Origin of the sequence: Mesorhizobium caraganae (genome assembly GCF_016836705.1) — a bacterium.
GTDB classification, from domain to species: Bacteria; Pseudomonadota; Alphaproteobacteria; order Rhizobiales; family Rhizobiaceae; genus Mesorhizobium; species Mesorhizobium caraganae.
Genome location: NZ_JAFCGY010000038.1, coordinates 1 through 42,901, shown reverse-complemented (window position 1 = coordinate 42,901; position 42,901 = coordinate 1). Strand labels below are relative to the sequence as shown.

Genomic DNA, 42,901 nt, shown 5'->3' with positions numbered 1-42,901 from the left:
GCTCATCCACGGTTGTAGCCGCAGGGGTGTCGGGCGACTTCGCCAAGCCTCGAATCGGATGGCCGTCCGGTTCGAGGCTCAGCCGCTTCCATCGCACAAAGTCTCCTCCGTGCAGATACAAGGGGTGTTCCAGCGGAGTGAGACGTTGGTGCCTTCTGGAACACCCCTCATCCGACCAGGCTTCGCTCGGCCACCTTCTCCCACAAGGGGAGAAGGAAGAAGCGCAAACCCTTGCCGCTCCCTGCTGCATCGGTTAGGACACGCGCGCCGTGGAAAGCGGTAATTTGACCGATCCACGTAACGCCACGAAACGCCGAGTACCCATCCCATGGCCGACAAATCGGAAAAGACGAAAGCGCGGCTGCCGCGCGGCTTTGCCGACCGCAGCGCCGACGATATCCGTGCCGTCGAGAAGATGATGGCGACGATCCGCTCGGTTTATGAGCTGTATGGTTTCGAACCGGCCGACCAGCCGCTGATCGAATACACCGATGCGCTCGGCAAATTCCTGCCCGACCAGGACCGGCCGAACGAAGGCGTGTTCTCGTTCCAGGACGATGACGAGCAGTGGCTGTCGCTGCGCTACGACCTGACTGCGCCGACGGCGCGTTACGTCGCCGAGAATTTTGAGAGGCTGCCGAAGCCGTATCGCAGCTACCGCTCCGGTTGGGTGTTCCGCAACGAAAAGCCCGGCCCCGGCCGCTTCCGCCAGTTCATGCAGTTCGACGCCGACACCATCGGCACGCCGGGTGTCGCCGCCGACGCCGAAATGGCGATGATGATGGCCGACGTGATGGAAGCGCTCGGCATCAAACGCGGCGACTACGTCATCCGCGTCAACAATCGCAAGGTGCTCGACGGCGTGCTGGAGGCGATCGGGCTCGGCGGTGAGGAGAACGCAGGGCGCCGCCTGACCGTGCTGCGGGCTATCGACAAACTGGACAAGCTCGGGCCGGAAGGCGTGAAGCTTCTGCTTGGTCCGGGTCGCTGGGATGGCGGCAAGGAAGGCGAGGGTGACTTTGCCAAGGGCGCTGGACTGAATGAGGTGCAAGCCGAGGCCGTCCTTCTCGCGACAGCGAGGGAACAGGCGCGCCAGGATTCTAATGTGGGTGCGAACGCGATCTATCAGGAAGGCGTTGGCGAGCTCTCGACCATTGAAGCCTTGGTCAGGGCGGCCGGATACGGCGAAGATCGTATCGCCATGGACCGCTCCGTCGTTCGCGGGCTCGAATACTACACGGGCCCCGTCTTCGAGGCCGAGCTTCTGGCCGAGATCCCCAACGAGGATGGCCAGATCGTGCGCTTCGGCTCGGTCGGCGGCGGTGGCCGCTACGATGGGCTGGTCTCGCGCTTCCGTGGCGAGCCAGTGCCGGCGACGGGCTTTTCCATCGGCGTCTCCCGCCTGATGACGGCGCTGAAGAACCTCGGCAAGCTGGACACCACCGATGTCATCGCGCCGGTCGTCGTGCTGGTGATGGACAAGGATACCGAAAGCCTCGGCCGCTACCAGAAGATGGTTGCGCAACTGCGCGCTGCCGGCATCCGCTCCGAAATGTATCTCGGCGGCGCCGGCATGAAGGCGCAGCTGAAATACGCCGACCGCCGTGGCAGCCCGGTCGCAATCATCCAGGGCGGCGACGAGCGCGCCAAAGGCGAGCTGCAGATCAAGGACCTGATCGAGGGCGCCCGCATGTCGGCGGAGATTACCGACAACGCCGAATGGCGGGCAGCAAGGCCTGCACAGGTGACGGTGGCGGAGGGCGAGCTGGTCGCCGAGGTGATGAAGATACTCGCGGCGCAGGCCGAGGAACGAGCGAAATGATGAGCGCCGCGCTGTTCTTCCCTTCTCCCCTTGTGGGAGAAGGTGGATCGGCGAGGAGCGCCGAGACGGATGAGGGGTGTTCCAGGGAACGCCAACGCCTCATTCCGTCACGCACCCCTCATCCCACCGAGCTTCGCTCGGCCACTTTCTCCCACAAGGGGAGAAGGGAAGGGCGCTGCCCATGACCTCCCGCCCCACCATCGCAACCGAAATCACCAACCTCTTCGCCACCCGCAACACCCATGCGGTGGAAGTGGCCGTGTTGCAGCCGGCCGATCCGTTCCTCGACATGGCCGGCGAGGATCTGCGCCGTCGCATTTTTCTCACCGAAAGCGAGACCGGCAAGACGCTGTGCCTGCGGCCTGAATTCACCATTCCCGTCTGCCTCGACCACATAGCCAGCCAGGCCGGCACGCCGCGCCGCTATTCCTACCTCGGCGAAGTGTTTCGCCAGCGCCGCGAGGGCGGCAACGAGTTTTTCCAGGCCGGCATCGAGGATCTCGGCGACCGCAATACGGCTGAGGCCGACGCCCGTTCGCTGGCCGATGCGCATGCGCTGCTGCAGCTGGTGCTGCCGGGCCACCCCCTGGCGATCATGCTCGGCGACCAGACCATCTTCGAGGCGGTGCTGGCGGCGCTCGGCCTGCCGCGCGGCTGGCGCATGCGGTTGGCGCGCGCCTTCGGCTCCGCGCCGATGCTGCAGGCGGCGCTCGCCGACCTCGCCAACCCGCCGCGCAACGGCCAGCTTGATGGCGATGTCGCGGCCCTAGTGCTCGACGGCGATCTCGAAGCGCTGTCCGCTCACATTGCCGGCGGCATGGAAGAGGCAGGCCTTTTGGCGTCAGGCGGACGAGCGCCAGCGGACATTGCCCGGCGATTGATCGAAAAGGCCGAATTGCGCAGCGTGCGACTGTCGAACGAAGCCTTCGCGGCACTGAAGGATTTTCTCGCCATCGACGTGCCGCTGGACGGCGCGAGTGCTGCGCTCGAAAGCTTCGCGGCCTCTGCCGGGCTTTCGCTCGGCGCGGCACTGGAAAAATTCGCCGCCCGCGCCAGGGCCATCGAGGCGCATGGCCTGCCGGCAAAGACAATCCGCTACGACGCCGCCTTTGGCCGTCCGCTGGATTACTACACCGGCATCGTCTTCGAGATCGCCGCTGAAGGTGGCGAGCGACCGCTGGCCGGCGGCGGCCGTTACGACCGGCTGCTGACGCTGCTCGGCGCCAAGACGCCGATCCCAGGCGTCGGTTTCTCCGTCTGGCTCGACCGCATCGAAGCGCTGCGGGGAGAGCCGCAATGATCACGTTGGCAATCCCGTCGAAAGGCCGGCTCAAGGAGCAGGCGCTGGAGGTGTTGGCCGAGGCCGGGCTTGCCGTCAGCCTGCCCGGCGACGACCGCAAATACCGCGCCCGCATCGACGGCGCCGAAGGCATTGAGGTGGCGTTCCTGTCGGCGTCCGAAATTGCCGGCGAGATCGGCCAAGGCTCGGTCGATCTCGGCATCACAGGCGAAGATCTGCTGCGCGAAAACCTTGCCGACTGGGAAGCGCGCACCGAGATCGTCGCCCGTCTCGGCTTCGGCCATGCCGATGTGGTCGTGGCCGTGCCCGGCATCTGGCTCGACGTCGACACCATGGCCGACCTCGACGATGTCGCCGCCGATTTCCGCCAGCGCCATGGCCGGCGGCTGAGGATCGCCACCAAATACTGGCGGCTGACGCAACAATTCTTCTCGCAAAAGCACGGCATCCAGGTCTACCGCATCGTCGAAAGCCTCGGCGCCACCGAAGGCGCGCCGGCGGCGGGCCTTGCCGACGTCATCGTCGACATCACCACCACCGGCTCGACCTTGCGCGCCAACCATCTCAAGGTGCTGGCCGACGGCGTTGTGCTCAAGTCGCAGGCTTGTCTGGTGGCTTCGAAGAAGGTGCGTGCTGCGCCCGATGAGGCGCTGTTGCGCGATATCGCCGCGAAGATGAGCGCCCTCCCTCCCCCTTGAGGGGAGGGTGGACAGCCACCGAAGGCGGCTGGACGGGTGGGCTCGCTGCGGTAGTGCTCCATCTTTTCACTCAAAGCCAGATAGGGGTCGAGGCAGTTGAGGCGACCCCACCCGCCTCGCCTCGCTCGGCACCCTCCCCTCAAGGGGGAGGAGTACCATCGACGGGATTTCCACAGCCCCATCAGGCTGATAGGCTCGCCATATCCCGGGAGGAAACGGCGATGGCGATCAAACTCGACGAACTCCAGAACGCCACACATTTGCGCGGCCCGGCCAAAGGCGGCACCTTCATCGCCCCGGTCGACGGCAGGGCGCATGTCTCGGGCGATCGCTCGGCGCCGCTGCTGAAACAGACGATTCCCACGCTGTTTTCCGACACGGTCAGCAAATACGCCACGCAGGATGCCGCCGTCTTCCTCGGCCAGGACAAGCGCTTCACCTGGAGCGAACTGTCTGACACCGTCGACACGCTCGCCGCCGGCTTCTTGGCGCTTGGCCTCGAAAAGGGCGACCGCGTCGGCATCTGGTCGCCCAACCGCTGGGAATGGCTGGTGACGCAGTTCGCCACCGCCCGCATCGGCCTGATCCTGGTCAACATCAACCCGGCCTACCGGCTGACCGAACTGGAATATGCTCTCAATAAGGTCGGCTGCAAGGCGCTGGTGACGGCGGCCAGTTTCAAGACCTCCGACTATCTCGGCATGATCGAGACGCTGGCGCCGGAGCTCGCCAAGGCCACCCCCGGCAAGCTCAAGGCGCAGAAACTGCCGACGCTGAAGATCGTCATCCGCATGGGCGACGACAATTCGCCCGGCATGTTCAATTTCGCCGATGTGCTGTCGATGGCCGGCCGCGACGAGCATGACAGCCTCGACCGCATCTCCGAGGGGTTGAAGCCCGGCGAGGCCATCAACATCCAGTTCACCTCGGGCACGACAGGCGCGCCCAAGGGCGCCACGCTGACCCACACCAACATCGTCAACAACGGCAATTTCGTCACCGCGGCAATCAAGCTTACCGTCGACGACCGGCTCTGCATTCCGGTGCCGCTCTACCACTGCTTCGGCATGTCGATGGGCACGATGGGCTGTGTCACCAAGGGCGCCACGATGGTTTTCCCGGGCGAGGGGTTCGATGCCGGCGCGACGCTCAAGGCGGTGGCGCAGGAACGCTGCACCGGCCTCTACGGCGTGCCCACCATGTTCGTCGCCATGCTCGACCACGCCGACTTCGCCAGCTTCGACCTCTCCAGCCTGCGCACGGGCATCATGGCGGGTTCACCATGCCCGATCGAGGTGATGAAGAAAGTGGTCTCGCTGATGCATATGGAAGAGGTGACCATCGCCTACGGCATGACAGAGACCAGTCCGGTCTCGTTCCAGAGCAGCGTCGACGACCCGCTGGAAAAGCGCGTCTCCACCGTCGGCCGCATCCACCCGCATGTCGAGGTCAAGGCCATCGACGCCGAGGGCGCCACCGTCGCCGTCGGCGCGCCCGGCGAACTGTGCACGCGCGGCTATTCCGTGATGAAGGGCTATTGGGACGACGCGGAAAAAACCGCCGAGGCAATCGATAGCGACGGCTGGATGCACACCGGCGACCTCGCAACAATAGATGCCGAGGGCTATTGCAACATCGTCGGCCGGGTCAAGGACATGGTCATCCGGGGCGGCGAGAACGTCTATCCGCGCGAGGTCGAGGAGTTCCTCTACCGCCATCCCAAGGTCAAGGAAGTGCAGGTGTTCGGCATTCCCGATACCAAATATGGCGAGGAGTTGTGCGCCTGGATCGTGCTGAACCCCAACCAGATCGCCACCGAGCAGGAGATCAGGAACTTCTGCGCCGGCCAGATCGCCCACTACAAAATCCCCCGTTACATCCGCTTCCGCACCGAATTGCCGATGACGGTGACCGGCAAGCCGCAGAAGTTTTTGATGAGGGAGGCGATGGTGGAGGAACTGGGGTTGGTGGTTCAGAAGACGGCTTGAGGGTCGAATGCCGGGTGATGGGGATTGCCGGCTTCGCAATGACATTGGGGTGCTCCGCACAGGCTTTCCGCACGGTTTGCAGAGACGCATGGGGGCTTGAATGACTGGTTTCGCACGATCGGCGATTTCCTATGCGATGCCTTTGGCCGCCCTGGCAATGGCCGTTGCGGTCAGAGCCAGCGGGCTGTCGGTGGACGAAGGTTCGCAGAGCGTCAGGATCCTCGTCGGAGCGCTTTCGAGTGCGATCATGTTCATCACAATTTTCGTGGTGCTCGATCACGCCGAGGCGGTGGCCCTCCGTGTGGGGGAGCCCTACGGCACATTGGTGCTGACTTTTGCCGTGACGGCAATCGAAGTGTCGATCATCGTTTCCATGATGCTGCATGGAGAGAACAACCCCACGCTTGCACGTGAGTCCGTCTTCTCGACGGTGATGATTGCCTCCACCGGCGTTGTCGGGATGTGTCTCACGCTTGGTGGCTGGCGTCATCGCAAGCAGGCAATAGTCCGGCAAGGGACAAGCGCATATCTGGCGGTTCTGGTCGCACTGACCGTCATGACGCTTATCCTGCCGACCTACACACGGACCACCGATCCCGGCACATTTTCAGCAGCGCAACTTGGTTTTGTCAGCGTGCTTTCAGTGCTTCTCTATGCAAGTTTCGTGTTCGCGCAGACGGTCCGGCACCGGGACGACTTCGTCGAAGGAGAAGCACTCGACGTCTCGATGCGAACCGCGCCTCACGAAAGCATCTCTGCCAGCGCTTTGCTCCTGGTGATCGGGCTGATTGGAATTGTCATGCTCGCCGAGCAGGTCGCCGCAAGTGTTGAAGATGCGCTCGTTGCCTACCAGGTGGCCCAGGCTGACAGCATTGTGGGGGCAATGATCGCGGGTCTGGTTTTGATGCCGGAGGCCATTTCGGCGGTTCGCGCTTCACTCAACAATGAGCTGCAGCGCGGCCTGAATGTCGCAATGGGTTCGGCTTGCGCCACGATTGGTTTGACAATACCGGCGGTCGCAGCAGCCAGCCTGCTGACGGGACGAGGGTTAACCCTGGGGCTCCCGGAGGCCGACGCAGTACTTTTGGTTTTAGCGCTTTTCATATGCGGCGTAAGCTTTAGTAACGAAAGGACGACGTTCCTGACCGGAATGGTCCATGCTGTTGTATTTTTTACTTACGTATTTCTGATATTTGTACCTTGAGGGGTTGGTGGGATCAGATGCGGGGATGAGGCGGCCGCCGGCTGGCAAACCGCTAGAGCTAGCCGACAAGAGAACGCTTCCGCGAAGTAGGGACGGCTTCCATCCCTAGGGCTGTCAGAAACAGGCTCCTTGCAGTACACTGGCCTGGTTCAGGGGCGGCACAAAATGCCTCGCCGCATTGCAGGGGTGAGCGCCCTCGCATCCGCTCCCCGCACAGTATTAATTTCGAAGTGGATCTTTGTTGGGGAACACGGTGGGGGGAATACTTGATGCCGTTGTCATAGGCGCCGGTTCGGCCGGGCTCGGCGCGAGCTATTTTCTGAAACAACAGGGGCTCAAGCATTGCGTGCTTGAACGAAGCCGCGTCGGCGAGACATGGCGAACACAGCGATGGGATTCCTTCCTGCTGAATTCGCCCAACATACGCTCGATCCTGCCCGGCGATGCCTACGACGGGCCGGATCCTTGGGGTGCGATCACACACCACGAATTCGTCGGCTATCTGGAGAGCTACATAGAGCGGCACCGATTGCCGGTGAGAACCGGGAGTCCAGTGCAGAAGCTGACAAGAGACAATGGTCACTATCGGGTGGCGACGCCAGATGGCACGTTTCGGGCGCGCAACGTGGTGATCGCGACTGGCAATCTGAATTGTCCGGTCCGCCCGCCCTGGTCCGCCGACCTGCCGCCGACACTTCGCCAGATCGATTCCTCCGCATATCGCAATGCGGCCGCACTTGACGACGGTGCGGTGCTGGTGGTCGGCAGCGGCCAATCGGGCGGCCAGATTGCCGAAGACCTAGTTCTGGCTGGGCGCTCCGTCTTTCTGGCGACATGCCGCAATGGCCGCTGGGTGCGACACTATCGCGGCGGCAGCATGCTCAACTGGCTGACCTTGAGTGGTCATCTCGATCTCCCGCGCCGGGAACTGATCCTGCCATCCGGAAAATTGCCACCGCGCCCGCTGCTCGGCGCGACCCACACCATCAGCCTGCAGTCGCTCAGCGCGCTGGGCGTCGTTCTGCTTGGTCGATTCTTAGGGATGGACAACGAGAGCTTCGTCTTCGGCGATGAGCTTGACGACCATATTCGCTTTGGCGACGAGATCTCCGCACATGCCAAGCGCCTGGTCGACCAGTATATCGAGCACACGGGCCTTCACGCGCCGCCAGCCGAGGATGACCCGGCCGAAACGGTTGAGCCGCGGCTGCCGAACCCACCCATACGCTCGATCGACCTGGCGGCCAGCGGGATCTCTTCGGTAATCTGGTCTACCGGCTTTACTGGCGATTTCGGATGGATTGGGCTGCCCGGCGCGCTCGATGCGGCTAGCCAGCCCTTGCACGAGGATGGCATCGGCGTCGATCCCGGCATCTATTTCACCGGCCTCGATTTCGCATCAACGCGGAAGTCGGGCACGGTACCCGGCGTTGCCGAGGAGGCAGCCCGTCTGGTTGACCATCTCGCAAAGAGATGAGCCGATCTCGGATTGGATATTGAAGAAGACGAGCCGCGCCGCGATTTTGATGGGCGAGGCGATGGCGGAGGAGTTGGGATTGGTGATGCAGAAGACGGCGTGACTCAAGCTCTCCACAAATACGGCAGCAGCAGCGACAGGACGCTGCGCGCTTCATTGGTCAATGCGCCGGAAATCTTCAGAAGCTTGCGTATCTGCGACAGCGTCGCCCACGAGGCCGCCGGGCCATCGGAGCATTCCAACCCGTCAGGTAGCTGGACGATGCGGTAGCGCACACGGTTGTGGTCGAAACGGCCGCCTTCGTCCGATGCCAGACGTCAGCGTGTACGATGCCCTTTTCAATGAGATCGACAAGCGGCCGCTGAAAAGGGTCGCGCAAATGCTCCGTGGCGGTCAATTGCAGCGTCGGGCCGAATTGAAAGCCTTCACGAAAACCGATCTCCACGGCATGCCGCAACAGAACAGCCGGCAAAGGTTTTCTGAAGGCGTGTTGCGGCGCCACGCCAGGCAGATCGTGCATTGCGGCATTGGCTCCTGGAACGGCACGATCTTGAGAGGAGGGAAGCGCCAAGGTTTCCGCCATCATTCTTTATTTCAGACCGCGGATTTGAGGTGGTCGATGAAGGCGCGCAGCTTCGGGAGGATCTGGCGCTTGCCGGGATGATAGAGGAAGACGCCCGGCGTCGTCGCCGCGATGTCGTCCAGCACCGACTCAAGTTTTCCCTGGGCAATCGGACCTTCGACGACGGGTTGAGGGATCTGCGCCAGCCCAATCCCACGCATCGCGGCTCCGAGCAATGTCGGGTAGTCGTGGGCGATCAGCGGGCCGGAGACCATGGCCTCGATCGCCTCGTTGCCGTCGACGAATGTCCAGGGTGCGATGGCGCCGTTCGAGCGGCGCAAGCGCAGGCAGGCGTGGTGGCGCAAGTCGTCGATACGCTCGGGGCGGCCGTGGCGCGCGAGATAGTCAGGGCTGCCGACGACGACGAACGAGAAGGAAGGGGTCAGCCGCACCGCCACCATGTCGGTGGCAATGAACTGGCCGAGGCGAATGCCGGCATCGAACCCGCCGGTCGCCAGATCGACCATCTCGTCGCTCGCGGCGATCTCCAGTTCGATCTCGGGATAAGCCTGGCAGAATGACGCGATCACCGGCTCCAGGATCAACGGCACGACGGCGCGCGGCACTGACAGGCGCAGCAGGCCGGTCGGCCGCTGGCCGACATCACGCGCGGCCTCGCCGGCGGCGACAATCTCCTCGAAGGCAGGGCCGGCACGGTCGAGGAAGCGCTGACCGGCCTCGGTCAGACCGACGCTGCGTGTCGTGCGGACAAACAGCGCCGCGCCCATGCGCGCCTCTAGTGAGCGCACCGTCTGGCTCACGGCGGACGGCGTCACGCCGAGATCGGCGGCGGCGCGGCGGAAGTTGCTGTGCCTGGCGACAGCCAGGAACACCTCGACGCCCTCCAGCGCACCGTGCCGGATTGTGTAGTTCTGCTTCATGGGTTGTTGTGATTACAGCGGCTAGTCGAACTATGGAAGCGGATTTAAGTAAGAGCTGAACCTCGGAGACATTTTGCCATGACCGATGAACTTGATGGGGTGCGTGATCACTATCGTGCGACCGGCCTGACTGAGCGGCTGAAGACGGTACTGGCTGCTCTCGGCCCGGAGGATCAGCTTCTCACGCCGCAGCAATTGGGTACCCTCGACCAGTTTCATACCCGTGGGCTTGCTGCCACCGCAGAGCTTGCCCAATTGGCGGGGATTGCCACCGGTATGTCGGTTTTGGATGTCGGCTCGGGCGTCGGCGGGCCGGCGCGCTTTCTGGCTGCGACCTATGGCTGCCGGGTTACCGGCGTGGACCTCAGCGAGCCTTTCGTGGATGCCGCGCGCTATCTGACCGAGCGCACGGGACAGAGCGGGCAATTGTTGTTCAAGACCGCCAGCGCCCTGGAGCTTCCATTCGATGACGGCCGTTTCGACATCGTGCTGCTGCAACATGTGGCGATGAACATTTCCGACCGGGCACGGCTCTACCACGAGATTCGGCGCGTGCTGAAGCCAAGTGGCAGGTTTGCCACCTTCGACGTCGTGTTGGCCGGCGGCGAGCCGCACTATCCGCTTCCCTGGGCGCGAACGCCGGCGACAAGCTTCCTCCTGACAATCAACGCGACGCGCGAGGCGATCGAACCGGCCGGCTTCCGCATGCTGGCATCGCAAGACGACACCGAGATCGCCAAGGCCTGGTTCGCGCAGTTGCGTGCGTCGGGTCCTCCGCCTTCGCCCAATCTCGGCGTGGTGATGGGATCGGACTTTGCAGAGCTTGCGGCCAATTTGGGTCGAAATCTCATGGAAGGCCGGCTCGGTATCCTGACCGCGGTGTTCGAGGCCGCGTCGATCAACAGCTGACAGGAGATCAGAATGTCGACGGAGATCGTCTTTCAGACCCATCTCGTTCTCGGCTATGTCGCGTGGCTACTGTGCTTTGGTGCGTACATCTGGCCTTGGCTCGGATCTCTGGACCGGATCGCGGCGCAACGTGCTATCGCCACGCTGCACAGCTTCCGCTTCTTCGGCCTCGTCTTCATCCTTCCAGGCGTCGTCAGCCCCGATCTGCCCGCCAGCTTCGCCATCTTTGCCGCCTATGGCGACTTCGCAACCGGGCTGCTGGCCATGCTAGCGCTGCTCACCGTGAGGATACGCCAGCTCTTCTGGCTATTCGTCGTCGCCTTCAATGTCGTCGGAACGGTCGACCTCGTCGTCGACTATTACCAGGCTATCCAGGTCGACCTGCCTGCCCATGCGGGCCTGTTGGGGGCCACCTATGCGGTCCCGATCCTCTACGTGCCGCTGCTGATGATCACGCACATCGTCGCTTTCTATTTTCTATTCCGTCCGCACCAGAACGCGACTCGCGCCATCGCAGACAATGATGCGGCTTCCTAGGTCATCATCTGGGAGCATGCGATGATCGCCAACCTGTTCTGTGACGCTTGGCTGGCCTTTTACGCCGCCAGCACCGCCTGATCCAGCCCGCGAATGATCTTCGCCAGTTCCACGCACTCATCATGCCGCACCTTGTTGCGGCGCCACGCAAGGCAGATCGTGCGTTGCGGCATCGGCTCCTGGAATGGCACGATCTTGAGATCGGGCATGGCGCTGGCCGGTCTTGCCGCCATTTCCGGAATGAGCGTGACGCCGAGCCCATGCGCCACCATTTGCAGAAGTGTCGTCAGGCTGGTGGCGCCGTAGCTTGCCATCGCCACCGGGCGCACGCTGCCGCACAGCGCCAGCGCCCGTTCCCGCAGGCAGTGGCCTTCCTCCAGAAGCATCAGCCGCTCCAGCGCCGGGCTCTCCGGCGGCACCGGCGGCGAGGCAAAGGCCGGGTCGCCTGACGGCACGGCGAGGAAGAAGCGGTCGGCGAACAGCGCCTCGGTAACCAGGCCAGGCTGGTCGAGCGGCAGCGCGGCGATGAAGGCGTCGAGCCGTCCCGTCGCTGTGTCCTCGACCAGCGACGCCGTCACCGCTTCACGCAGCTCGAGCTGCAGGGACGGAAAATGCCGCTTCAGCTCCGGCAGGACATGCGGCAGCAGATAGGGCGCCACCGTCGGGATGATGCCCAGCCGGAAGCGCCCTTCCATGGCCGGGCGGCCGCGCCGCGCCGTCGTCTCGACCTCGCTGATATCGCGCAGGATGCGCTCGATGCGCGGCAGCAGAGCCTGCGCCTCTTCGGTTATCCGCACCGTCTTGCCGCCGCGTTCGAACAGCCGGCAGTTCAGCCTTTGCTCCATCTCGGCGATCTGTGCGGACAGCGCCGGCTGGCTGACGCCGGCGAGCTTTGCGGCGCGGCCGAAATGCAGCGTTTGCGCCAAAGCCTCGAAATATTGCATCTGCCGGACGGTGAGACCAATCATAAGGAAAACCTATCGCAACAAACAGGAAAGGCAATTTGTTTTTATCGAGGAGACGGCCTAGTCTGGAACCATTCCAGAGTGGCGCGGCTCCCGACCGGCCCGGAAAACCAACACAGAAAAATCAGCAATTCGGAGGCTAAGATGGACGCGAATACCGACGACAACAGCGCCGGCAAATGCCCGGTCGCGCATGGAACCTCCGGTAGGACCAACCGTGACTGGTGGCCGAACCAGATCGACATCAGCGTTCTCCACCAGCAGTCGAACCTTTCGGACCCGATGGGCGAGGCGTTCGATTACGCCGAGGAGTTCAAGAGCCTCGACCTCGATGCGGTGATCAAGGACCTGCACAAGGTGATGACGGATTCGCAGGATTGGTGGCCGGCCGATTTCGGCCATTACGGGCCGCTGTTCATTCGCATGGCCTGGCACAGCGCCGGCACCTATCGCATCGGCGATGGTCGCGGTGGCGCCGGCGGCGGCCAACAGCGTTTCGCGCCGTTGAACAGTTGGCCGGACAACGCCAATCTCGACAAGGCGCGCCGGCTGCTGTGGCCGATCAAGCAGAAATACGGCCGCAAGATTTCCTGGGCCGACCTGTTGATCCTCACCGGCAACGTCGCGCTGGAATCGATGGGCTTCAAGACCTTTGGTTTTGCTGGCGGCCGCGCCGATGTCTGGGAGCCCGAGCAGGACGTCAACTGGGGTTCGGAAACCAAGTGGCTCGACGACAAGCGCTACTCCGGCGACCGCGAACTGCACGGCCATCTCGGCGCCGTGCAGATGGGCTTGATCTACGTCAATCCGGAAGGCCCGAACGGCAAGCCCGATCCGCTGGCCTCGGCGCGCGATATCCGCGAGACCTTCGGGCGCATGGCGATGAACGACGAGGAAACCGTGGCGCTGATCGCCGGCGGCCACACCTTCGGCAAGACCCACGGCGCCGGTGATGCAGCCCTTGTTGGCGCCGAGCCGGAAGGCGCCGGCATCGAGGCGCAAGGGCTCGGCTGGTCGAGCAAGCATGCGTCAGGCATTGCCGGCGATGCGATCACGTCAGGCCTCGAAGTCACCTGGACGACGACGCCGACCAAGTGGAGCAACAACTTCTTCGACAATCTGTTCAACTTCGAATGGGAACTGACCAAGAGCCCCGCCGGCGCCCATCAGTGGACGCCGAAAGGCGGTTCCGGCGCGGTTACGGTGCCGGACGCGCACAATCCGGGAAAGCGCCATGCACCGGCGATGCTCACCACCGACCTCGCACTGCGTGCCGACCCGGCCTATGAGAAGATCTCGCGGCGTTTCCATGAGCATCCCGAGCAGTTCGCCGACGCCTTCGCCCGCGCCTGGTTCAAGCTCACCCATCGCGACATGGGTCCGATCGTGCGCTATCTCGGCCCGTTGGTTCCGAAGGAAGAGCTGATCTGGCAGGATCCGGTGCCGGCAGTCGACCATGAACTGGTCAGCGACCAGGATATCGCTTCCCTGAAGGCCAAGATCCTGGCTTCGGGCCTCACCGTTTCGCAGCTGGTTTCGACCGCTTGGGCCTCGGCCTCTACCTTCCGCAACTCCGACAAGCGCGGCGGCGCCAATGGCGCGCGCATTCGTTTGGCACCGCAGAAGGACTGGGAGGTCAACCAGCCGACTGAACTGGCCAAGGTGCTGGCGAAGCTCGAGGCCATCCAGAAGGAGTTCAACGTTGGCGGCAAGAAGGTGTCGCTGGCCGACCTCATTGTGCTCGGTGGTGTCGCCGCGGTCGAGAAGGCCGCGGCGGATGGCGGCAACGCGGTGAAGGTGCCGTTCACGCCGGGCCGCACCGACGCCTCGCAGGCGCAGACCGACGTTCATTCCTTCGCCGCGCTTGAGCCGAAAGTCGATGGCTTCCGCAATTATGTCAGCGGCAAGCTGCCGATGTCGGTCGAAGCGTTGCTGGTCGATCGCGCGCAACTGCTCAACCTGACGGCGCCGGAGATGACGGTGCTGGTCGCCGGCCTGCGCGTGCTCGGCGCCAATGCCGGCGGCTCGAAGCATGGCGTATTGACCGATAGGCCGGGCACGCTGACGAACGACTTCTTCGTCAACCTGCTCTCGATGGCGACCGTCTGGGATCCGGCCTCCGAGCCGGGCTCGCACGAGGTCTACGAAGCGCGCGACCGCAAGACCAAGGCAGTCAAGTGGACCGCCACCCGCGCCGACCTGATCTTCGGCTCGCATGCGCAGTTGCGCGCGCTGGCCGAGGTCTACGGGTCGGCGGATGCCGGGCCGAAATTCGTCGGCGATTTCGTCAAGGCGTGGACCAAGGTGATGAACGCCGACCGCTTCGACATCGCCGCCTGATTACAACCTCCCAAGCAAAAAGGCGCGGGCCGAGGCCCGCGCCTTTTTGTTTATGCAGGTTTCGAAATCAGTCCTTTTCGAAGATGCGCGCTTTGGCGACGACGCCGGCAATGGCACCACCGATCAGCGGCGCGACGATGAACAGCCAGAGCTGTTTGAGCGCGTCACCACCGGTAAACAGCGCCGGGCCGATCGAACGCGCCGGATTGACCGAGGTGCCGGTCACCGGGATCATGGCGAAGTGCAGCCCTGCCAGCGTCAGGCCGATGACTAGGCCTGCGAACGCCGTCGAGTGCTTTTCCGCGGTGACGCCGAGGATGACGGTGACGAAGGTGAAGGTGCCGATCAGCTCCCACAGGAAGGCCGAACTCATCCCCCATTTCGCCACGTCCCAGCCATTGGCGCCGAAGCCGGTTGTGTGTCCGCCGGTCTGACCGGAGACGATGATCCACAGCGCCAGCGAGGCCAGGATGGCGCCGATGACCTGTGCGATCCAGTAAGGGATGACATCCTTGGCCGGCAGCCGGCCGGCAAGGAAGACGCCGAGCGTGACGGCCGGATTGAGATGCGCGCCGGAAATCGGTCCGACCGCATAGGCCGCCGCAATCAGGCCGATGCCGAACGCCAGGCCGATGGCTTCCTGGCCGAGCGGCAGATCGGCCAGGAAGCCGCCCGTCGCCACCGACGCCGTGCCGATGAACACCAACAGAAATGTCCCTAGAACTTCCGCGAGATACGTTTTCATTGCCCTCTCCTCGTATCGATCCGCGGGTTCGCGTTTTCTGCGCCGCGAATCATGGGGCAGAGAGTATTCCCAACGCAAAAGCTTGGAAAGCACAGCAGTTGCGCCACAGGCCATGCTTGCGGCAGCCAGTTTCCAACATTAGAGGACCTGCATCTATTTGGAATTTGTTGTCGCCGGCGGGCGGACATTTGCCGGCCGGGGAAATTCGCCGCCCGCGATCGGGATCGCCTTGTCGCCGCGAATTCAAGCGGGGTTCAATCTCGACGTGAAAGGCTCTAAGAGCAGGCCGGAAGATCCTGTGCTCGATTGATGGAATAACGAATGCGACTGGGCGGACGGCTGGCGGCAGCCATCGAAGTGCTGGAAGACATTGGCCGGCGCCATCGGCCGGTGGCCGATGCGCTGAAGGATTGGGGCTTGTCGCATCGCTTCGCCGGCGGCGGCGACCGCGCGGCGATCGGCAACATCGTTTACGACGCGCTTCGCCACAAGCGTTCGGCCGGCTGGCTGCTCGGTGAAGACACGCCGCGCGCCATCGGCTTCGGCGCGCTGCTCATCGAATGGGGCCAGACGGCGCAATCGCTCAACGATGCGCTCGACGGCGACAAGTTCGCGCCGCCGCTGCTCAGCGCCGCCGAGTTGCAGGTGCTGGCCGAACGCCGCCCCGAAGACGCGCCGGAGGCCGTGCGGGCCGACGTACCCGACTGGTGCGCGCCGCTGTTCGAACGAGCCTTCGGCGAAACCTGGGTGGCGGAAGGGGCAGCTCTTGCCACCCGCCCGCCGCTCGACATCAGGGTCAACACGCTGCAGGCTGACCGAGCCAAAGTGTTGGCGGAACTCACCGACACCGGCGCCAAACCGGCCGCTATCGCGTTGCAAGGCATTCGCATCCCGCCCATCGATGGCGACGGCCGGCACCCGAATGTGCAGGCCGAGCCCGCCTTCCAGAAAGGCTGGTACGAGGTCCAGGACGAGGGCTCGCAGATCGTCGCCGCACTTGCCGGTGCGCAAGCCGGCATGCAGGTGCTCGACTTCTGCGCCGGCGCCGGCGGTAAGACGCTGGCGCTGTCGGCGGCGATGGCTAACAAAGGCCAAGTCTTTGCCCATGATGCCGAAAAGGCGCGGCTGGCGCCGATCTTCGACCGCATCCGCCGGTCGGAAAACCGCAACGTGCAGGTGGTCACCAAGCCGGCCGAACTCAGCCCGCTCGTGGGCCATATGGACATTGTGCTGGTCGATGCGCCATGCACCGGCAGCGGCACCTGGCGGCGCCGTCCCGACGCCAAATGGCGGCTGACACAGAGACAGCTCGACGCCCGCAAAGGCGAGCAGTCGGCGATCCTCGATGCCGCCAAGGCCTATGTCAAACCTGGCGGGCTGCTGGCCTACATCACCTGCTCGGTGTTCGACGAGGAGAATGGCGAGCAGATCGCCGCCTTCCGCGAGCGGCACGAAGGCTTTGTTCCGGTCGACCATCGCACACTCTGGGACGTCCATTTTCCGGGCCACGCGACGGCCGCGCGGATCGGCAAGACAAGCGACATCTCGCTGTCGCCGGCGCTGAGCGGCACCGACGGGTTCTACTTCTGCGCGCTGCGCCGGGCGGCCTGAATCTTGGCGCCTACAGCGATCTGCAGCCGGGTTTCATCCTTTGATGGCGGCGGCGGCGTTTGTTGCAGTGCAGCAAAAGCGTTTGCGCGGCGTTCAAGCCTCTGCAATAAGCTTTTGCAGATCAATCAGGGCGACAGCCATGGCAGCAAAGATCGTACCGGCTCCCGACTATGAGGATCGCGTCAGGGCGTCTTTTGCGCGCCAGCAGGCGATGGCGACGATCGGCGCCGAGCTGACACTGGTGACGCCGGGCATCATCGAGATCGAAATGCCCTATTCGGCCGCACTCACCCAGCAGCATGGCTTCCTGCATGCCGGGGTGATTTCGACGGCGCTGGATTCGGCCTGCGGCTATGCCGCGTTTTCGCTGTTGCCGGAAAGCTCCAGCGTGCTGACCATCGAATTCAAGGTCAATCTGCTGGCGCCGGGCAGGGGCGAGCGTTTTCTGTTTCGCGGCTCGGTGACCAAGCCCGGCCGCACCATCATCGTCGCCGACGGCCAGGCCTATGCCTTTGCCACCGACGGCGAGGCCAAGCTGATCGCCACTATGACCGGAACCATGATGACAGTGGTTGGTCGCGACGGGATTGCCGGCTGATGGCCAAAGTTACGCGCATTGGCGGCAAGGAGGTCCTCTTCGTCATGGCGGCGCAGGCCGAATACGGTCCGCATCTGCAGAAACTGTTCACGCCGCTGATGACGGGTGTCGGCCCGGTCGAGGCAGGCGTGCGCCTCGGCGCCGAACTGTCCTGGCTGAAGTCGCAGACGACGCTGCCCGATCTCGTCGTCTCGCTCGGCTCCGCCGGCAGCCGCACACTTGAGCAGACCGAAATCTACCAGGCGGTCTCGGTGAGCTATCGCGACATCGATGCCTCGCCCTTAGGGTTCGAGAAGGGTGCAACGCCGTTTCTCGACCTGCCGGTGACCGTGCCGCTGCCATTCCGGATTCCCGGGATCAAGGAAGCTTCGCTGTCGACCGGCGGCGCCATCATCACCGGCGGTGCCTATGACGCTATTACAGCAGACATGGTCGACATGGAAACCTTCGCCTGCCTGCGCGCCTGCCAGCTGTTCGATATCCCGTTGATCGGCCTGCGCGGCATTTCCGACGGCGCCGCTGATCTGCGGCATGTCGGCGACTGGACCGAATATCTGCATGTCATTGACGAGAAGCTGGCGGATGCGGTCGAGTGCCTCGACCAGGCCATCGGCGACGGTTTGCTGGGCGCCTGACTGTACCGATCAAGCCGCCAAGCTGGCAGTGTCGCCGAAATCGATGCGCGAGATGCGACCGCGCACCGTGCCGGTTGCATCGACATAGTCGATTGCGCCGCTCGTGTGCTCGAGTTTCCAGGAGCCGGCGGGGCCATCGGTCCATTCAACCTTGTAGCCGTCGTCCAGCAGGTCCCATTGTCCATGGAAGCGGGTGCCGTCCGGCAGCAGCATGTGTGCCTTTTCAGCGGTTTCATAGTGGATGAAGGCGCTCTCGCCACCCATGTCGATGACATGCGTGGTTCCGATCATGATAATGGCCAGCGTGTCCCTGTTCAAAATTGTCATTGTTCGAGGTCCCAAGGTTGAGTTCGAAATCGCTCGACGCGATAAAGGTCGTCAAGTATCTTGACTATATGGAGCGCTATCGAGATGGTCAAGGAGCTTGACGAAAGAACCAAAGCACTGCCCGATCACATCGGTTGGCGCCTGTGGCAGGCGAGCCGCGCCTGGCAGGCCGAATTTGCCGCCGCGATGCGCGCTGCCGGCCACGGCTGGTTCACCGAAGCGCGCGCCGGGCTGCTGGGGCATATTGCTCGCGACGGCATTCGCCAGGCTGCTCTGATCGATCGCTCGGCGATTTCCAAGCAGGCGGTCCAGCAATTGCTCGACGGGCTGGAGGCGGAAGGCGTGGTGCAGCGCCTGCCCGATCCGCGCGATGGGCGCAGCAAGCTTGTCGGCTATACAAGCAAGGGGCTGGATGCCTTGCGCGACGGTGACCGCATCAAGCTTGAGATCGAGCGGCGCTATGTCGGGCGCATCGGCCATCAGCGCTTCGCAGCGCTGATGGACGCCTTGCGAGCCCTCGATACACACCTGCCGAATGCCGGTGACAAAGACGCCGAAGTTCCGTAGCGGTGCGGCCTCGCAACCCATTGCGTCGACTCGTTTCTTTCTCTAAAGGCTCGCCATGACGACAGCCAATCATCCCGATACAGTCCTGATTGTCGATTTCGGCAGCCAGTTTACGCAGCTCATCGCCCGCCGCATCCGCGAGGCCGGCGTGTTTTCCGAGATCGTGCCGTTCCAATCGGCCGAAGCTGCCTTCAAGCGCATAAATCCCAAAGCCGTGATCCTGTCGGGCGGTCCCGCCTCGACCACAGATATCGGCAGCCCGCGCGCGCCGCAGATCGTCTTCGACGCCGGCGTGCCGGTGCTCGGCATCTGCTACGGCCAGATGGCCATGTGCGTGCAGATGGGCGGCGTCGCCGAAAGCTCCGACCATCGCGAATTCGGCCGCGCCTTCGTCGAGATCGAAAAGGACAGCCCGCTGTTCGAGGGCCTGTGGGCGCCAGGCCAGCGCCACCAGGTGTGGATGAGCCATGGCGACCGCGTCATCTCGCTGCCCAAGGGTTTTGAGGTCTTCGGCAAGTCGGAAGGCTCGCCCTTCGCCATCTTCGGCAATGTTGCGCGCAAGATGTACGGCATCATGTTCCACCCCGAAGTGGTGCACACGCCTGATGGCGCCAGGCTGCTCAGGAACTTCGTCCACAACATTGCCGGCATCGAAGGCGACTGGACGATGCGCGCCTACCGCGAGCACGCGGTCGAGGCGATCCGCAAGCAGGTCGGCAAGGGCAAGGTGATCTGCGCCCTGTCGGGCGGCGTCGACTCCTCGGTTGCAGCGCTTTTGATCCACGAGGCGGTCGGCGACCAGTTGACCTGCATCCTCGTCGACCATGGCCTGATGAGGAAGGACGAGGCGGCAGGCGTGGTGGCGATGTTCCGCCAGCACTACAATCTGCCGCTGATCCTGGTCGATGCCTCGGAAAAATTCATCTCCGCGCTGGAAGGCGAAGTCGACCCGGAGAAAAAGCGCAAGACCATCGGCCGGCTGTTCATCGAAGTGTTCGAGGAAGAGGCCAAGAAACTTGGCGGCGCCGATTTCCTGGCCCAGGGCACGCTCTATCCCGACGTCATCGAAAGCGTCTCCTTCACCGGCGGCCCGTCGGTGACCATCAAGTCGCACCACAATGTCGGCGGCCTGCCCGCGCGCATGAACATGCAACTGGTCGAGCCGCTGCGCGAACTGTTCAAGGATGAGGTGAGGGCGCTCGGCAAGGAGCTCGGCCTGCCCGAGAGCTTTATCGGCCGCCATCCGTTCCCGGGTCCTGGCCTCGCCATCCGCTGCCCCGGCGGCATCACGCGCGAAAAGCTGGAGATCCTGCGCGAGGCCGACGCCATCTATCTCGACGAGATCCGCAAGGCCGGCCTCTACGACGCCATCTGGCAGGCCTTCGCCGTGCTGCTGCCGGTGCAGACCGTTGGCGTCATGGGCGACGGCCGCACCTATGAATTCGTCTGCGCGCTCCGCGCCGTGACCTCGGTCGACGGCATGACGGCGGATTTCTACCACTACGACATGGCCTTCCTCGGCGCCGCCGCCACCCGCATCATCAACGAGGTCCGCGGCATCAACCGCGTTGTTTACGACGTGACCTCGAAACCGCCAGGGACGATCGAGTGGGAATGATTCAGGCCCACTCACACGTCGCCGAACCTACGCCAATCTGCGACGTAAAATACTGAAAACAAAGATAAATCCTTTCATAGAGGATCAGCGACAATCGGCACGCAGAGATTGGTTGTGACAGACCGACTGACGGGTCGCATACATATTGCCCACCCGAAATTTTCTGAGTACCGTCACGGTCAATGAGGCTAGTGACGGTACTTTTTTGCCCCATAAGGCATTGAAGAAAAAAAGGAATTTTCTGCCGAGAAGCCTCAAAATTGTACTGACAGTACTTTTTCAGGAGGCAGTAGGCATGCTGACGGATGCCGCCCTTAAGGCGCTGAAACCAAAACAGAAAATCTACAAGATTGCAGACCGTGACGGCATGTACATCCGCGTCATGCCCAGTGGTGTGATCTCGTTTCGGCTGGACTACAGGCTGAATGGACGCCGTGAAACGGTCTATCTAGGCAGATATGGCAGAGACGGCATCTCGCTCGCGTTGGCCCGAGAGAAGTGCCTCGACGCGAAGCGCGCTGTTCGCGAGGGACGATCGCCGGCCATCGAGAAGCAGCGCGAGAAGCGCCGCTTGAAAGAGGCCAAAAGTTTTGGCGAGTTCGGGCAGAAGTGGCTCACCGCCGCGCCGATGGCCGACAGTACGCGCGCCATGCGGCGTTCCATCTTCGAGCGAGAGCTGCTTCCGGCCTGGCGCAATCGACTCCTGACGGAGATCACGCCGGACGATCTAAGAGCCCTATGCGGCAGCATCGTCGAACGTGGGGCTCCGGCGACAGCCATTCACGTACGAGACATCGCGAAACAGATTTATGGCTTTGCGATCCTGCATGGAGAGAAGGTCGCCAACCCTGCCGATGAAGTCGCACCCGCATCAATTGCGACTTTCGTGCCGAAGGATCGCTCGCTCTCGGCCTCGGAAATTCGTGTGATGCTGAAGCAGCTCGAGCACATCCCCACACTTCCCACGATCCGTTTGGGAATGCGGCTTTATCTGCTCACTATGGTGCGTAAAAGCGAGCTGCAGGACGCGGTGTGGGACGAGGTCGATTTTGAAAATGCAGTCTGGACGATCCCGAAAGAACGCATGAAGCGATCGAAGGCGCATAACGTCTACCTGTCACGCCAAGTGCTCGACATCATGATTGCCCTGAAGACCTGTGCAGGGAATTCCAGATACCTTCTTCCATCGCGGTACGATGCGGATGCTCCGATGTCGCGCGCCACCTTTAACCGCGTTACCTACGCGGTCGTCGAGCGGGCGAAGTCCGAGGGGCTGCCTCTGGAGCCGTTTACGGTTCATGACCTGCGGCGAACGGGCTCGACGCTGTTGAATGAACTTGGTTTCAACAGCGATTGGATCGAGAAATGCCTGGCGCACGAGGACGGGCGCTCGTCGCGTGGTGTCTACAACAAGGCCGAATATGAGGTGCAACGCCGCCACATGATGCAGGAATGGTCGGATATCGTCGATGCCTGGGTCGGTGGCAAGAAACATGTGCCGACACTGATCCCGCCGTCGATGCCGATCTTGGAGCCTGATCCGGCCCTTTAATTCCATACACCGGTTGTACGGCGCATCACGCCTGTTTGGCCCGAGGTTCGCCGAGTCCGTTTTTCCTGCTACGCATTAATATGAAACTTTGTGGCGCCGGTATTATAGCTGGACGAAAATATGGTGAGGCGGTTCGGGACTCACTACTGCCAGGCATTAGCAAGCCACTTTTGTGATTCCTGTTAACGGTTCCCTGGCTCGCACCAGGACCTTCGGCTGCACTCCGGCGACCCCACATCGTACACGAAAGGCGAACCACGTTTGCCGGATCTGTCCAGGCCACCGACTGGCTTCTGCTACCTGTCTAAACGCGCAGCATCATCTTCCTCAATGATGTCTTCGAGTGTCGGGCGCTTGTTGTTGAAGGTCGTCAGCCGGAAATCGAGCCCTACAATGTTCATGAGCGTGAGCACGCGTTTGAAACCCATGTCGGATACCCTGCTATTCTCAAGCGCCTCGATCCTCGCCCGGCTGAGCCCGGAAAGTTCGGCGAGCTTTTCCCGGGTCAGCTTGCGCTGCTTCCTGGCATTCTTGATCTCATTGCCAATATCGTTCAGGTCGATCATTTTCGCCTCACAAATTAGCTGTTTCGCGCTTTTGTGAGGAAAATAGCTTATATAACGGCTGTTTTCGAGGCTCTGATAACCGTGACATCAGACGGCATCATGCCGATCATAAGCAGCAAGCTCCGCACGCTCTTTGCTCCTGATCATCATCGCCATCATGCCGCCGGCGCGATTGTGCCGACGTCAGTGGTCTTCGGCGGGGTGGATGGTTATCACAGATGTCCCGATTCTCGGGTTAGCAGCTTCGACGTTCGCGACCGCTCAATCTGGTTTCATGGACGCCCACCATCCGCCGCCGCGGCAGATATGCCGGAACGGATTGATCATCGACACCAAACCGTGGCGATCATCCCCGGTGCTTACGGTATTTGTGCCCGATCTCGCGCTCTGACCGGAGAGGTTTTCCGTAAACGCACATCAGGAGGACTCGCTCGGGGGATCGGAACTGCCCTGCGAGCCTGCAGCCAGGCTTCTACTTCGGCCAGATCCCAAACCACGCACCGAGGGGTGAGAGCGAAGCGTCGAGGAAATTGCCCGCGTTGTTCCATTTCATAGATTGTGGTGTCGGCCAGAGGTACGATTTCGCGCAGCTCCTTGCGGCGGATCGTCCGCTTTGTTGCACTTTTCCCGGGACCAGTCATGGCGCCATTCCTCCATCGCTAGGCAGACAATTGAAGGTGATGGTCTTCAGGGATGGAAATGGGGAAAGCCGGCAAGCGTATGCAGGGCGGTCATTTCGTACATATCGGCCGGTGAGGGTTAGCTGTGGCCCGGATCGACCATGCGTCATGCGCGGCGGATCGCTTCCTGTTCTGCGGTCAGGTTAGCGAGCAAAGTTTCATATGGCGCCCTTCGCTGGGGGCGGTCGGCCCCGCATCCCGCCTCACGGCGGCGCTATGCTGATGCTCCTTCGGCCGCCCTGTTGAACCGGTCTCATGGCCACGAACCTGCTCCAGCACCGAACTGACTTATTCCCGCTGACGGACATTTCGGTGCTTCCGCCTTGTACGCCCTTTTTTACGTTGGTCGGGAGAGCAGGGGCTCTCCCGACGGAGAGTCAGAGGAGGGGCGGGTTTTCGCGACGGGTTGAAAGCGGAAGGAGAGGCCTTCGGCGCCCGTGGCGGAGAACCGCGATGTCTGTCCGGACCAATCGAACGCATGCCGTCGCCGACCGGCCGAACCTCTACGACGAGATCACTGGCAAGATAATTGCCGAGCTGGAAGCGGGTCGTTTTCCTTGGGTTCAGCCATGGGGGACGTCTGCGATAAAAGCGTCGCTTTCCCTGCCGCGGAATGCCAGCACGCATCGCACGTACAGCGGGATCAACGTACTTATCCTCTGGGGTGCTGTCGTCGAACACGGGTTCCCAACCCAGAATTGGATAACCTATCGACAGGCGTTCGCGCTCGGCGGGAACGTCCGCAGAGGAGAGCACGGGATAACGGTCGTCTATGCCGATCGTTTTGTCCCGGATCACGAGAAGAAGCGCGCTCGCGAGACGGGCGAGGATGCTCAAGCCATACCGTTCCTCAAGCGCTTCACCGTTTTCAACGTCGAGCAATGTGAAGGACTACCTGACGAAGTCGCAGCTTCGGCCCCGCTGTCGGTGGCAAGCCCGATCGAACCGCGGGTCGAGGCGCTGATCAAGGCCACCGGTATCGACTTCCGTATTGGCGGCGACAGGGCGTTCTATGTGCCTGCCCACGATTATATCCAGGTGCCGCCGCCCCAAGCTTTCTTCGAGCCGATCAATTGGCATCGGACAGCCTTGCATGAGCTTGGACATGCCACTGGTCACAGTTCACGCCTGGATCGCAAATTCTCCGGCTCTACCGCCTCCAGAAAATATGCGTTCGAAGAGCTCGTGGCAGAGATCAACGCGGCCTTCTGCTGCGCGGCCTTGGGCATCGTACCCACGGTTCGGCATTCGGATTATATCGGCTCATGGCTGGAGGTTCTGCGCGAGGACAGTCGCGCCATCGTTCGTGCCGCCAGCCAGGCCAGCAAGGCAGCGGAGTGGCTTCTTGGCCATCTGCCGGAAGAGGTCGGAGCATCCATCGAGGCGGACGCGGCCAACGATAGAAGGGCAGCATAACCTTCGTTGACGCGACCAGAGCAAGCGCGGTCCCGTCGATCACGGACCGGCTGCCTTGAATTCACAGGGTTCCGCCTCCGGATTGCACGCGGCGGCCCTGCCGATCGGCATAGGTATCAAGTGCTAGCCGCGTTTCATCGATCGCCTCTCGTTATCGGTCATGCGGAAACCGCGTTGACGGCCACAAGCCTTTCCAAGCGTGCGCGCGGTGCCGGCTCGGTTGTCGAACAACGGCGTGCCGGCTCGTGCTGGTAGGAGAGGGAGAGGGTTGGAGGGATTTCGTGACGGGTTCAAGGCCGAGAGAGAGGCTCTCGGCGGCCCGTCGTGGAGAAACCTTGATGGCCAACGCTGCTCAGAAGATCACCCTGTCGCCTTCGCGCGATATTCCTTTCAACAAGCTGGTGCTCGCCCAGACCAATGTCAGACATATCAAGGCCGGCGTCTCAATAGAGGAACTCGCGGCCTCGATCGCCCGCCGCGGTCTCATCCAGAGCATTCATGTTCGTCCCGTGCTCGATGCCGGCGGCGAGGAGACCGGAATGTTCGAGGTCCCCGCCGGTGGGCGCCGCTATCGCGCGCTCGAGATGCTTGTGAACCAGAAACGTCTCGCGAAGACCGCGTCCGTTCCCTGTGTCGTGGGAAATTCGTCCGGTCCGATAGCCGCCGCGGAGATCTCTCTTGCCGAGAACATTGAACACGCTCCGCTTCATCCTCTCGACCAGTACCGCGCGTTCAAGGATATGCGCGACAAGGGCATGTCGGAGGAGGAGATCGCAGTCGCCTTCTTCATCTCGGTCAACATCGTCAAGCAACGTCTCAAGCTCACAACCGTATCGCCGGCGCTTCTCGACGTTTACGCCGATGACGGCATGACGATCGCTCAGCTCGAGGCATTCTCCGTTAGCAGCGACCACACCCGACAGGAGCAGGTCTGGGACGCGATCAAGAACAGCTGGTCGAAGGAACCCTACCAGATCCGCCGGATGCTGACGGAAGGGACGGTTCGTGCATCCGACAAGCGGGCCGTGTTCGTCGGCCTCGAAAGCTATGAGGCGGCAGGCGGCGAAGTGCTGCGCGATCTGTTCCAGTCTGATGATGGCGGGTGGCTGCAAGACGTCCCGCTGCTTGAACGGCTCGTCAGTGGCAAGCTAAAGACGATGGCCGGCGAGATCGCCAATGAGGGCTGGAAGTGGATCGAAGTCGCGGTGAGCTTCCCCTATGGCGCTACAAGCGGTTTGCGCGAGCTTGAGGGCACGCCGATCGAACTCACAGATGACGAACAGGCAACGCTCGATGCGCTGCGTGAAGAGTTCGACAAGCTTCAGGCGCAGTACGAGGAGGCCGACGAGTTGCCGGATGACGTCGACCAGCGGTTTGGCGAGATCGAAAAGGCCGTCAAGTCGATCGAGGCGCGTCCCGTTCGCTTCGATCTTGCGGAAATCGCGCGTGCGGGTGTCTTCGTCAGCATCGATACCGACGGAGCGCTTCTCGTGGAGCGCGGTTACGTAAAGCCCGAAGATGAGGCGCCGGTTACGCCCGAGGGTGGCAAACATTCCGACGTCGACGGGTCCGACGTCGAGGCGACGGGTTCGGTTCAGCGGGCCATCATCACCATCGGTGGCCAGCCGGTCGACCCGGACGATGATGAGGAGGATAGCAACAAGCCATTGCCGGATCGGCTCATGATGGAACTGACCGCGGATCGCACGCTGGCTCTGCGCGACAAGCTCGCAAACGATCCCGCAATCGCTTTTCTGGCCGTGCTTCACAAATTCGTCCGTGACGCTTTCTCTCGCTTCAGCGCGCAAGGCGTGGCGATGGAAGTCTTTGTCCGTGGCACCGTCTTTCCGGTCCAGTCCGAAGGGCTTCGGGATACGACGTATGCGCGCTCGATCCAGGCCCGCCACGAGGCCTGGGAAAAGCGTCTTCCAACGGACGTCGCCGACCTGTGGGACGCGCTCTCTGCACTGACGGGTACCGAGCAAACTGAGCTGTTCGCTCATTGCGCATCCTTCGGCGTCAACGCCCTATACGAAAGGGCTGATCGCTACGGTAACGGCGCCATCTCGGCGCACGGCGTCCAGCAGCGCCTTGCGGATGCCGATCACCTTGCTCGGGCAGTTGGGCTCGACATGATCGCCGCCGGATGGCGCCCCACTGTCGGCAACTATCTCGGCCGCGTCACCAAGGCGCGTATCCTCGAAGCCGTTCGCGAGGGTGCCGGCGAGCGCGCCTCCCAGCTCATCGATCACCTCAAGAAGGGCGACATGGCCAAGGAAGCCGAACGCCTGCTCGCCGATAGTGGCTGGCTGCCCGAGCCTCTGCGGCTTGTCGACGGTGATGCCGAAGCAGTCGACACCAACGCTGGCGACGAAGATCAAGCTCTGCCTGAATTCCTGGCAAGTGACAACGATGTCGCTTTGGTCGACCAGGGAGAAAAACAGCTAGACGCCGCCGAATAGGCCGTTTTCCTTCCGCGCCCATCGCCCGGCTCTCGCAAGAGTGCCGGGCGTTTTCTGCGTACGGTGGTGAGAGTGAGTGTCCGGCCGGAACGGGTTGAGCCCGTCGGGTCAGAGAGAGCGCCGATGGGTTTTTCCTGGTCTCGCTCTCCAGAGGATCTCCGATGAATTTCTTGTCTCCGACATTAACCGGCAACCCGGTCTCTTCCGCCGCTGCGCCTGTCGATCCAGCCGCACCAGTCTACGCGGCAGCCCTGCGTCTTCTCCCCCGCCTCGAATCCGGCCGGCGCGTCGATGCCGTCGTCTTGCGAGCCGCGATGGAAGCCTCATTCGGAGCATCCGACACAAGCGGCGCCTGGGACTGGAAGACGGCCTATGACGCCTGCGAGGCCGCCACCGTCCTGTTCCTTCGCAAATACGGCAGGTCGCTTCTGCGCAAGGCCGGCTCCGTGACTTCCGCCTTGCCGCTTTTCAGCCGGATTGCGGACCTTCTGCCCACGCATACCCGCCGCTCCGAGGAAACTCAGGCGCTGCAGCAGTTCTCGACACCTATCCCGCTCGGCCTCGCAGCCGTCTCCGCGGCCGCCATAACGGCGTCCGACCGGGTCCTTGAACCTTCCGCCGGTACCGGGCTGCTTGCCATCCTCGCCGAGATCGCGGGCGGCTCGCTTGTCCTGAACGAGCTTGCAGAGACTCGTGCGGGCCTTCTGTCCAATCTCTTCCCGGCCCTTACGGTCACGCGGTTCGACGCGGCCCAGATCGATGATCATCTCGATCCCGTCAGCTTGCCCACCGTCGTGCTGATGAATCCGCCATTCTCAGTCCTCGCCAATGTGCGTGGTCGCGTCGCAGATGCGGCCTATCGCCATGTCGCCTCAGCCCTCGCCCGGCTTGCTGACGGGGGCCGGCTGGTCACCATCACCGGTGCGAGTTTCGGGCCGGAGATGCCGGCGTGCCGCGATGCATTCGTGCGCCTCGATGAGCATGGTCGTGTCGTTTTCACCGCCACGATCAGCGGCGCCGTCTATGCCAAGCATGGCACGACGATCGAGACCCGGCTGACGGTTATCGACAAGACGCCTGCTGGTGATACGTCCCTCGTCCCGATTGGACTCGGCGTTGCGCCGGATGTCACCACCTTGCTCAGCTGGATCGAGGAACACGTTCCGGCGCGGCTGCCGGTCGCCGAAGCGGCCAAGGTCGTTCCCGCCACTCCACCGACGGTCCGCGGCTATCTCGCCCGCACTGTCACAGGCCCAGTTCACCGGCAGCCGTCCGAGCCCGTCGGCGTTGAACTGTCGTACGAGACGGTCGATTGGACGCCCGACGAGGGAGCACGGCTGACCGACGCGATCTACGAGGATTATAGATTGCAGACGATCCGTATTCCTGGCTCACAGGCGCACCCGACCAGGCTGGTGCAGTCCGCAGCGATGGCGTCGGTCGCGCCGCCAAAGCCCACTTATCGCCCAACTCTGCCCGACGATATCCTGAGGTCGCTCTCCGACGCCCAGCTCGAAACGGTGATCCTTGCCGGCGAGGCCCATTGCGGGTTTCTCGCCGGATCGTGGTCAGTCGACCACACGCTCGATGTTGTCAAAGCAGCACCCGATGACGCGCCGGCAGCCGTGCGCTTCCGGCGCGGCTTCTTCATCGGCGACGGAACCGGCGTCGGCAAGGGCCGCCAGTCGGCGAGCATCGTTCTTGACAACTGGCTGCAAGGCCGGCGCAAGGCTGTGTGGATCTCGAAATCAGACAAGCTGCTCGAGGACGCCCAGCGCGACTGGGCCGCGCTCGGCATGGAGCGTCTGCTGGTCACGCCGCTGTCGCGCTTCCCGCAAGGGCGGCCTGTCACGTTGCCGGAAGGCATCCTGTTTACAACCTATGCCACGCTACGATCCGACGACCGCGGCGAAAAGGTTTCGCGCGTCAGGCAGATCGTCGAATGGTTGGGCTCGGGTTTCGACGGAGTGCTCATATTCGACGAGGCGCACGCCATGCAGAATGCCGGCGGCGGCAAGGGAGAGCGTGGCGATGTCGCGCCCTCACAGCAAGGTCGCGCCGGCTTGCGCCTGCAACATGCTTTGCCCGGCGCCCGTGTCGTCTATGTCTCCGCCACTGGCGCGACCACCGTGGCCAATCTGGCCTACGCCCAGAGGCTTGGCCTCTGGGGCGGCGAGGACTTCCCGTTCTCGACCCGCGCGGAGTTCGTCGAGGCGATCGAGGCGGGTGGCGTGGCGGCGATGGAGGTGCTCGCCCGGGACCTTCGTGCGCTCGGCCTCTACACGGCACGCTCGCTCTCCTTCGACGGCGTCGAGTATGAACTGGTCGAGCATGAACTGACGCTTGAACAATGCCGAATCTACGATGCCTATGCCGGCGCTTTTGCGATCATTCACAACCATCTCGACGCGGCCATGCAGGCCGCCAACATCACGGGCGATAGCGGCACGTTGAACCGCCAGGCCAAGTCCGCCGCGCGCTCGGCTTTCGAAAGCGCCAAGCAGCGCTTCTTCGGTCATCTGCTGACGTCGATGAAGACGCCGACGCTGATCCGCTCGATCGAGCAGGATCTCCAGTCCGGGCATTCGACCGTCGTTCAGATCGTCTCCACCGGCGAGGCGCTGATGGAACGCAGGCTGGCGGAGGTGCCGACGCAGGAATGGAACGATGTCCGGGTCGACATCACGCCGCGCGAATATGTGCTCGATTACCTCGAGCATTCCTTTCCAGTTCAACTCTACGAACCCTTCACGGATTCGGAAGGGAACCTATCGTCGAGGCCCGTGTTTCGTGACGGCCAACCCGTTGAAAGCCGCGAGGCGGTCGCGCGCCGCACGGCCCTGCTCGAGAAGCTGGCGAGCCTTCCACCGGTTCCTGGCGCGCTCGACCAGATCGTCCAGCGCTTCGGCACCGGCATGGTCGCGGAGGTGACGGGCCGGTCGCGACGCATCGTCAGGAAGGGCGAACGCTTGATGGTCGAGGGCCGCGCGGCCTCGGCCAATCTCGCCGAGACCCAGGCCTTCATGGATGACGTCAAACGTATCCTGGTGTTCAGCGATGCCGGCGGGACGGGCCGAAGCTACCATGCAGAGCTCTCGGCGCGGAACACGCGTCTGCGCATCCACTATCTTCTCGAGCCTGGCTGGAAAGCCGATACCGCCATCCAGGGCCTTGGCCGAACGCATCGGACCAGCCAGGCGCAGCCGCCGCTTTTTCGCCCGATCGCCACCAACGTGAAGGCCGAGAAACGCTTCCTCTCCACGATTGCCCGGCGTCTCGATACGCTGGGCGCGATCACGCGGGGTCAGCGCCAGACCGGCGGGCAAGGCCTGTTCCGGCCGGAGGACAATCTGGAATCGCATTATGCGCGCGATGCGCTGCGCCAGCTCTACCTGCTGATCGTCCGCGGCAAGGTCGAGGGCTGCTCACTCACGCTGTTCGAGCAGACCACGGGGCTGACGCTTACGGACGAGAACGGCAAAGGACGAGTTGCCGCCGATCACCACTTTCCTCAATAGACTGCTGGCGCTCACCATCGACCTGCAGGACATCCTGTTCGAGGCTTTCGAGCAGTTGCTCACCGCGAAAGTGGAAGGCGCCATCGCGGCTGGGATTTATGATCTTGGACTCGAAACGCTGCGAGCAGAGAGCTTCGTCGTCGCCGACCGGCGGGCGATCTACACCCATCCGGGCACCGGCGCCGAAACGCAGCTCCTCACCATCGATCAGCGCCAGCGCAACCGACCCGTGCCCGTCGAGGAAGCTGTCGCCCAGCTCGACGATCAGCGTGCGATCCTGCTGGTCAACGAACGCTCAGGGCGCGCTGCCGTGCAAGTGCCCGCGCCATCGTTCATGCTCGATGATGGCGAAAGCGAACGGCGTGTCCGGCTGATCCGGCCGATGGAGCAACACCATGCCCCCCTGCGTATGATGGAGGATAGTCATTGGCAGCAGGCTGATCGCGAGACCTTCACCGCCGCCTGGAGTGCCGAGGTCGCGAGCGTCCCGGCTTTCTCGGACTCGACCATCCACATCGTCGCGGGGCTGCTGCTGCCGATCTGGAAGCGACTTCCAAACGAATCGAGCAGAGTCTATCGGCTCCAGACCGACGAGGGGGAGCGCATCATCGGGCGCAGGGTTTCGGCCGCATGGGCCGCCGGCGCGCTCGAAACCGGTGTCAGCGCGATCACAGCATCAGATGCCTTCAACGCCCTTGCAGATGGGCGCACGATGCTCGACCTTGCCGAGGGACTTCATCTGCGCCGCGTCCGCGTCATGGGCGCCAATCGCATCGAGCTGTCGGGCTTCACCGATACCATGCGCGAGCGGCTAACGGCCTACGGACTTTTCCACGAGATCATCTCCTGGAAGCTGCGCATGTTCGTGCCCGCGGACGCAAGTGGACCTGCGGTTCTTGCCAAGGTCATCGAGCGTCATCCGATACAGCGTATCAGCGAGAGGGAGGCCACGTGATGCCGCCTCGCGATACATCCGAACTGGCAAGCCGTCTCGCTCAGCGGGCGGAGGCGGTTTGCCGCCGCTACCTTCCCAATGGCCGCCGTGAGGGCCGCTACTGGCTGGTTGGCGACGCCCGCAATGCGCCGGGGCGCTCGATGTTTGTCCGTCTCAAGGGATCGGATTCCGGCAAGGGCGCCGCAGGCAAATGGACCGACGCCGCCACCGGCGAGCATGGCGACCTTCTGGACGTCATTCGGGAATCGCTTGGCCTTGTCGATTTCAAGGACGTCTGCGCCGAGGCGCGCAGCTTTCTGTCGATGCCCCTGACGACGAACCAACCAAAGGACCGGTGGGAGCAAGCCGTTCCCGCTGCCGGCGGCTCTCCCGAAGCGGCGCGGCGGCTGGTCTCCATTTCGCAGCCGATATCAGGAACGCTTGTGGAGACGTATCTGCGCGGACGCGCGATTACAGCCTTGCATGAAACCGGGAGCCTTCGGTTTCATCCGCGCTGCTATTACCGTCCAGAGCGCGGCCCGACCGAAACATGGCCGGCAATGATCGCGACGGTCACCGACCTCACAGGCAAGCTCACCGGCGCCCACCGCACCTGGCTTGATCCGGGCGGATTCAGCGCGGCCAATCTTGGCCGCGCTCCGATCGACACGCCGAGGCGGGCCATGGGCGAACTGCTCGGACACGCCGTCCGCTTCGGCTGCTGCCACGACGTCATGGCCGCCGGCGAAGGCATCGAGACCATGCTGTCGCAACGCTCTCTCCTGCCCACCATGCCAGCGATCGCGGCGCTGTCGGCGGCGCATCTGTCCGCAATCCTGTTCCCTGACACATTGCGGCGGCTCTATATTGCCCGCGACAATGATCCGGCAGGCGACACAGCTGTGGCAACCCTCGTTGAACGCACCAGCGCGGCCGGTATCGAGGCGATGGTGCTCACACCGCGGCTCGGTGACTTCAACGAAGATCTGCGTCTGCTCGGTACTGCTGCACTGAGGGCGATCCTGCGTGTCCAGATCGCGCCGCAGGATGTCGAACGCTTCATGGAGCTGGCGGCCTGACCGGAAAGGGGAAGAGGGGTGCGCCAGCGATGCGTGACTCGGGTCGCAGGGGGACCTTCGCTGAGGCGAGGGCCGGCCCACGGCCTTCCAGAGGGCGATCGGGCGCCGGCCGGTCCGGACAGGCAATGGCTGCGTCCGGCCATTTTCCGGCGGCCCTTGCCACCCCACGCGTCGGATCGCGCGGGGCCCAGTCTTCGGGCCTTTCCATCGCGAGGCAAAATAGCCGGGCTTCGCCATCCTTCACTCCCGTTCCGGCCCTGCGCTGGCGCTTCGGGTGCAAGTCCGGACCGTCCATCGCCTTCGTCGCCATGAAGGCCGCGATGGGCGCGGCCGATCCCCCGAAGGCGAGCCGCCATGAGCACCGAGCACGATACCGACTTCGAGCCGCAACCCGCATCATCACCCATCGACCACGTCCTGCAGGAGCTTCAGCTCTACGGCTACCGTCCCTTCGATGATGAACCCGATCCGCGTCCGCTTCCCGAAGGCCGGGTCGTGGCAGCCAGCATCGCCGACATCTTCGACGCTCTCCTGGTAGCGATGGCCGACACACGCCTTGAGCCCGATCTCGAAGAGCTGCTGTGGGGCACGGTCAATCTGTTCCATCGCGCGACCAAGCGGATCGAACGCGAGCTCGATGAAAACGAGCTTTGCCAGCAACGGCTGCAGCGCGAACAAGACGGATCCGAGGTCAAGTCGGTTGAGCTCGAGCGCCTCATCGCCCAAGGTCAGACACTGCTCGAACGCCGCAGCGCCTTCGAATTGATGCGCGACCAGGCCGCCGAGCATTACGAGCGTCACACCCACTCGATCTGGCGCCCGCGTTCGGGCTCTGTCGTCAACCATCGCAACCTGACCGCGGCAATGATTGACAGCCGGGACTTCGTTGCCGCGAGGAAGCATGCAGATATCCACGTGCTGTTGCCACCTGGACCGAAAGTCGCCTTCACCGGCGGGCTCGATTTCAACGATCATCTGCTGATCTGGGCCAAGCTCGACCAGGTCCATGGCAAGCATCCGGACATGGTCTTGCTACACGGCGGATCGCCAAAAGGTGCAGAGTTGATCGCGGCCAAATGGGCTCACAGTCGCAAGGTGCCACAGATTGCCTTCAAGCCGGACTGGACCAGGCATGCCAAGGCCGCGCCCTTCAAGCGCAACGACGCCATGCTCGACACCTTGCCGATCGGCGTCATTCATTTCCCCGGCTCTGGCATTCAGGACAACCTCGCCGACAAGGCCCGCAAACTCGGCATTCCGGTGATGAAGTTCGGCGCCGCGTGAAGGGGCCACCAGTCCACTCGCCTGAAAATCATCCGCTCTGATTTCAGTCGCTCCCGGCGCGTTGATCGGACGACCGCCCCTGCCGATGTGGCGGCGATGAAGGCAAGGCTGCGGACCACGAGGGTCACATCGCATCTGGTCCTGCAATGGAGAACAGGGAACCGATCGCCGCGTTTGTCGGCGCAATTCCTTGATCCGGTCCAAGGGCCTGATGCCATCAACCCATAAAGGGTCGGACTACGCAAAGCGTGCCGCCGTTTCGGCCTTGCCTTCACGGTGATTGCGGCTCTCGGCCGGACACATCGGGCGCCTGTCACGCGGGGATCGCTCCTCGCTTCCAGAACAGGAGCCGGAAAAATGTCCCTCATGGAAGCCAACGCCTTCGCCTTCAGCCTCGCCACCAGCCTGATGGTCAGCATCGTCATCTTCCGCGCCGGCGACGGAACACTTTCGGTCGTGCGGGCCGACGAGTATGAAGGAGAGGTCGCCCAGATCGTCCGCGAGATCGATCCACACCAGCGATGATCCGGACAAGTTGCGGCCGGTGGTCCTTTGCGCCCCGGCCCGAGGCAGCGCTACAGTTCGAACCGCAATTGACTTTGATCCGGCGGCGACACATCGCCCAGCGACGAGAGTGTGATGCCCAACAGGCGGATACCTTTCCGCGGCGGAAATACCGACCTCAGGAGATCGGTTGCGAGCTCCTCGAAATCTGGGAGTTCAATGGGCCGTGCGGCTGCGCGTGATCTGCTGGAAGTCGGCGAATTTGACCTTCAGCGTGACGGTCCTTCCCCGGATGCCTTTGCCTTCACAGTATCCCCAGACCTTGGCGACCAGCGGCCTGATTTCGGCGATTGATGCATCGAGACGACGATGTCGGCTGTGAATGTGTCCTCGGCGCCGATCGATTTGCTGGCCGATCCGGCTCGAGCGCGCGTTCGTCGATTGCGCGCGATCTGATAGTACCAGAGCCCAGACTTTCCGAAATGCTGCTGCAGGAAGGGGAGAGACCTCTCCTTGAGATCGGCACCGGTCTCGATGCCGAGCGCTTCCATCTTCGCGGCTGTCGCAGGACCGACACCGTGAAATTTCTTGACGGGCAAAGTCTCCACGAAGGCGGGCCCGTGGCGTGGCGTGATGACGAACTGGCCATTTGGCTTGTTCTGGTCGGATGCCATCTTGGCGAGAAATTTGTTGTACGAGATGCCGCGGAAGCGGTGAGACCGGTCACCAGCAGGATCTTCGCCCTGATCATCTCGGCGATTGTCGTGGCAGACGCAATGTTGAGTCGGTTCTGCGTCACGTCGAGATAGGCCTCGTCAAGCGAAAGCGGTTCGATGAGATCGGTGTGTTCGGCGAAAACGTCGCGGATCTGAGCAGAGACGCCCCGGTAGACGTCGAAGCGGGGCGGCACGAAGATCAGCTCGGGGCATTTGCGCTTTGCCGTGACCGAAGGCATCGCTGAGCGAACGCCGAAGGCGCGGCCTCGTAGCTTGCGGCCGCGACCACGCCGCGGGCGGCGGCTCCGCCAACGGCAAGCGGCTTGCCGCGGAGTTCTGGATTGTCGCGCTGTTCGACCGACGCATAGAACGCATCCATGTCGACATGGATGATCTTGCGCGGGCCGGCGCCGCGTTCAGGGGCCATTCGCCTGCAACATCATTTCACCAGGGTCAAAGCTTCGTACTGAAAGATCCTACAATCTTCAGATCACAAATTCAGCCTGTCTACGACCCTGGCGGAGGCGCGAAATCGCAAAACTTGCTCCTGGAAGGGGGAGAAGGACTTCGTGTTCCGGGTGCGTCATGTCGAGCCAAGCCGAGCCTTCGTCTCGGCGCAGCACCACCATCTGCCGGTCATGGTAGGGCGCAATATCGTCGTTGGCCTGGATCGTGAGGATTGCGTAGGCTTCCGGCCAATCGCGCGTCGCTGGCCGCCAGATGCCGGCGAAGTAGAACCAATCACCGCTTGCGAGGCGAAAGCTGTAGTTCTTTCCCTGGCTGCGATGCCGGAATTCGGCCGCCGGCACCAGGCAGCGGTGGCTCGGGAACGATCGGCCCTCTGCGCGGACAACCGTGAAGGGTCGCCCGCCGGGTTCCCTGGGTTGGAGACCCACGGCAATTCAAGCATCTCAACATCGCCGCCGTAGCGTCTCATGATGATGCGGCGTTGGTGCGTCGGAATCGAAAACTCTTGCACTCTATCGGCTGATGGTGGACGTCGCCTCGATCGTCGAGGACTTCGCCGATCTTAAGATCAAGATACGCTTCAGCGAAGGCGTGCCGAACATTGAGGCGCGCGAGGACATCAAGATAACGGATCTAGGGCCGATTATCCGCCCGGTCGCCGGCGCGAGCGGCGAGGGTGATCTGGTTCGGCGCCGGTGGAGCTGGCCCGGACAAAACAAGCGCCCGGTCTACAACTTCCGCTCGGACAGCCGCGAGTTCGCCTCGAACCGCTGCCTCATCCCGGCCGATGGTTTCGCGAATTCACCGACCCGACGGCGAATGGCAAGAAGCGCAAGGACAAGTGGCTCTTCACCAAGCGCGACGAGCCGGTTTTCTGCATCGCCGGGATCTGGCGCGAGATCGATGATGTCGGTGAAGCGTTCACCATGCTCACGATGGAACCGGGTCCCGACATTGCCCCCTATCACGATCGGCAGATCGTGTTCCTGGAGCGGAAAGACTGGGCGAGTTGGCCTGATCCATCGGTGTCCGCCAAATCTCTGATCAGGCCGCTGCCGGCCGGGACGCTTGTCGTCGAGCAGGTCGGTTGATGGGACTGTCTGGTGTCGGCAATTTCGGTGCGCGCCCAAGCTGGCCTCGTATGCTCGGGACGCGGCGGTTGGTCTCGCAATTGGTCACGGACAAAAGCCTGATGCACGAAGCCGGTGCTGAGGCGGGCTATCGCCGACCCGCTAGTGGACGGTCATTCTCTTGCGCCAATCCCAAGGCTGCTCAAACGATCCGATCCACATTCCAAACTTCGCGGCTCGAGCGTCAGCTTGGGCCTGCGCATAGTAGCCATCGCTATATTTCGGCCAGTCGAGGGCGTAGCCGCGCCTGACCAACCACTCTGCGATATCAACTCCGCCGGCTGTGCAGACAGCCACCGTGCGTCGAAACTGGTCTCTCCCGACCTCGATGCATGACGTGGGGCGGTGTGCGTCGAGGAAGTCCGCGAGGGCCAGGGATGACCGCTGTCCGCAGCGATATTTCTTGCCGGACCCATCGAAGCAGATCTGAGCGCTTTCGGGCGCGTCGATGCCATAGAGGCGGATACGCGTGCCGTGGATTTCGATTGTGTCGCCGTCGATAACGGACGGTACGCCAGCGAGCGGCAGGGCCATGGCATTGTGGGTGCCGAGAACCACGGCCAGCAAGATTGACCCGACGCGCACTATTTTGTTGCCAATGGCAGTGTTACAGCTTTGCATGGTGGATAAGGGGGCTTTCCTAGAGGTGTTGAGGCTGTGTGTTTCTGCTGCGCTGTTGGCGATGATTGGCGCCCAGCCGGCTTTTGCTGCAAACACTCCGTGCAGCGGTCACAAGGGTGGGATCTCACACTGCCAGGGCAGCACCTTTATTTGCAACGACGGTTCGGTCAGCGCCAGCAAAAAGAACTGTTCGGCGGAGATGGGTGGGGCGTCCAGTCAACCCCTTGGACTTATCGGCGGCGGATCGGCCGAGATGGCGCCGGCAAGCGAGAGCGAGTGCAACTGCCGGGGAGGTCACTTCTGCACCGGACCCCGCGGCGGCCACTACTGCATCACTGACAGCGGCCGCAAGAGCTACCTGAAAAAGTGATGCACGGCATGGTCGGAACATAGCGCTTCAGGCAGTGGTGACGCCTGAGCCGGGGAAGAGTCTGGGTCATCTGAAATCCCGCGTCTTGACCTTGATGTTGTCGATGTGCAGGTCCGGGATGTAGATGTCGCGGCTGCGCAGCCCCTTGGGCGGCAGCTCGCGCGGATCAGGCCCCGAGCCGCCATTGCGTACCTGGTCGCCGCGGGCATGTGGCACGGGAAAGCTCCCCTCGCGTTCGCCGACGCTGGCCAATTCTGCGGAAAGGTCGGTGATGCGCCGTGCGACGAGGTGAACCACTTCGCCCTCACGCTGAATGCGGCCCGCACCGCGACCATGCCGGCCGACAGAACGGTGCGCCGATGCTGCTCGAACACCTGATAAGAGAATGGGAGTCAAGTGGGTAAGGGCTGACCGCTGGCGTGTTTCGCGCCGCCGCTTGCGAAAGGACACGCTGCTTCCACCCAACACTAACAGCAGCTATGCGCCTTCATTTCGGTCGTTCTGACTGCCCTCCGAAGCTCCCGAAAGCCGACGCAACAGGGTGAAAGCCGCCGCGAAGCTATTCTGCTGTGGCGCACTCGGTGACCAATCGCCCCCTCGAAGGAACTGAAACCGCCGTCGTCCGTTATCTCCGACTGATTTCTTGCTGATTTCGTCGGCAAGCTCCCCCCAGGACAGAAGTGTTTGCGGCGCAAGCTAAATTGCGTCCACCGGTTTTGCTCTGTTGCGTCGGGACCCACGGATTTTATTGAAGCTGAAAAAGGAGAGAAAGCATGGCTGACGGCCCAACCGTTATTAATTCAGGCGGAGGTGGGGGTGGCACCACAGTTATCGCGATTGTCGTGGCGGTCCTCGCAGTAGTCGTACTGCTGTTTCTTACAGGCACCATTCACATTCCTGGTAGGGGTGGAAGCAACGTCAATGTGAAAATCGAAGCGCCTGCTGCACCGTCTCCGGCACCGGCCGCACCGGCTCCGGCACCGGCCGCACCGGCACCGGCCGCACCGGCTCCGGCGCCTGCAGCGCCCGCACCGGCCAACGGCGGCTGACCTTACTCGCCGTTTTATAGTACTGCAGCGAAGCGCAGGCACCCATCCCGTGCAAGACTCGGCGGGGATGGTGTGACGAAGAGGGGCGGAGCCCGAACGGAGTTACACCACCCCCGCAGCGTCACTGCCTACGTCTGTTGACCGCGGTTGGCTGAAGTCATTGGCGATTTTCTGAAGAACGGAGAATCACTTTTGTGCCAAGCCGCCTAGTAGTGTCTCAGTTTGAATTTAGTTATGGACGTTCACTGACCGCTCTCGCGAATGCCATCTTCGCTGGAATTCTTCAACTCGTCCATGCCTGGCGTGGAGCAGTGGCGTGACGGGACGCGGGCAACGTTAGCAAGGTGGAACAATCTGGCAGGGTATTGCCGGATTGGCCTGGCGCAGATGCCGTGCAAGTTCCCAGCCGGATTTGCCCGCGCCCAGGCCTATGTCGGTGCCGAGGCCCTTGAACTTGCCCGGCTTGGCGTCGAAGGCCGCCATAGCTGGGCCGCGTTTTGAGCCGCCACGACTTCAAAGCCGTCTTCTTCCAGGGCCGACTCAACGTCAAGCAAGATCAGATGCTCGTCCTCAACGACTAGAACCGCGCCGTTGCTCAATTGCAGGCTCCCCTCGCGTTCGGGTTTGCCGGTACTGACAAGGCCGGGAATTGGCTGGTTTGCGCGGTAGGCGGCGGGGGGTACTGCGGCCGTTCATAGGAGCACCTTCGCCGTGTGCGGTTGGATGGGCGCAAGCTTTCATTCAAGTCACGTCAAACCGTTACCAGCGGACATCTCGGCCAGCAGTTCGCTTCATCATTCTTGATAGCCAGTGCCGCCATTGCCTCCCTCCGTCATTTCACAGAGCGCACCAACGACCTCTCGAACGGGCTGATCTGGCCGAAGGGCGGCTGAAGCCTCGACCGCCTATGCCGCAATGGCGCGTCGCGCGTTTCTTCCCCTGGGCGAAGCCCATTCCTCGCGCAACCAAGAAACGCGCGCCTGCGCCATCCTCCGCTTTGCTGCGGTCGCAAGCGATGCGGCGGCGGTCGCCTTCGGCCTCACGATCGCCATCGAGGTCGCATGGTGCGGGCTCGGAAACGAGAAAACGGAGACTGAAAATGGCTACCATCGGCACTTTCAAGAAGACCAATGCGAACGAGTTCACCGGCGAGATCGTCACTCTCAGCGTCCAGGCCAAGGGCGTGCGCATCATCCCCGATACCCGCGCCAGCGGCGAGAACGCTCCAAGCCACCGCGTGGTGGTCGGCAAGGCCGAAATCGGCGCCGCCTGGTCGAAGCGCTCCACCGAGGGTCGCGATTATCTCGGCCTTAAGCTGGACGATCCGAGCTTTACCGCTCCGATCTACGCCAACCTCTTCGCCGACGAGGAAGGCGAGGGCCACAGCCTCATCTGGTCGCGCCCCAGCCGCCGCAACGGCGAGTGAAAAGGCAGACGCCTCGCCCGGTACCGGGCGAGGCGTCTTCTGCCGGTGACCGCGGAAGCTCGCCTATGATTGATCAGAACGTTTGGCGAGGCGGACGCCAGCACCGCCACCATTCTCCGGAAGAAACTGTATACCTGCGGATTCGAATGCACGCCGCAACGCGTCAATAGTCACTCTGTTTGCCCTTATCGGACCGGCCAGAGGCTCAAGTCGTTTGATTGTAGCCAGGGAAACCTTCGACCGTTCCGCCAGCGTTTTCTGATCCCATTGAAGCAGAGCGCGCGCGGCTCGCATTTGTCCGCTTGTAAGTTCATCTATACCAAAAGTATCATTTGATGCCATAGGGCTTGATTTTTTGCCTGCGTTCATTTAAATCACCACCGTTTCCCGACGCATGTGGCCTGGGAGGGGTGATCTCCAATCTCGCCAATGCTGCGGTGAAACGGTCGAGCAGAGTGCACGAACACCCGTGCCCGACCTGACCAAAACCAAGCTGTGTGGAGCTCGGATCATGGCTGATTCCGACAATACCACGACTTTGCCATCCGTCACGCCTGGACGGAAGCCACGCAGTTCGTTGATCGCTGGGCATCCTAAGCCTTTGGTTGGCCATGCAACCGAAGATCCGCCGTTGGCCGATCCAGCACTGGTCCTGTCCCTTGCCTGGATCGACGCTCACGTTGGAATGCTGGCCTCCTGTGTCCGGCAGCAGCAAGCTGAGGCGGGGCTCCTGGCGAGCGGCGCTCTCTCTCCTGTCGGCGAAGTGATTGGGCGCGGAGACGGGGCTTGCGCCGACCGCGACTGTCCTGATTTCCTGAAGGAAGAGCAGGATGACGCTGAAAAGGCCGACGGCTTGCTGGCTGAGATTGTGGCGACGCCAGCGCAATCCCTGGCGGGCGTGGTCGCCAAGCTCGCGGTCATCCTTCGGGAGGCGGCTGACAACACCGACCTTTGCGAATTTCCGCTGCCGCACATCCGCTCGGCCTTGGCCGATCTGCGGCGCCTCACGCATGAAGCGATAAGCGACCAGCCTCCCGGATGGCCCGCCGGCGATCAGTCGATCGGCGCGCTGTTCGAGCAGTCCGCGTCATCGTTCGCTGCTTGGCGCGCCTTCAGTGCCTGGAGCCAGGGTGATGATGGCGCCTATCGCGTCTGGACGAACACATTCAAGACACTGCAAGGCGCAAGCCAGTAGGCATCGCGAAGTTTCGGCCTGACTGCTCCGCGCCGAGATCTCTCCTCGTTCATTCGTCAATGACGGAATCCAAGGATTTCGCCCAACGCCGCGTCCCCCTATCAACTCCTTGAGAAGGGAAGGATGCGGATGAAGCCGGATACATCGCAGTGGCGTGACCCACAGGCATATGCGTTCGTCAAAGGCGCCGCCGCCGACGTGATTGCCCGGGAATTCCTGCGACGCAATCCCCAGTATCAGCAGGACTTCGCCGCCTCCCACTCCGCCAAGGCGATGCGCGCGTTCCGCAAGCGCTGGGGTTTGCAATTTCGCCGCCAGACCTGACCAGTCCGCAGTCGAGCAGACGGTCTATTGGGCACCTCAGATCGATCCTGGGGTCGTGAACCTTGTCGAGGTTCCGCCGGATCTGCGAGCGCGAGAGGGCATCGCCTCCGACTTCTCGCTGGCCACGGGCCGGCATGACGAGGTGGGCCTTCACATGCGCTCTTCGCCAGTCGGCCCGCAACTGGCGCTTCTCGACGACGCGAAGCCAGGCGAACCCCTTGCCGCCATCATCCCGCTCGACGACATGGCGCACGACAGGCTCCAGGCGATCGAGCGGTTCATCCGCTCTATCCATAGGCAACACGTTCCCGACGCCCGCTTGACTACGACCCAGCGCCGGCGCCTAGGCCACATGCTGCGATGCCTTGATGGCCGCGCCCAGCAGGCATCCCATTTTGAAGTCGCGACCGCCTTGTTCGGTCCGCGGCTGGTCAGCGCCGCCCACTGGCATGACTCCACTTTTCGCTACCAGACGTATCGGCTCATGCGCGACGGGCTGAGGATGGTCGAGCGCGGCTATCGCCAATTGCTGCGCGCGCGAAGGCGCCATCTCTGACGAGTGCCGTCGGCCGCGTTGTTCACTTTCTTGCGCTGTCTCCAGCCCAACGCTTACTCTCAATCCTGAAGCGGATGGCGGCTTCGCGCCTCATGCACGAACCCGCTTCGCGGGAGGGGCGCCTCGTTCTGAGATGGCGCGACAGGTATTGGTCTTGAGCGGGTAGAAGCTGCGATCCGACCATGGAGTTCCTTCAACGAGAGGAAC

General features: G+C 62.8%; 39 protein-coding genes and 5 pseudogenes. 28 read left to right on the top strand and 16 right to left on the bottom strand.

Features of this window, described 5'->3' with window-relative positions:
• Window positions 1-328: 328 nt before the first annotated feature.
• The 6 genes from hisS (at window position 329) to JQK88_RS31735 (ending at window position 8,489) form a co-directional block, all read left to right on the top strand.
• Entirely contained in the window at window positions 329-1,822 is a 1,494-nt protein-coding gene (gene hisS / locus JQK88_RS31760) for a histidine--tRNA ligase (RefSeq protein ID WP_203280561.1), read from the top strand.
• A 181-nt stretch (window positions 1,823-2,003) separates the two neighbouring features.
• Window positions 2,004-3,122 carry an ATP phosphoribosyltransferase regulatory subunit gene (locus JQK88_RS31755; protein WP_203280560.1) on the top strand — a complete coding sequence of 373 codons (1,119 nt, stop codon included), beginning with the start codon at window positions 2,004-2,006 and terminating at the stop codon, window positions 3,120-3,122.
• A complete protein-coding gene (hisG, locus tag JQK88_RS31750) occupies window positions 3,119-3,820 on the top strand; it encodes an ATP phosphoribosyltransferase (RefSeq protein WP_192255481.1) in 702 nt (233 codons plus the stop codon). The genes JQK88_RS31755 and hisG overlap by 4 nt, the downstream gene beginning before the upstream one ends.
• Before the next feature lie 221 nt (window positions 3,821-4,041).
• Window positions 4,042-5,808, top strand: a complete 1,767-nt coding sequence (locus JQK88_RS31745; RefSeq protein WP_192255483.1) for an AMP-binding protein — start codon at window positions 4,042-4,044, stop codon at window positions 5,806-5,808.
• A 100-nt stretch (window positions 5,809-5,908) separates the two neighbouring features.
• Window positions 5,909-7,012 carry a calcium:cation antiporter gene (locus tag JQK88_RS31740; RefSeq protein WP_203280559.1) on the top strand — a complete coding sequence of 368 codons (1,104 nt, stop codon included), beginning with the start codon at window positions 5,909-5,911 and terminating at the stop codon, window positions 7,010-7,012.
• Window positions 7,013-7,265: 253 nt separating this feature from the next.
• Window positions 7,266-8,489: a flavin-containing monooxygenase gene (locus tag JQK88_RS31735; protein WP_203280558.1), complete on the top strand. Its 1,224-nt coding sequence runs from the start codon at window positions 7,266-7,268 to the stop codon at window positions 8,487-8,489.
• A 104-nt stretch (window positions 8,490-8,593) separates the two neighbouring features.
• On the opposite strand, the gene JQK88_RS37630 is transcribed toward JQK88_RS31735, so the two are convergent.
• Window positions 8,594-8,764: an NDP-hexose 2,3-dehydratase family protein gene (locus tag JQK88_RS37630; protein WP_203280557.1), complete on the bottom strand. Its 171-nt coding sequence runs from the start codon at window positions 8,762-8,764 to the stop codon at window positions 8,594-8,596.
• A 32-nt stretch (window positions 8,765-8,796) separates the two neighbouring features.
• Here JQK88_RS37630 and JQK88_RS31725 point away from each other — a divergent pair, with 32 nt between their 5' ends.
• Window positions 8,797-9,153, top strand: a complete 357-nt coding sequence (locus tag JQK88_RS31725) for a hypothetical protein (RefSeq protein ID WP_203280556.1) — start codon at window positions 8,797-8,799, stop codon at window positions 9,151-9,153.
• Here JQK88_RS31725 and JQK88_RS31720 read toward each other — a convergent pair.
• Entirely contained in the window at window positions 9,084-9,992 is a 909-nt protein-coding gene (locus JQK88_RS31720; protein WP_203280555.1) for a LysR family transcriptional regulator, read from the bottom strand. The genes JQK88_RS31725 and JQK88_RS31720 overlap by 70 nt on opposite strands.
• 78 nt (window positions 9,993-10,070) lie before the next feature.
• Here JQK88_RS31720 and JQK88_RS31715 point away from each other — a divergent pair, with 78 nt between their 5' ends.
• Both JQK88_RS31715 and JQK88_RS31710 read left to right on the top strand, forming a co-directional pair.
• Window positions 10,071-10,901, top strand: a complete 831-nt coding sequence (locus JQK88_RS31715; protein ID WP_203280554.1) for a class I SAM-dependent methyltransferase — start codon at window positions 10,071-10,073, stop codon at window positions 10,899-10,901.
• Between the two features lie 12 nt (window positions 10,902-10,913).
• Window positions 10,914-11,438 (top strand): DUF8737 domain-containing protein, encoded by a 525-nt coding sequence (locus JQK88_RS31710; protein WP_192255498.1) that lies wholly within the window; start codon window positions 10,914-10,916, stop codon window positions 11,436-11,438.
• Between the two features lie 59 nt (window positions 11,439-11,497).
• Here the strand turns inward: JQK88_RS31710 and JQK88_RS31705 are convergent, their stop codons facing one another.
• Window positions 11,498-12,406, bottom strand: a complete 909-nt coding sequence (locus JQK88_RS31705; protein ID WP_203280553.1) for a hydrogen peroxide-inducible genes activator — start codon at window positions 12,404-12,406, stop codon at window positions 11,498-11,500.
• Between the two features lie 141 nt (window positions 12,407-12,547).
• Between JQK88_RS31705 and katG the strand changes: the two genes are divergently transcribed.
• Window positions 12,548-14,743, top strand: coding sequence for a catalase/peroxidase HPI (katG, locus tag JQK88_RS31700; RefSeq protein ID WP_203280552.1), 2,196 nt, complete (start codon window positions 12,548-12,550; stop codon window positions 14,741-14,743).
• A gap of 67 nt (window positions 14,744-14,810) precedes the next feature.
• On the opposite strand, the gene JQK88_RS31695 is transcribed toward katG, so the two are convergent.
• On the bottom strand, window positions 14,811-15,488 hold the full coding sequence (locus JQK88_RS31695; protein ID WP_203280551.1) for an MIP family channel protein: 678 nt from the start codon (window positions 15,486-15,488) through the stop codon (window positions 14,811-14,813).
• 321 nt (window positions 15,489-15,809) lie between these two features.
• Between JQK88_RS31695 and JQK88_RS31690 the strand changes: the two genes are divergently transcribed.
• The 3 genes from JQK88_RS31690 (at window position 15,810) to JQK88_RS31680 (ending at window position 18,332) form a co-directional block, all read left to right on the top strand.
• Window positions 15,810-17,099: an RsmB/NOP family class I SAM-dependent RNA methyltransferase gene (locus JQK88_RS31690; protein WP_203280550.1), complete on the top strand. Its 1,290-nt coding sequence runs from the start codon at window positions 15,810-15,812 to the stop codon at window positions 17,097-17,099.
• A gap of 139 nt (window positions 17,100-17,238) precedes the next feature.
• Window positions 17,239-17,697: a PaaI family thioesterase gene (locus tag JQK88_RS31685; RefSeq protein ID WP_203280549.1), complete on the top strand. Its 459-nt coding sequence runs from the start codon at window positions 17,239-17,241 to the stop codon at window positions 17,695-17,697.
• Complete coding sequence (locus tag JQK88_RS31680; RefSeq protein ID WP_203280548.1) at window positions 17,697-18,332, top strand: 5'-methylthioadenosine/S-adenosylhomocysteine nucleosidase; 636 nt, start codon at window positions 17,697-17,699, stop codon at window positions 18,330-18,332. Before JQK88_RS31685 ends, JQK88_RS31680 begins: the two co-directional genes overlap by 1 nt.
• 9 nt (window positions 18,333-18,341) lie before the next feature.
• Here the strand turns inward: JQK88_RS31680 and JQK88_RS31675 are convergent, their stop codons facing one another.
• A complete protein-coding gene (locus JQK88_RS31675; RefSeq protein ID WP_203280547.1) occupies window positions 18,342-18,659 on the bottom strand; it encodes a hypothetical protein in 318 nt (105 codons plus the stop codon).
• An 84-nt stretch (window positions 18,660-18,743) separates the two neighbouring features.
• Between JQK88_RS31675 and JQK88_RS31670 the strand changes: the two genes are divergently transcribed.
• From JQK88_RS31670 to JQK88_RS31660, 3 genes are all read left to right on the top strand, one after another.
• Complete coding sequence (locus JQK88_RS31670) at window positions 18,744-19,226, top strand: MarR family winged helix-turn-helix transcriptional regulator (protein ID WP_203280546.1); 483 nt, start codon at window positions 18,744-18,746, stop codon at window positions 19,224-19,226.
• Window positions 19,227-19,281: 55 nt separating this feature from the next.
• Window positions 19,282-20,844 (top strand): glutamine-hydrolyzing GMP synthase, encoded by a 1,563-nt coding sequence (gene guaA / locus JQK88_RS31665; protein ID WP_203280545.1) that lies wholly within the window; start codon window positions 19,282-19,284, stop codon window positions 20,842-20,844.
• Window positions 20,845-21,139: 295 nt separating this feature from the next.
• Window positions 21,140-22,396 (top strand): tyrosine-type recombinase/integrase, encoded by a 1,257-nt coding sequence (locus JQK88_RS31660; RefSeq protein WP_203280544.1) that lies wholly within the window; start codon window positions 21,140-21,142, stop codon window positions 22,394-22,396.
• 296 nt (window positions 22,397-22,692) lie between these two features.
• Here JQK88_RS31660 and JQK88_RS31655 read toward each other — a convergent pair whose 3' ends face one another.
• On the bottom strand, window positions 22,693-22,962 hold the full coding sequence (locus JQK88_RS31655; RefSeq protein WP_192250475.1) for a helix-turn-helix domain-containing protein: 270 nt from the start codon (window positions 22,960-22,962) through the stop codon (window positions 22,693-22,695).
• A 359-nt stretch (window positions 22,963-23,321) separates the two neighbouring features.
• Window positions 23,322-23,603, bottom strand: a complete 282-nt coding sequence (locus JQK88_RS31650) for a helix-turn-helix transcriptional regulator (RefSeq protein ID WP_192250478.1) — start codon at window positions 23,601-23,603, stop codon at window positions 23,322-23,324.
• A gap of 492 nt (window positions 23,604-24,095) precedes the next feature.
• On the opposite strand from JQK88_RS31650, the gene JQK88_RS31645 reads away from it, so the two are divergent.
• The 6 genes and pseudogenes from JQK88_RS31645 to JQK88_RS31620 all read left to right on the top strand — a co-directional run bounded on the left by JQK88_RS31645 (window position 24,096) and on the right by JQK88_RS31620 (window position 34,860).
• Complete coding sequence (locus JQK88_RS31645; RefSeq protein WP_192250481.1) at window positions 24,096-25,058, top strand: ArdC family protein; 963 nt, start codon at window positions 24,096-24,098, stop codon at window positions 25,056-25,058.
• A gap of 338 nt (window positions 25,059-25,396) precedes the next feature.
• Window positions 25,397-27,520 carry a ParB/RepB/Spo0J family partition protein gene (locus tag JQK88_RS31640; protein WP_203280543.1) on the top strand — a complete coding sequence of 708 codons (2,124 nt, stop codon included), beginning with the start codon at window positions 25,397-25,399 and terminating at the stop codon, window positions 27,518-27,520.
• Between the two features lie 161 nt (window positions 27,521-27,681).
• Window positions 27,682-31,993, top strand: a pseudogene (locus tag JQK88_RS31635) (strawberry notch-like NTP hydrolase domain-containing protein).
• Window positions 31,993-33,051, top strand: coding sequence for a DUF7146 domain-containing protein (locus JQK88_RS31630; protein ID WP_192250490.1), 1,059 nt, complete (start codon window positions 31,993-31,995; stop codon window positions 33,049-33,051). The pseudogene JQK88_RS31635 and the gene JQK88_RS31630 overlap by 1 nt, the downstream one beginning before the upstream one ends.
• A gap of 354 nt (window positions 33,052-33,405) precedes the next feature.
• Entirely contained in the window at window positions 33,406-34,335 is a 930-nt protein-coding gene (locus JQK88_RS31625; RefSeq protein ID WP_203280542.1) for a DUF2493 domain-containing protein, read from the top strand.
• A 357-nt stretch (window positions 34,336-34,692) separates the two neighbouring features.
• The gene (locus JQK88_RS31620; RefSeq protein WP_192250495.1) at window positions 34,693-34,860 is read left to right on the top strand and encodes a hypothetical protein; all 168 of its coding nucleotides are present in this window, start codon (window positions 34,693-34,695) and stop codon (window positions 34,858-34,860) included.
• A 50-nt stretch (window positions 34,861-34,910) separates the two neighbouring features.
• On the opposite strand, the pseudogene JQK88_RS37625 reads toward JQK88_RS31620, so the two are convergent.
• The 4 genes and pseudogenes from JQK88_RS37625 to JQK88_RS31610 form a co-directional block, all read right to left on the bottom strand.
• Window positions 34,911-35,190: pseudogene (locus JQK88_RS37625) on the bottom strand (DinB/UmuC family translesion DNA polymerase).
• Window positions 35,109-35,513 carry a DNA polymerase thumb domain-containing protein gene (locus JQK88_RS37620; RefSeq protein ID WP_376740479.1) on the bottom strand — a complete coding sequence of 135 codons (405 nt, stop codon included), beginning with the start codon at window positions 35,511-35,513 and terminating at the stop codon, window positions 35,109-35,111. Before JQK88_RS37620 ends, JQK88_RS37625 begins: the two are co-directional and overlap by 82 nt.
• Window positions 35,514-35,599: 86 nt before the next feature.
• Window positions 35,600-35,934 (bottom strand): annotated as a pseudogene (locus JQK88_RS37615) (Y-family DNA polymerase); the annotation flags it as partial.
• Window positions 35,935-36,040: 106 nt separating this feature from the next.
• Window positions 36,041-36,465, bottom strand: a pseudogene (locus JQK88_RS31610) (SOS response-associated peptidase family protein).
• 80 nt (window positions 36,466-36,545) lie between these two features.
• On the opposite strand from JQK88_RS31610, the pseudogene JQK88_RS31605 reads away from it, so the two are divergent.
• Window positions 36,546-37,114: pseudogene (locus JQK88_RS31605) on the top strand (SOS response-associated peptidase family protein).
• A gap of 141 nt (window positions 37,115-37,255) precedes the next feature.
• Here JQK88_RS31605 and JQK88_RS31600 read toward each other — a convergent pair.
• Entirely contained in the window at window positions 37,256-37,687 is a 432-nt protein-coding gene (locus JQK88_RS31600) for a thermonuclease family protein (RefSeq protein ID WP_246750128.1), read from the bottom strand.
• Between JQK88_RS31600 and JQK88_RS31595 the strand changes: the two genes are divergently transcribed.
• A complete protein-coding gene (locus JQK88_RS31595; RefSeq protein ID WP_246750127.1) occupies window positions 37,686-38,144 on the top strand; it encodes a YdcA family protein in 459 nt (152 codons plus the stop codon). The two genes, JQK88_RS31600 and JQK88_RS31595, sit on opposite strands and share 2 nt — an antisense overlap.
• Before the next feature lie 66 nt (window positions 38,145-38,210).
• Here JQK88_RS31595 and JQK88_RS36575 read toward each other — a convergent pair whose 3' ends face one another.
• From JQK88_RS36575 to JQK88_RS31580, 3 genes are all read right to left on the bottom strand, one after another.
• Window positions 38,211-38,441: a DNA polymerase gene (locus tag JQK88_RS36575; protein WP_312037365.1), complete on the bottom strand. Its 231-nt coding sequence runs from the start codon at window positions 38,439-38,441 to the stop codon at window positions 38,211-38,213.
• 621 nt (window positions 38,442-39,062) lie between these two features.
• On the bottom strand, window positions 39,063-39,239 hold the full coding sequence (locus JQK88_RS31585; protein ID WP_203280540.1) for a hypothetical protein: 177 nt from the start codon (window positions 39,237-39,239) through the stop codon (window positions 39,063-39,065).
• 290 nt (window positions 39,240-39,529) lie between these two features.
• On the bottom strand, window positions 39,530-39,676 hold the full coding sequence (locus tag JQK88_RS31580; RefSeq protein ID WP_203280539.1) for a hypothetical protein: 147 nt from the start codon (window positions 39,674-39,676) through the stop codon (window positions 39,530-39,532).
• A 616-nt stretch (window positions 39,677-40,292) separates the two neighbouring features.
• Here JQK88_RS31580 and JQK88_RS31575 point away from each other — a divergent pair.
• Complete coding sequence (locus JQK88_RS31575) at window positions 40,293-40,619, top strand: DUF736 domain-containing protein (RefSeq protein ID WP_192250507.1); 327 nt, start codon at window positions 40,293-40,295, stop codon at window positions 40,617-40,619.
• Between the two features lie 63 nt (window positions 40,620-40,682).
• On the opposite strand, the gene JQK88_RS31570 is transcribed toward JQK88_RS31575, so the two are convergent.
• Window positions 40,683-40,988: a helix-turn-helix domain-containing protein gene (locus tag JQK88_RS31570; RefSeq protein WP_246501522.1), complete on the bottom strand. Its 306-nt coding sequence runs from the start codon at window positions 40,986-40,988 to the stop codon at window positions 40,683-40,685.
• 142 nt (window positions 40,989-41,130) lie between these two features.
• Between JQK88_RS31570 and JQK88_RS31565 the strand changes: the two genes are divergently transcribed.
• From JQK88_RS31565 to JQK88_RS31555, 3 genes are all read left to right on the top strand, one after another.
• Entirely contained in the window at window positions 41,131-41,814 is a 684-nt protein-coding gene (locus tag JQK88_RS31565; RefSeq protein ID WP_246501523.1) for a Y4oE-related protein, read from the top strand.
• A gap of 129 nt (window positions 41,815-41,943) precedes the next feature.
• Window positions 41,944-42,138: a transcriptional regulator domain-containing protein gene (locus tag JQK88_RS31560; RefSeq protein WP_203280538.1), complete on the top strand. Its 195-nt coding sequence runs from the start codon at window positions 41,944-41,946 to the stop codon at window positions 42,136-42,138.
• Window positions 42,139-42,193: 55 nt separating this feature from the next.
• The gene (locus tag JQK88_RS31555) at window positions 42,194-42,694 is read left to right on the top strand and encodes a DUF2285 domain-containing protein (protein WP_192250514.1); all 501 of its coding nucleotides are present in this window, start codon (window positions 42,194-42,196) and stop codon (window positions 42,692-42,694) included.
• Window positions 42,695-42,901: the final 207 nt, after the last annotated feature.

Coding starts and splice junctions, on each gene's coding strand:
- JQK88_RS31695 (WP_203280551.1), bottom strand. CDS start 15,488: ATGAAAACGTATCTCGCGGAAGTTCTAGGGACATTTCTGTTGGTGTTC.
- JQK88_RS31675 (WP_203280547.1), bottom strand. CDS start 18,659: ATGACAATTTTGAACAGGGACACGCTGGCCATTATCATGATCGGAACC.
- JQK88_RS31685 (WP_203280549.1), top strand. CDS start 17,239: ATGGCAGCAAAGATCGTACCGGCTCCCGACTATGAGGATCGCGTCAGG.
- JQK88_RS31560 (WP_203280538.1), top strand. CDS start 41,944: ATGAAGCCGGATACATCGCAGTGGCGTGACCCACAGGCATATGCGTTC.
- JQK88_RS31745 (WP_192255483.1), top strand. CDS start 4,042: ATGGCGATCAAACTCGACGAACTCCAGAACGCCACACATTTGCGCGGC.
- katG (WP_203280552.1), top strand. CDS start 12,548: ATGGACGCGAATACCGACGACAACAGCGCCGGCAAATGCCCGGTCGCG.
- JQK88_RS31725 (WP_203280556.1), top strand. CDS start 8,797: ATGCCAGACGTCAGCGTGTACGATGCCCTTTTCAATGAGATCGACAAG.
- JQK88_RS31670 (WP_203280546.1), top strand. CDS start 18,744: ATGGTCAAGGAGCTTGACGAAAGAACCAAAGCACTGCCCGATCACATC.
- JQK88_RS31580 (WP_203280539.1), bottom strand. CDS start 39,676: ATGGCGGCCTTCGACGCCAAGCCGGGCAAGTTCAAGGGCCTCGGCACC.
- JQK88_RS31755 (WP_203280560.1), top strand. CDS start 2,004: ATGACCTCCCGCCCCACCATCGCAACCGAAATCACCAACCTCTTCGCC.
- JQK88_RS31740 (WP_203280559.1), top strand. CDS start 5,909: ATGACTGGTTTCGCACGATCGGCGATTTCCTATGCGATGCCTTTGGCC.
- JQK88_RS31620 (WP_192250495.1), top strand. CDS start 34,693: ATGTCCCTCATGGAAGCCAACGCCTTCGCCTTCAGCCTCGCCACCAGC.
- hisG (WP_192255481.1), top strand. CDS start 3,119: ATGATCACGTTGGCAATCCCGTCGAAAGGCCGGCTCAAGGAGCAGGCG.
- JQK88_RS31575 (WP_192250507.1), top strand. CDS start 40,293: ATGGCTACCATCGGCACTTTCAAGAAGACCAATGCGAACGAGTTCACC.
- JQK88_RS31650 (WP_192250478.1), bottom strand. CDS start 23,603: ATGACTGGTCCCGGGAAAAGTGCAACAAAGCGGACGATCCGCCGCAAG.
- JQK88_RS31585 (WP_203280540.1), bottom strand. CDS start 39,239: ATGGGTGCCTGCGCTTCGCTGCAGTACTATAAAACGGCGAGTAAGGTC.
- JQK88_RS31595 (WP_246750127.1), top strand. CDS start 37,686: ATGGCATTGTGGGTGCCGAGAACCACGGCCAGCAAGATTGACCCGACG.
- JQK88_RS31630 (WP_192250490.1), top strand. CDS start 31,993: ATGCCGCCTCGCGATACATCCGAACTGGCAAGCCGTCTCGCTCAGCGG.
- JQK88_RS31705 (WP_203280553.1), bottom strand. CDS start 12,406: ATGATTGGTCTCACCGTCCGGCAGATGCAATATTTCGAGGCTTTGGCG.
- JQK88_RS31565 (WP_246501523.1), top strand. CDS start 41,131: ATGGCTGATTCCGACAATACCACGACTTTGCCATCCGTCACGCCTGGA.
- JQK88_RS31600 (WP_246750128.1), bottom strand. CDS start 37,687: ATGGCCCTGCCGCTCGCTGGCGTACCGTCCGTTATCGACGGCGACACA.
- JQK88_RS31660 (WP_203280544.1), top strand. CDS start 21,140: ATGCTGACGGATGCCGCCCTTAAGGCGCTGAAACCAAAACAGAAAATC.
- JQK88_RS31640 (WP_203280543.1), top strand. CDS start 25,397: ATGGCCAACGCTGCTCAGAAGATCACCCTGTCGCCTTCGCGCGATATT.
- JQK88_RS31570 (WP_246501522.1), bottom strand. CDS start 40,988: ATGAACGCAGGCAAAAAATCAAGCCCTATGGCATCAAATGATACTTTT.
- JQK88_RS37620 (WP_376740479.1), bottom strand. CDS start 35,513: ATGGCATCCGACCAGAACAAGCCAAATGGCCAGTTCGTCATCACGCCA.
- hisS (WP_203280561.1), top strand. CDS start 329: ATGGCCGACAAATCGGAAAAGACGAAAGCGCGGCTGCCGCGCGGCTTT.
- guaA (WP_203280545.1), top strand. CDS start 19,282: ATGACGACAGCCAATCATCCCGATACAGTCCTGATTGTCGATTTCGGC.
- JQK88_RS31625 (WP_203280542.1), top strand. CDS start 33,406: ATGAGCACCGAGCACGATACCGACTTCGAGCCGCAACCCGCATCATCA.
- JQK88_RS31715 (WP_203280554.1), top strand. CDS start 10,071: ATGACCGATGAACTTGATGGGGTGCGTGATCACTATCGTGCGACCGGC.
- JQK88_RS31645 (WP_192250481.1), top strand. CDS start 24,096: ATGTCTGTCCGGACCAATCGAACGCATGCCGTCGCCGACCGGCCGAAC.
- JQK88_RS31655 (WP_192250475.1), bottom strand. CDS start 22,962: ATGATCGACCTGAACGATATTGGCAATGAGATCAAGAATGCCAGGAAG.
- JQK88_RS31690 (WP_203280550.1), top strand. CDS start 15,810: ATGCGACTGGGCGGACGGCTGGCGGCAGCCATCGAAGTGCTGGAAGAC.
- JQK88_RS31710 (WP_192255498.1), top strand. CDS start 10,914: ATGTCGACGGAGATCGTCTTTCAGACCCATCTCGTTCTCGGCTATGTC.
- JQK88_RS31680 (WP_203280548.1), top strand. CDS start 17,697: ATGGCCAAAGTTACGCGCATTGGCGGCAAGGAGGTCCTCTTCGTCATG.
- JQK88_RS31720 (WP_203280555.1), bottom strand. CDS start 9,992: ATGAAGCAGAACTACACAATCCGGCACGGTGCGCTGGAGGGCGTCGAG.